This window comes from Achromobacter deleyi (genome assembly GCF_016127315.1).
Classification (GTDB): Bacteria; Pseudomonadota; Gammaproteobacteria; order Burkholderiales; family Burkholderiaceae_B; genus Achromobacter; species Achromobacter insuavis_A.
Genome location: NZ_CP065997.1, coordinates 1,252,074 through 1,308,915 on the forward strand (window position 1 = coordinate 1,252,074; position 56,842 = coordinate 1,308,915).

Below are 56,842 nucleotides of genomic sequence, written 5' to 3' on the forward strand. Positions count from 1 at the left end.
GCGCTGCTGGTGGCCGACGAGCCCACCACCGCGCTCGACGTGACGGTGCAGGCGCAGATCCTGCGGCTGCTGGACGACCTGCGATCGGAACTCGGCATGGGCCTGCTGCTGATCACCCACGACCTGGCGGTGGTGGGCGACTGGGCCGACCGCGTCGCGGTGATGGTGGGCGGAGAAAAAGTCGAGGAAGGCGCGGCCGCCACGTTGCTGTCGCGGCCGCGTCATGCCTACACCCGGGGCCTGCTGGGCGCCTCGCTGCGGCTGGACGACGCCACCCACTACCGCCAGCGGCGCCTGCCGGAGATCCGCTCGCGGCTCGATCCGGCCTCGGGCCGTCCGGTCTTCGGCCTGGTGACGCCGCCGCGCGTGGCGGCGGCCAACGATGCGACGGCCGGAGATCCGCATCCCCTGCCCCTGATGCAGGTGCGCGACCTGCGGGTCGACTACGCCACGCGCCAGGGCGCCAAGCACGCGGTGGACGGCGTGTCGTTCCAGATCGCGCCGGGCGAAACGCTGGGCCTGGTGGGCGAATCCGGCTGCGGCAAGTCGACCCTGTCGCGCACCCTGGTGCGGCTGCTGGCGCCCGCCGCCGGACAGATCCTGCTGCGCGGGCAGGACACCGCGCGCCTGGACCGGCGCGGCCTGGCGGCCTACCGCCAGAGCGTGCAGATGATCTTCCAGGACCCCTACGCCTCGCTCAACCCGCGCCACACGGTCAACGACATCCTGGAATCGGCGCTGCGCATCCACCACGTGACCGACCGCCAGGAGCGACGCCGCCGCATCGCCCACATGCTGGACGCGGTCGGCCTGCCGCACGCCGCCCTGGCGCGCTACCCCAGCGAGTTCTCGGGCGGCCAGCGCCAGCGCATCGGCATCGCCCGCGCCCTGGTGCTGCGGCCGTCGCTGGTGATCTGCGACGAGCCAGTGTCGGCGCTGGACGTGTCGGTGCAGGCGCAGATCCTGAACCTGCTGGTCGACCTGAAGGCCGAGTTCAACCTGTCGTACCTGTTCATCTCGCACGACCTGTCGGTGGTGCACTATCTGGCCGACCGGGTGCTGGTGATGCACGCCGGCCGCATCGTCGAGGAAGGCCCCAACGCCACCCTGTGGCGCGAGGCCCGCCACCCCTACACGCGCAGCCTGATCGAAGCGCTGCCGCGCGGCCTGGACGGACAAGGGGAAACCCTGCGTCGCCGCGCCTGACGCGGCCCTGCGCGGCGATCATCCGAACGCGGTACTGGATTGCGGGCAGGGGCGGGCCTATACTGGATTCGCCCTTGCTGGACGTTCCTTTTCTCAAAGGAGACGCAACATGTACAGGCATCTGCTCATCGCCGTGGATGGCTCGCTGCTGTCCGAGTCGGCGTTCAAGAAGGCGCTCCTTTTCGCCAAGGAAATGAACGCCACCGTCACCCTGCTGCGCGCCATTCCGGAAGACCACCTGACGGTCTACCAGGCCGAAATGCTCGGTGCCCACCAACCACAGCACACCGACCAGGCCCGCAAGAACGCCACCGCCTATCTGGAAGGCCTGGAAACCGAGGCCTGCCATGCGCTGGTGCCGTGCAATACCGCGGTAGTGGTCAACGACCATCCACACGAAGCCATCGTCGACACGGCGCAGCAACGCGGCTGCGACCTGATCGTGATGGGATCGCACGGCCGCCACGGCATGACCGGCTTCCTGCTCGGCAGCGAAACCCAGCGCGTGCTGGCGCGCACCAAGCTGCCGGTGCTGGTGTTCCGCTAGGCGGGCTTTGCCAGCGGCGTCGCCTTATGGCATCGCCGCCGTGGCTGGCGCGTGCTGAAAGGTGAAGCTGTCGGCGTAGACGTGGTCGAGGCTGGCGCCGCGCCCTGCCAGCAGCGCGGTCGCCTCGCTGATCATCGCCGGCGCGCCGCACAGATAGAAGGCGTGCTCGGACAGGTCGCCGTGGTCTTGCAGCACCGCCTGCTGCACGTGGCCGCGGCGGCCCTGCCAACCGGCGTCGGCGCGCGACAGCACCGGCACGAAATTGAACTCGTACAGGCGACCCGCCCAGCCCGCGATCTGATCGCGCAGGTACAGGTCGGCCTCGGTCCGCATGCCCCAATAGAGCGTGACCGGCGGGCAATCGTCGTTGTCCAGCAGCGATTCCAGGATGGCCTTGATCGGCGCGATGCCGGTGCCGGTGGCCATCATGATCATCGGCCGCCAGTCTTCCTCGTGGTAGCTGAACACCCCCAGCGGCGCCTCGATCTCGAGCGCGGCGCCCGGCCGCGCCTGGCCCAGCCAATGGTCGGTGTAGCGGCCGCCCGGAATGCGGCGCACGTGGAAGTCCACCAGGTTGCCGGCGGGCGCCGAGGCCATCGAGAAGCTGCGGGTGGCGCCGTCCGGCAGCACCACGTTCATGTACTGCCCGGGCGCGTAGTCCAGCGGCGCGTCCGGCGGCAGCGCCAGCGTCAGGTGGGTGACGTCGTCGCACAGCGCCGCGATGCGGTGCACGGTGGCGTCCAGCCGCCGCGGCTCGGCGAACTGGCGGGTGTTGGCGACGCTGATGGTCAGGTCGGCGCACGGCCGCGCCTGGCAGGCCAGGGCATAGCCCTGGGCCGCCTCTTCCGGCGTCAATGCCATCGGAAACTCGTCGTAGGCGACCGTCCCTTCGGCCAGCTTGATACGGCAGGTGCCGCAGCCGCCGAAAGTGCATTCGTGCGGCAGCCGCACCGCGGCGCGCTCGGCCGCCGCCAGCACGGATTCGCCGGCCTCGGCCTCGAAGGTCTGGCCGGTCTCGAGCAGATGGACGCGATATGCCATGGAATTCCCCGCCAGCCGGCGCTTATTTCTTGATGTCCGCCTGCACCAGCACCTTCATGCCGCGCGGCTCCAGCATTTCGGCCAGCGCCGTCAGCGCCGCCAGGCCCGCCTGGGTGTCCTGTTCGCCGTTGCCGCCGCTCAGGCCGACGCCGCCGATGACCTCGTCGTTGACCACGATGGGAAAGCCGCCCACGAACGCCGCGAACTTGCCCTCGAAGCTCCACTGGATGCCGAAGGCTTCGTTGCCGGGCAGCGCCGGCCCGTTGGGCGGCGTGGTGAACAGATGCGTCGAGCGCTTGTGGCCGGCGGCGGTGAAGGCCTTGTTCCAGGCGATCTGCGGGCCTGTGATGCGGGCGCCGTCCATGCGTTCCAGCGCGATCGGGTAGCCGCCGTCGTCGACGATGCACACCGATTCCAGCACGCCGATCTGTTCCGATCGGGCGATGGCCGCGCGCACCATGGCGCGCGCTTCTTCCAGTTCCAGGCGATAGATCTGCTTCATGTCTGTTCTCCAAAGGGCCGTCAGCCGGCGCGATAGACGGTCTTGATCTGGGTGTAGAACTCCAGCCCGACCCGGCCCGATTCACGGAAGGTCGAGGTGCTGGAGCTTTTCAGGCCGCCGAACGGCGCATTGATGAGATTGCCGGTGGTGGTGCGGTTGATCTTGACGGTGCCGGCCTGGATGTCGCGGGCGAAGCGATGGGCGTAGCGCGCGTCGGTGGTGGCGATGGCGGCGGCCAGGCCGTACTCGGTGTCGTTGGCGCAGGCGATGGCCTCGTCGTAGCCGTCCACCGCGATCAGCGCTAGCACCGGCCCGAAGATTTCCTCGCGCGCAATGCGCATCTGCTGCGTCACGTCGGTGAACAGGGCCGGAGTCACGTAATAGCCGCGCTCGTAGCCCGGGCCCTCCAGGCGATCACCGCCGATCAGATGGGTGGCTTCCTGCTTGCCCAGCGCGACGTAGCTCAGCACCGTGTCGAGCTGCTTGCGGGTGGCCAGCGGCCCCAGGTCGAAATTGCCCTCCAGGCCGTTGCCGATGGTCAGCTTGGCCATGCGCGCCAGCAGCTTCTCGGTGAACGCCGGCAGCACCTTGCGGTCGACCAGCAGCCGGCTGGTGCCGGTGCAAGCCTGGCCGCTGAGCGAGAACCCGCCCTTGACCGCCAGGTCCACCGCGCGATCCAGGTCGGCGTCGGCCAGCACGATCAGCGGGTTCTTGCCGCCCAGTTCCATCTGCGTGCGCGTGGTCAGGCCGGCGCCGCGGTGGATCTGCTCGCCGGCGGAGGTCGAGCCGGTGAAGGAGATGGCGCGCACCGCCGGCGCGGTGGTGATGGCCTGCCCCACCTTCGAGGCCAGCCCCGTCACGAAATTCAGCACCCCCGGCGGCAACCCCGCCTCGATCAGCGCCTGCGCCAGGCGATAGCCGGACAGCGGCGCGTCCGACGACGGCTTGAACACCACGGTATTGCCGGTGATCAGCGCCGGCGCGATCTTGCGCGCCGGAATCGAAATCGGGAAGTTCCACGGCGAAATCACCGTCACCACCCCCAGCGGCTCGCGCTGGCTGTAGACCACCATGTCCGGATCGTCGTTGACGAAGGTCTCGCCGGTGAAGGACTGCCCTTCCACCGCATAGAAGCGCAGGGTCTGGGCCGAGCGCAGCACTTCGTCGCGCGCCAGCGCCAGGCCCTTGCCTTCCTCGCGGGTCAGTTCGCGCGCCACGCTGTCGGCGCGGTCTTCCAGCAGCTGGGCGGCGCGCAGCAGGATGGCGGCGCGCTTGGAGATCGGCGTGTCGCGCCAGGCGGGAAAGGCGGCGGCCGCCGCCGCCACGGCGCGGGCGCCATCGGTGGCGTCCGATTGCTGGAACCGCCCCACCACGTCGGCGCTGTCGGCCGGGTTCAGGTTCGGCGCCGTCGCGCCCGAAGCGCAGGCGACCCATTCGCCGCCGATGTGATTCAGAAATGCCTGCTGCGAAAGCTCGTCCACGGAAGTCCTTCCTTTGCCGGGCTGGCCGGGATGCCCTGAAATTGGCCGTCTGAGGTAATTTCTGAACATTGTATACTTTAATCCAAATGGTTCGATCCGCGTAAACCCGAATCGGCGTCAATGCCAGATCAGCACGGCGCAGATCGTCGACACGAACAGCGCCAGCAGCACGGGCAGCAGCAGCGCCCGCACCAGCGACAGCACGTGGACCCGGGCAAACCCCGCCACCGCGATCAAGGAGGACCAGGCGATCAGCGTGCCGCCGCCCGTCCACACCGCGCCCATCTGACCCACCGCCGCCAGCGTGGCCGGATCCACCCCCACCACCGGTCCCAGCGCGCCCGACAGCGTGCCGGTCAACGGCAGGCCGGCGAAACCCGAGCCGTCGATGCCGGTGATCATTCCCACCAGCAGCACGCCGAACGCCACCAGGAAATGGTTCTCGGGAATCAGGTGCTGACCCGCCGAGATCACTTCGAACAGCAGCCCGGGGGCCTGCGCCTGCGGCATGCCCAGGATCTGCGCGGCGGTCTCGTTGGCGCCGATGAAGAAGAAGCCGGCGATCGGCAGCACCGAGCCCATCGCCTTGAAGGCGAACACGAAGCCATCGGTGACGTGCTCGGGGCAGACGTCCAGCATCTTGCGCGGCCCTTCGGCGGCCAGCGTCACCAGCATCATCACCACGAACGCCACGCCGCCCACCAGCGCCGCCGCGTCGCCGCCGCGCAGCGCCGGCAACGACGGGAACAGCCGCGGCAGCACCATCACCGCGATCACGCCCAGGAAGGCCAGCGGCGTCACCACCGCGAACACGCGCGACCAGCGCACCCGGCGCCGTTCCTCGTCGTCCAGCCCGGGGCCGCGCGGCAGCGCCGGGTTGGCGCCCATGGTGCCGCGCGCCAGCTCGGCCTTGTCGAACGAGCCGGAATGCTCGATCTCGGCCAGGCTGCCGTCCTGGGCGCGCGCCTGCCAGGCCGACAACAGGCCCGCATTGGCGGGCACGATGTGCTTGCGGATCAACAGGTAGGCGACGGTCAGCGCCACCGCGCCGGTGATCAGCGACAGCACCAGCGCGCGGTCGGCCACCACCGCGGCGCTGACCGCGGCGCCGGCGGCCTTGGCGCTGATGCCGGGCGCCACGCCGATCACGTAGTCGGACGACAGCGCCATGCCCTGCCCGGCGATGGCGATGGCCATGGCGCCCGCCAGCGGCGGCAGCCCGGCCGCGATGGCCGCCGGCAGCAGGATCGCGGACACCAGCGGCACCGCCGGCGTCGGCCAGAAGAACAGCGAGATCACATAGGTACAGAGGGCGATGATGACGAACGACGAATGGCCGCCGCGCATCACCCGCCGGAACGGCTGCACCATGCGCACGTCCGCCTGCAGCGTCTTGAGCGCGTTGAGCAGGGCGGTCATGAAAGTGATGACCAGGAAAATGTTGAAAAGCTCTTTGGCGGCCACGAAGCTGGCCGAGAAGATGCCGATCAGCGCGCTGATCGGGTTGCCGGTGATGGCCAGCACCACCAGAAAGGTGCCAATGACCGACGGCACCACCACGTTGGCCCGCAGGATCATCGTCAGGATGATGGCGGCGACGCTGACCAGGTACATCCAGTGAGCGGCGTTGAGGACGACGTCCGATTGCATGCGCTATTCCCCTTGTGACGTGGCTGTTGAGTCGCCACTTCGGTATACTATATTTCGTTTGAAGCCATACCAACCGAAATATGCGGTGCCTAGGGAAACCGATAATTCTGAAATTTCCATGAATATTCGAGGAAAATCAGTGCATTAAGTTGGCGCACAAGCCCAATCTTGGTGCATCGCCGGTTTTCAATCAGACTACCGTATACATAAAGAGTGATCTGGCATGCCCTTTGCCCTTCCCGATCTCTGGCATTACGCCGCCATGGCCGCGGTCGTCTTCGGCGCCGCGCTGGCGCAGGGCGTGGGCGGCATCGGCTTCGCCATGTTCGCCGCGCCGGTGGCGGCGCTGTGCTTCCCGCAGCTCGCCCCCGGCCCGCTGCTGACGCTGGGCGGTTTCATCTCGCTGCTGACCGCGCTGCGCGAACGCGCCGCGATCGACTGGCCGGCGGTCGGCTACGCGCTGACCGGACGCGCCGCCGGCACGCTGATCGCCATCTATGCCATGGCGCGCTTCGCGCCGCAGGCGCTGGGCCTGCTGTTCGCCGCCATGATCCTGGCGGCGGTCGCCCTCAGCGCCGCCGGCCTGCGCTTTGCCGCCACCCCGGGCCGGGTCTCGGGCGCTGGCGTGGCCTCGGGCATCATGGGCACCATGACCTCGGTCGGCGCCCCGCCGATCGCCCTGGTGCTGCAGCACGCCGAGCCGCCGCGGCTGCGCGCCACGCTGGGCATGGTGCTGTTCCTGGGGTCGATCTTCTCGCTGGCGATGCTGGCGCTGGCCGACCGCTACACCGGTTACCACGCCGCGCTGGCGCTCAGCCTGGCGCCGTTCCTGCTGGCCGGCTTCGCCGTTTCCGGCCGGCTGCGCTCGCGGCTGCCGCCGCGCGCGGTGCGCGCCGTGCTGCTGGGCGCCTGCGCCATCGGCGCGCTCGGGGTGATCGCCAAGGCCCTGTGGCTCGGCTGACGCCGCCCGCCGATGCCGTCGTCGCCCCGCCCGGTAATACAATGAAGACTGTATCCATTCCGCCAGACCTGCTCGCCATGACCACTTCGCCCGTCAGCTCGCAAGCCGTAGACACGCAGCAATCTGCTCCGCTGAAGATCGGCGAGCAGCATCCGCAGTTGTTCGCGGTCATCCGCGACAAGCTGCGCGAGCGCATCCTCAGCGGCGAATTCACGCCCGGCGACCGCCTGGTCGAAGGCCGCCTGTCCGAGGAAATGGGCGTGTCGCGCATCCCGGTGCGCGAAGCCCTGCGGGCGCTGGCGGCCGAAGGACTGGTCACCATCGAGCCGCGCCGCGGCGCGTCGGTGTCGGTACTGTCGGACGCGGTGGCCTACGACATGGTGGAAGTGCGCGCCACGCTGGAAGGCCTGAACGCCAAGTTGGCCGCGCAGCGCCGCGACGACAAGACTGTCGAACGCCTGCAGGCCTTCCTGCGCGAAGGCACCGAGGCCGCGCGCGGCGAACGGCTCGACAAGTTCCTGGCGCTGAATTCGCAGTTCCACGAAATGCTGGCCACCATCGGCGGCAACGTGGTGCTGACCGACCTGATGCGCTCGCTGCGCGACCGCACGGCGCTGCTGTTCGCCCCCAGCAACATGCATCGCGCCAAGCAGAACTGGGACGAGCACTCGCAGATCCTGAATGCCGTCATCGCCGGCAACGGCGACCTGGCCGCGCTGCTGGCCAGCCAGCACGTGCATAACGCCGCCAAGGCCTACACAGAAACGCGCCAGGCGCACTCCTCGGCCGCCTGAGCGCAGGCCGTTACGGGCTGACCGTTGGCGCTGGAGCGGTCAGCGCGCGGGCGTCATGGCGCGGCGGGCGCCGCTTGCGCCGCCGTGTCCGTCACCACGCCCTTGCCGTCGCGCACCTCCCACGACACGGCCACGTCGCCCAGCACGAAGGTCTGGCAGGCCATGCGGTAGCCGGCCTCGAAGTCCTCGGGCCGCAGGTGCTTGCGTTCCTTGGGCTTGATGGCGTCGGTGTTCTCGATGCCCTGCTCGATGCGGCACTTGCAGGTGCCGCACAGGCCGCCGCCGCACTTGAACGGAATGCCACCCTTTTCCTTCAGCGACACCCGCAGCAGATTGCTGTTTTCCGGGGCCTGCGCCACCTTGCCGCCATTCGATAGAAACGTGATCTTGACCATGCTGCTCATTGCTCCGCGGCGACGCGGTCGGGATGCCGCGTCAGGGTGGTATCGATACTGCCGAACCGGGTCAGGTGGACCAGCTCCTGGCGCGCGGCTTCCAGCGACGCGAAGGCCTCCAGGAACTTGGACGGCACCCGGTTCACCACATAGGGCGGCGTTTCCTCGGTCACGACCAGCCGGCTCGGGCCGCGCAGCCGCGCGATGCTGAAGACCGCGCGCAGCCGGCCGTCGCAGGCGTAGTCGTAGGTCTCGACGATCTCGGCCAGCGCGTCCGCCTCGGTGCGGTACACGCCGGGCTTGGACGTCAGGATCACGAACACGGGGTCATTCGCGTCGCGGGTCATGCGCGGTTCCTTTGCAGATTGCGTTCGGGAAAAATCGGGGTTGCCTCGGCGTTGCCGATCGTGAAAGCGCCTAGCGCTGCTCGGCGGCGGCAACGGCCTCGCGCGGCGCCGCCGCCTCGACGTCCTGCGCCAGTTCGATGTCGTGGTCGAGCCATAGCTGGCAGGCCAGCCGGTAGCCCGCGTCGATGCGCTCGCCCAGCTGCTTCTTTTCCTTCCAGTTCACGGGCGGCAGGTGTTCCGCTCCCGCCAGCACGCGGCAGGCGCACTTGGCGCACTTGCCCATGCCGCATTCGTAGCGCAGGTGCGGAAAGGGAAACTGCCGGATGCCGGCGCGCACCACCAGGTTGGCGTTGTCCGGCACCATCCCGGTATGGGTCTGGCCGTCTTTGTGGAATACGACGGTAGGCATGGATCAGGGTTCCGGTTGCGCCCGCCGCCGCCGCCCGGGCGGGCGGCGATGGCGGGCAGGAAGCTCAGGCCGCCAGGCCCAGTTCGGGCAGGGCGATTTCCTGCTGCACGTAGTCGGTGTAGAGCGCGGTGGTGTACAGCAGCCGCATCTGCGCGCCGATCTCGCAGATCTTCAGGCAACGCTGCTGCAGTTCCACCGTGTTGGCATGCTCCAGCACGATCTGGTAGCCGCGCTCGCCATGGATCTCGTCGGACACGATGTGCAGGTCGAAGAATTCGACCTCCTCGTCGGTGAAGCCGTACTTCTCGCGCAGCGTCGGCGTCTGCTTGCGGTAGATCGACGGCACCTGCGATTCCAGGCCCACCACCAGGCCGGCCACGGCCACGATCGGGTCTTCGCGCATCGCCACCGCGTAGCACCAGCTTTGCAGCGCCCGCGTGGTGGGCGACATGTTGTCCGGATTGGTGACCCGTGCGCGGGTGGTGCCGCAGGCCTCGGCGAAGCGGATCAGCAGGTCGGTATGGCGGTCGCCGCCGATTTCCTCTTCGTACATGTTGGCCAGCAGGAAATCCTTGGCCTCGGTGTAGGTATCGGGCGTGCGGGCGTACAGGTAACCCAGGTAGTCGGCGAACGGGCCGACGTAGTGGTAGTGGTTCTCGGCCCAGCGCGACAGGTGCTCGCGGCTGAGCTTGCCTTCGGCCCAGGCGATCGAAAACGGCGAGGCGTTGGCGCTCTTGCCCTTGATTGCGTTTTCCAACGCGGTACGGAATTCATCTCGGTTCATCAGTTCAGCCATGACGCGCTCCAGGTCTGGTGAGGGAGGGGCGGCCGAAGTCTTCGACCGATGATGAACATTGTATACCGTCTACCATTTTGATCGACTAGGGTATTCCCGCTGCGATTCGTTCATAAAAGGGACGGTCCCTCTGATATCAAGGACTTGGCGCGGGCAACCGGGGTTGGCGGCATGGGCGGCCGACTGGTACAATGAATACACTTTCAATGCAATACGGAAATACCATGACCACCCGCCATCCCCTGGGAGACGCCCCCATCGGCCAGCAGCTGCTGGCCCACTACGCCGGCCGCGATGCCGTGCGCCATGCCACGCCCTTGTTCCCCTCGTCGTGGTCGGAATGCCTGGCGCCGTTCCGCAACGCCCGGCTGCGGCCGCAAGCCGCGCCGTCGGTCCAGGCCGACGAGCGGACGCCGGCCATCCAGGTCGGCTGACGCCCGCCAGTCCATCACGACGGGCGCGATCCATCCGGGGCGCATTGCGCGCGCCCGGCCGGCCCCGATGGCCTAGGCCCCGGCGGCCCGGGAGCCGATCGATTGACGGCCCGACTGCCACCGGCGCCGCACCCCGGCCAGCAGCAGCACCAGGAAGAATCCCAGCGTGTAGGCCAGCACGTCCCACCAGTCCGGCACGCTGCCCAGCAGGATGCGCAGCACCGGCTGCTCCAGGCGCCAGCCGAACAGCCGCGCCAGGTACTGGCCGAACTCGACCGCGTAGCCGGTCAGCAGCGCCGCGACCGCCAGCGGCAGCACGCCGGCGCGGATGAAGCTGCGATACACCAGATAGGCCCAGCCCACCGCCACCACGTCGCCCACGAACCCGCGCAACAGCGGGTAGGGCTTGCCCAGGGTGGCGATCAGCACCTCCACGACGGTCACGGCAAGCAGGGCGACGAATGCCGGTGGGTTGAAGGTCAGTCGCATCGGGAGGTCAGGCGCCCAGGGCGCCGAAAACGCGGTTATTGGAACGGCTGACGCAACTGTTAACGCATTTGTCAGGCCGGCGGGCGTAGCCTGATTCGGCCCCGCCGCAGGCGAGGGTACTAGAAAAACACAAGGAGACATGCATGAGCGCATTCGATACGGATGGGCGCAGGCGCTTCCTGCGCCAGGCCTGTACCCTGGGCGCGACCGGCACGCTGGCCGGCCACGCCCTCACCAGCCTGGCGGCCCCCGCCACCGTCACCCTGCCGTTCGCCAATGGCGAGCGCGACCTGATCGCCTACCCCCAGAAACGCCCCCTGATCCGCCAGACCTCGCGGCCGCCGCAGCTGGAAACGCCATTCGCGGTCTTCAACGACAGCGTGATCACGCCCAACGACGCCTTCTTCGTGCGCTACCACCTGGGCAACATCCCCACCGCCATCGACGCCGCCGCCTACCGGCTGCGCATCGGCGGGCGGGTGGGCACGCCGCTGGAACTGTCGCTGGCGGACCTGAAGCAGCAATTCGGCCAGCCGGTCGAGCTGGTGGCCGTGACCCAGTGCTCCGGCAACAGCCGCGGCTTCTTCGAGCCGCGCGTGGGCGGCGGGCAGCTCGGCAACGGCGCCATGGGCAACGCCCGCTGGCTCGGCATTCCGCTCAAGCGCGTGCTCGAGAAGGCCGGCATCCAGGCCGGCGCGCGCCAGGTCACGTTCCAGGGGCTGGACCGGCCGGTGCTGCAGGGCACGCCCGAATTCGTCAAGGCGCTGGACGCGGCCCATGCGCTGGACGGCGAGGTGATGCTGGCCTATGCCATGAACGGCGCCGACCTGCCGATGCTCAACGGCTATCCCGTGCGGCTGGTGGTGCCCGGCTATTACGGCACCTACTGGGTCAAGCACCTGGCGGACATCACGGTGCTGGACAAGGAGTTCGACGGCTTCTGGATGCAGAAGGCCTACCGCATCCCCGACAACGACTGCGCCTGTACGCCCGCGGGCAAGGCGCCGGAGAAGACCCGCCCCATCGGCCGCTACAACGTGCGCAGCTTCATCACCAGCCTGGCCGATGGCGCCCGCGTCGCCAAGGGCGCGCGGGTGCAGGTGCGCGGCATCGCCTTCGACGGCGGCCGCGGCATCCGCGAAGTGCAGTTCTCGGCCGACGACGGCAAAACCTGGCGCGCCGCCACGCTGGGCCAGGACCTGGGACGCTATTCCTTCCGCGAATGGCATGCCGACTTCACGCCGGCCCAGGCCGGCCGCTACGCGCTCAAGGTGCGCGCCACCAACCAGGCCGGCGAGACCCAGCCGCTGGAACCGCTGTGGAATCCGGCCGGCTACATGCGCAACGTGGTCGAAACCGTGCGCGTCGACGCCGCCTGAGCCAGGAGCCCGCCATGATCCCCTTCGCCCGCCTTGTCCTGGCCATGGCCGCCGCCGGCGCTGTCGCGCCCGCGTTCGCCCTGGACATCCAGCTGCCCCAGGAAACCGCCACCCTGCATCCCGGCGCCGGCCCCGGCGCCCAGGGCGCCACCCTGTGCCTGATGTGCCATTCGGTCGATTACCTGTCTTCGCAGCCGCCCATGCCGCTGGGCTTCTGGGATGCCGAGGTCAAGAAGATGGTCGGCACCTATGGCGCGCCGATTCCGGCCGAACAGGTGCCCCTGATCGTCGAGTACCTGAACCAGGCCTACCCCGGCCCGGCCCCGGCCAAGCCCTGAGCGCGTCCCGCGCGCCGCGCGTCTCCGGGGCGCGCGGCGCCTTGCCTTAACCCGGCCTCTCAATAGGCGTACCATTGGACAGCCCCCGCCCGCCGTCGCCGGGTGATCACAGAGGCTTCCATGCTCCAGCCCGTCTCGGCCAACAACGATCTTCCCCCCACCTCGCCGGGCGCGGCCGCCGCCGCCCCCAAACCCGTCCTGCGGGTCAGCACGCTATCCCCCTTCGCCTTCCCGGCGTTCCGCATTATCTGGATCGCCAACCTGTTCGCCAACCTGGGCACCTGGGCGCAGTCGGTGGCCGCGGCCTGGGTCATCACCACCGAGCAGAGCAGCCCGCTGATGGTGGCGATGATCCAGGTGGCCGCCGCCTTCCCGCTGGTGGCGCTGTCGATCCTGACCGGCGTGCTGGCCGACAACTACGACCGCCGCAAGGTCATGCTGGTCGGCATGCTGCTGGAGCTGGCCGGCGGCATCTTCATCACCGTGCTGGCATTCATCGGCCTGCTGCACCCCATCACCCTGATCGTGTCGGTCTTCTGCATCGCCATCGGCAGCGCCATCGTCACGCCCGCCTGGCAGGCGGCGGTGGGCGAACAGGTGCCGCGCGAGCACATCGGCAGCGCGGTGCTGCTCAACAGCGTCAACTACAACGTGGCGCGCGCGGTGGGGCCGGCCATCGGCGGCCTGCTGCTGGGCGCCGCCGGCGCGCCCGTCGTGTTCCTGCTGAACTGCGTCTGCTACGGCGGCCTGATCTGGGCCATCTGGCGCTGGCGCCGCGATGTGCCGCTGCGGCGGCTGCCGCCCGAACGGCTGCTGGAGGGCGTGGTCGCCGCGCTGCGCTACACCCAGCATTCCACCGTGACCCGGGTGGTGATGTTGCGCGCATTCGCCTTCGGCCTGTCGGCCAGCGCGCTGTGGGCGCTGCTGCCGCTGCTGGCCTACGCCCAGGAAGACGGCAACGCGCTGCTGTACGGCTACATGCTGGGCGCGCTCGGCGTCGGCGCCATCCTCGGCAGCGCCGTGGTGCGCCGGCTGCAGGCGGCCTGGGGCGCCAGCGGGCTGGTGACCGTCGCGGCGGGGCTGCTGGCCGCCTGCCTGCTGATCCTGGGGCTGACCAGCACGCTGTGGCTGGCGTTTCCGGCGCTGCTGGTGTCCGGCGCCTGCTGGATCGGCGTGCTCGCCACCTACAACACCACGGTGCAGATGCTGGTGCCCGACTGGGTCAAGGCGCGCTCGCTGGCGCTTTACCAGACGGCGATCTTCGGCGGGCTGGCGGCGGGCTCGTTCATGTGGGGCCACTTCGCCGGCACCATGGGCGTGTCCGGCGCGCTGTCGGCCGCGGGCGTGATGCTGGCCATCACCGTCGCGCTGCTGTACCGCTCGCGGCTGCCGGAGCAGGTCAACACGCAATCGCTGGCGCGCGCCGACACCACCGAGCCGGCGCTCTCGGCCGCCGGCTTCAACACCCAGCACGGCGCGGTGCTGGTGGCGGTGGAATACCTGATCCCCAAGGAAAAGCTGCCGGCCCTGATCGACGCGGCGCGCCCCCTGCGCCTGCTGCGGCTGCGCAACGGCGCGCAGCAATGGCAGCTGTTCCGCGACCTGGAGCGCGCAGGCGTCTGGCGCGAAGTGTTCCTGGTGGAAAGCTGGATGCAGTACCTGCGCATGATCGACCGCATGACGCTGGCCGACAAGATGGTGCTGGACGGCCTGCTGGCGCTGCATGACGGCGACAAGCCGCCGGTGGTGTCGCGCAACGTCAGCTATCTGGCGATGAACGAGGCGCAGGGCTTCTCGCTGCGCCGGGAACCCGAATCCCTCTGACCCGCGAGGTCCGACCATGGCGACTTCCCTCTGGCGTAAATGGCGTGCCGCGCGCCATGGCGGCCCGCAGCTCGACACCCTGCTGTCGAGCGCCGACCCGGACGCGCCACTGGCGCAGCGCAACCTCTGGATGGTCGACCTGTGCCGCTGGATCGACCGGCCCGCGCGCGACCCGGCGGAAGACGGCCGCCATCCGCAACACGCCCGCCTGCGCTACGTGCTGCAGGTGCTCGAGAACAACCCGGCGCTGGCCGCGCCGGTGGCCGCCACGCTGCGCTCGCTCATCACCGACAACGACCCCACCTCGCTGCTGTGCGATACCGGCGTGGCCTCGCACCCCGGCTTCTGGGGCGAGTTCTGGGAGCGGGCGCAGGCGCGGTTGCTGCCGCCCCCGCCCAATCGCGGCGACATGTTCGGCCTGTTCTCGCTGATCTTCCGCAAGGCGCACGACGCCGCCTGGATCGAAGCCCTGGACGAAGAGACCCGCGCCCGCCTGCGCCGGCTGCTGCGGCACGGCGACGGCCTCGCCCACGCCGACCCGATGGCGCCCGAGCCGCCGCCGCAACACCTGGTCGATGCCCTGACCGGCAGCATCCAGGTATTGGCCAGCCAGGTGCGCGCCACCGGCCTGAGCCAGGACATCCGCAGCCGGCTGCCCGGCCGGGTACGCGAAAGCCCGTTCTTCGCGCTGGCCGCCGCCGCGGCCGAACTCTGCGACAGCAACCCCGATACGCCGCGCGACGTCTTCGGCAGGCGGCTGAACGTGTTCCGGGCGCTGCTGGACAGCTGCCGCGACGCCACCCGCGAGGTCTACGCCGAGCTGGAGCAGAACGGGGTATCGGTCGAAGTGGTGTTCCAGATCGAACGCATGAAGCTGCGGCTGGCCCGCATCGAACTGCTGCTGGGCGTGTGGGTCGACCCCACCCAGCGCAGCAAGTATGCCCACCTGATCGCCGAACTGGTCCGCTCGACCCAGGCGCGCAGCAGCATCCGCCACCTGGCCGCGTCGTCGTTCGCGCAACTGGCGCGCCGCGTCATGGAGCGCACCGCCGAGACCGGCGAGCACTACATCGCCCGCGACACCGCCGAATACCTGTCCATGCTGAAGGCGTCGGCGGGCGGCGGCCTGGTGATGGTGCTGACCGTCTACCTGAAGTTCTTCATCGTCTCGCTGCACCTGGACAAGTTCATCGAAGGCCTGCTGGCCTCGCTCAACTATGCCGGCGGATTCCTGGCGATCCATTTCGCCCACTTCACGCTGGCCACCAAGCAGCCGGCCATGACCGGCCCGGCCCTGGCGCACCGGCTCGACGAGGCCAACACCCCCGAGGGCCGCGAGGCCTTCCTGGACGATACCCTGTCGATGATCCGCTCGAACGCGGCGGCCATCCTGGGCAACCTGGCGGTGGTGTTCCCGCTGGCCTGGGCCGTGCAGTGGGTGGCGCAGCACTGGCTGCAACGGCCCCTGATCGATGCCGCCAAGGCGCAGGCCACGCTCGACTCGTTCTCCCTCTGGGGGCCGACGCCGATCTATGCCGCCGCCACCGGCGTGCTGCTGTGGCTGTCCAGCCTGATCGCGGGCTGGGCGGACAACTGGTTCGCCCTGCATCGCGTGCACGACGTCATGGCCTACGACCGCCGCATCCGCCACCTGTTCGGCGCACGCGGCGCGGCGCGCTGGGCCGGCTTCTGGCAGCGCAATGTCTCCGGCATCGCCGGCAACGTGTCGCTCGGCCTGATGCTGGGCCTGGGGCCGGCCATCGTCAGCTTCTTCGGCCCGCACGTCGAAGTGCGCCACGTCACGCTCAGCGCCGGCCAGATCGGTTCGGCCATCGGCGCGCTGGGTTGGAACGTGGTGCACACGCATGCCTTCTGGATGGCGGTGGCGGGCACCGCGGTGACCGGCCTGTTGAACGTGGGCGTGAGCTTCGCGCTGGCCTTCAATGTCGCGTTGCGGTCGCGCAACCTGCGCCGCGGCGATCGCCAGGCGCTGGCGCTGGGGGTGCGTCAACGCATCTGGCAACGGCCGGCCACGCTGTTCTGGCCGGTCAAGCCGCGCGTCGCGTCGCCCCCGGCCTGAGCGCGCGCCTCAGAACGTGATGGTGACCAGCACGGTGTCCTTGTAACTGCCCGGGCGCGGCGTGGTCTGCACGGGCACCCGTCCATACACCGTGAACACCTGGTTGGCGCCCGTTCCCGTGCGGTTGAGCGTGGCGCCGCCGGTCACGCCATCGCCCCATACCGTCGCGTAGTTCGCATCCTGGTACAGCTGATAGCCAACCGTATCGGCCGCCGTCGCGTGCTTCATCTTGCGCGCCGACACATTGTTGGCCACCGACCCGCCATTAAGCGCCACCGAAAACGCATTGTTGTTGGTGCATCGCACCGTGACCTGCGCATTCCCGGTGACCGCCTGCGTGAGCAGGCCTTGCGGCGGAAACACCAGGTCGGTGGTGTTGATCGTGCAATTCTTCTGCACCGTGGCCTGCACGGTCAGCGGGATCGACAGCCGCACGGTCGGCGCGGCGATCGGGCAGTTCACCAGCAACGAGGCCAGCAGCCCGATCGCGATATCGACGTAGCCGGTGGTGGTGTAGGTCTCGCTGTAGAGCGTATTGGCGTTGCCGACGGTCGAGACCGTGTTCTGGCCGCCCGGCAGCTTGGCGTAGTAGGAAAACGTCGCCGACGCATTGCCCCCGAGCGCGGGGCCGGTCAGCAGTATCGAGGTCGGCGCCGTGGTGCCGGCCGTGCTCCACACCTGGCTATGGCCGCTGTCCGTGTAAAGGTTGTAGTTCATGCGGAACGCGCCAGCGCCCATGGCCCGCGCCGCGGTCGAGGGGCTGGTGGTGCCCACGCCCATGTAGAAACACAGCCGCGCCCCCAGCGCCAGCGCGGTGAAATTGCAGTTGACGACGACGCTGTTGGCATCCGCGAAGGTATCGGTGGACACCAGCGGATTGACCGTGCCGAAGTTGATCGTCGACGTCGTTCCCGCCCCCAGCGAGCACGAACTGGCCTGCGCATCGGCGACCACGCCCAGCCCCAGCAGGGCGCCCACGGCGAACACCGCGGATTTCATTGACCAGGCTCCTTCAAGGGCTGACAAATGAACGGCCCCAACGTGGGCAGCGGACGCGCCGGATCGTGGCGGTACGGGAATTGCACCACGCACGACACTCCGCTGCCTTTCACGCGCAGGTGATTCTCGGCCAGCAGGTCTTCGACAAAGGCGATGCCGTCGTAGCCCACCACCGACTGCTTGCCGCTTTCGACGTGGGCCACCCGCGCGCCCACCGGCAACACCGAGCCATCCGGCATATGCAGGATGACCGATGCCGCCGCATAACGCTGCAACTGGAACTTGACCAGCACGCCGGAACCCGCCTGCGGCACCGCCACCGCCTTGGTCGACTCCAGTTTCATGTCGACCGGCAATTCGTCCGGATCGATGGACAGGCGGTTGATCTGGTACGAATTCAGGTCCGGCACCAGCAGGTGGCCGGCGCTGTTGGTGCGGCCCAGCTTGCGGTTCTCGTGCAGCACCGCCACATCCGGCGTGCCATCGGTGCTGACCAGGGCGAAGCCGTCGTTGATGCGGCGCGACGGCGTCAGCGAACCGTCCATCAGCACCACCGCCCCGGTGGCCTGCAACGCCGCCTGGCTCTTGCCGCCGTAGTCCTGGCCCAGCGCGGTCAGCTGGCCATAGCGGCCCAGGAACTGTACCTTGCCCTGGTTGTACTGCATGCCACCACTACGGCCGTTCTCCACGCCCCAGCCCCAACCGCCGTCGTAGTCCACATTGCGCTGCGCGCCGACGCTATAGATGTCCTGGTCTCCTTGCCGGCCGACCGAGGCGTTGATCTGCGTGTTGTCGCCCAGCAGGATGGAAAAGCCGACAAAGACCCCGTGCGAATTGGTCTGCGCGAAATCGTTGTACGCGCTGACGTTCATCGACACGCGGCTGTGCAGGTTGGCGGTGTACGAGGCCGACCCGATCTTGGCGGCCGGCACCTGCGGCATGCGAAAGCCGATATAGCTCAGCGCGACGCTCTGCGACTGGGTCAGCGGCAGCGAGAAAGTGACCCGGTCGGTCTGCCGCGGCACGGGCGCGTCCTCGCGCGAGCCGAGGTCGCCGTAGTTGCCCAGCGCACGCACGGTCTGCAGTTCGAGGCTGAAGGCTGGCTCGATGTATTGATAACCCAGGCTGACCTGGCCGCCGTTGTAGTGGCCGGCGCTGCCGGACAACGCGCCGTTGACCACGCCCGCCTGCCCCAGCCGCACGAGCGCGCCCGCGCCGACGTTGTAGACGCCGGCGCTAATTTCCGTGTGGCCTTCCAAGGTCAGCGCATCGTCCAGGCCATAGCGCCCCGACGCCGTGACGGCGGGCCGCTTGTCGTAATCGAACGAGCGCACGCTGAACTGGCGCCGCGCGACGCCGACCTCGATGGAGTAGCTGGACAGGCCGGCCGCCAGCATGCGCGTGTCGATGTAGAGCGGCACCGACGTGCTGACGCTGCGGCCCAGCGCATCGCGCGTGACCAGCGTGGCCTGGCCCGAGCCGGTGACACCGGGAATCTGGTTGACCACGAACGGGCCGGCCGGCACGTTGCCGGAATACTGCTGCACGCCATTGACGTACAGCGACACGGAAGAGGGCACCACCGACGAGGCGCTCAGCGACGACACCGGAAACGTCACCAGGTCCGGGCGCAGCGCGAAGTTGCGGCCCCACTGGATCCCGGCCACGCGCACCGAACGCGACCAGTTCAGCGACGAGGTGATGGTGTCGCCGACCCGCAGGGTGCGCAGCGTGTCCTGGTCGGAATGGGTCCAGTAGGTGTCATAGCGGATGTAGCGGTCGGCCCGCCCGCCCAGGTAGGCGGTGCCGGTGTTGTTCAGCGTGCCGTGCGGATCGAAGTAGCGCTGCTCGGTGTACATCGACACCTTGTTGTAGGCATCGGTCTGCGCGTAGGCCTCGTAGTTCACGATCAGGCCGCGGCCCGAGGTCGCGGGCGGCGTCTGCGACAGGCCACGCGTGTCCACCTGGAACGGCCGGCGCAGCGCGTCTGGCACCACCAGGCTCACCGTCTGCATGGCGGCGTTGTAGGTGTAGCGCAAGCCGGCGATGTCATCGAGCGGGATCTCGCTGTCGCGCGGCGCGCCGAGCTTGCTCACGTCCACCCCGACGGACCCCAGCGCGCCGGGGCTGGCGGACAGCCGGCCCTGCGCATCGCGAAAACGCAACAGCTGCGTGGTGTTCACGCCGTTGATACTCACCTCCAAATAGACGTCGCGTTCGGCGATATTGCCGAACGACACCAGTTGGATGGGCAAATCCGCCGCCGCCGCCGTCGCGCCGGACAATACGAGCGCGAGGCGGCAGGCGCAGCGCCCGCAAGCACGGATCGCGCGTACTGCCATGGGCTGCCTTCTCTTACCCCGCGGCCGCCGACAGGGCGGCGCGGGACGCAATCAGTCAGTCGACTCGCGGCGTGATGGTGACGTTGCTCCCGTTCACCAGGGCCCGGATCCTGATCTGGCCGGCCGCATCTTGTTTGGCGGGAAAGCGCCACTGCCGTTCGCGACGGGCCAGGGCATATCCCAGCAGGCCGTCCACTTTCGCCAGCGGCGCGTCGGCGCCGGACAGCAGTTGCAGCGACGCCACCTGCGCATAGCGGGTGCCGGAGTTGTCGAGCCGCAGGACCCATTCCTTGCCCTGCCGCGACAGGTGCCAGGCCAGCTCGGGCGCGGGCTCCGGCGTGGCGCCGGCCACGAACACGGGCACGGAGTAACGCATGCGCAGCACCACGCCATTGACCATCGGCGTGGACGGATCGGGAATTTCGTCGATCACCAGCCGGTAGCTCTGTTCCAGCGCCGCCAGTTCCTTGCCGACGCGCACCAGACGCACCAGCTGTTCGCCGTTGGGCGGCACCTGGATGATCGGCGGGCTGGCCTGGATGTCCTGCGTCGGCGTCAGTACGTCTTCGCCCTGCGTCTGGTCCCAGGCGTAGACGCGGACCTGGCCGTAGATCGGCGTGGCGCCCGGGTTGCGCAGCTGGATGCCGGTGGCGCCCTGTTGCGGCGCCAGGTCCACCAGCACGGGAGAAATCTGCAAGGTGGCGGCCTGGACGGGCAGGGCCGCCAGGCTGATACCTCCCGCCAATATCGCGCTGGCCAGTATCCGGAAGGCGCGGGCCACTAGAAGTACACCGTCGCGGTGACGGTGGACGAGTACGTATCAGGCGCGGGCGTGGTCTGGGCGGGCACCGTGCCGTTCACCGTCAGCGCCTGCGACGAGCCGCTTCCCGTGCCGCCCACGCGGTCCGCGGTGCCGGTGTCGCCCCACACCACGGTCTGGTTGGGCGCGGGCTGGTACAGCTGATAGGACACGACGGACGCGGTATTGCCGGTGGTGGTGCCCTGCATGTAGCGGGTGGCGAATGTCGAACCGGTCCCGGTGCCGACGCTCAGGCCCACCGTATAGGGCGTGGTGTTGGTGCAGGTCACGTTGACCGTGGTGGTGTTGTTCAGCGCGGTATTGAGCACACCGTGGCTGCCGAAATTGAGATTATTCGCGCCGATCGTGCAATTCGCGGTGATGGTCAGCGTCACGGCCATGTTGGCCGTGGTCTGGGCACGCGCGGCGCCGGGCCATGCCCCGGCCACTGCCAGCGTCAAAGTCAGAGTCGTCGCGCACAAGGACAAGCGTTTCATGAATCACCCCCACGAAATACTGCTGCACTGTCAGACCTGCATGAAGAATCATCGTATGACTAATAAACCGGCCTCGCACAATCTCGTTAATTTCCAACACCCCGCGCTTACTACTTCTCACCAACAGGATTAAGAATCGGAGCCAACGAATTGAATTCGTCTCTATGAAAACACGATTAATCCCGGAGCGGATAAATTGTTGTAATTCAGCACTCTATGTAATTTCAATTAGTAACAAGCCAAGCCGAATCAGCGATTATTCCGGGCCGCCCGATTAATATTTCCGGATTATCTGGCGCCGATCCGGGGTGACCACCCGGTCGCATTAATCGCCATCGGTCGATAATCCTGCCGCGCCCGGCATTCCAACCACCGCCGGCATCCGGTTCGCGGCCCGGCAGCGCGCCTCCGGCTGACGAAGCGTTGAATCGACATGTCGCACTAGAATCAACGCTCACCCACAGCCGTCGGCCCCGGCGTTTCGCCGCGCGTCTCCCCATGTTCTCCTTCTCAAGCAACACCATCCATCCGGCGGGCCGCGGCCTGCCGGCGTCCGAACGCCTGGGCGCGTTGCTGGCCGTCATGCTGGCGGTCTGCATGGCCAGCCTCGACACCGCCATCGCCAACACCGCGCTGCCCACCATCGCGCGCGACCTGCAGGCCAGCGACGCGGGTTCCATCTGGGTCATCAGCGGCTACCAGCTGGCGATGGTCGCGGGCCTGCTGCCGGCCGCGGCGCTGGGCGAGATCCTGGGACACCGCCGCGTCTACATGGTCGGCATCGTGGTGTTCACGCTGGCCTCGCTGGCCTGTGGCCTGGCGCCGTCGCTGCCGGTGCTGGTCGCCGCCCGCATCCTGCAGGGGCTGGGCGCGGCCGGCGTCATGAGCGTGAACGCGGCCCTGCTGCGCTTCATCTATCCGGCCCCGGTGCTGGGTCGCGGCATGGGCCTGAACGCGATGGTGGTGGGCCTGTCATTCGCGGCCGGGCCGACCGCGGCCTCCACCATCCTGCTGCTGGGATCGTGGCACTGGCTGTTCCTGATCAACGTGCCGATCGGCCTGCTGGCGGTGGCGCTGGGCCTGCGCGGCCTGCCGCTGACCACGCGCGCGCCGCACGGCTTCGACGGCCTGGCCGCGGCGCTGTGCGCCATGACGCTGGGGTTGTTCGTGCTGGGCTCGAACGAACTGGCGCACAGCGCGCCGTGGCAGCGCGTGACGCTGGAATGGGGCCTGGCCGCGGCCAGCCTGTGGCTGCTGATGCGGCGCCAGGCCGGCCACCCCGCGCCGATCCTGGCGGTGGACCTGTTGCGCCGGCCACTGTTCGCGCTGTCCGCCGCCACCGCCGTGTGCGCGTTCGCGGCGCAGGCGCTGGCGTTCGTGTCGCTGCCATTCCTGTTCCAGACGGTGCTGGGCTACACCCAGGTGCATACCGGTTTTCTCATCACGCCATGGCCGGTGGTGGTGGCGATCATGGCGCCCATCGCCGGGCGCATGTCGGACCGCTATCCGGCCGGCATGCTGGGTGGCGTGGGGCTGGCGCTGCTGGCCCTGGGCATGGCGTCGCTGGCCGTGCTGCCGGCCGCGCCTTCGGCGTGGGACATCTCGTGGCGCATGGCGCTGTGCGGCGCCGGCTTCGGCTTCTTCCAGTCGCCCAACCTGCGCGCCATCATGACCTCGGCGCCGCCGTCGCGCGCGGGCGGGGCCAGCGGCATGATCGGCACGGTGCGGCTGCTGGGCCAGGCCACCGGCGCGGCGCTGGTGGCCGCCTGCTTCAACGTGTCGACCACCCACGGCGCCGTGATCGCGCTGTGGCTGGGCGGTTTGTGCGCCGCGCTGGCCAGCCTGGCGAGCTTCGCGCGGCTGCGCTTTGGCGCGATCGAACCGGCCGAAGCGCCCGCCGCACGCTGAAAAGACACTTTTATTACAGTTAATGTCGTTATATATCTCTGCCCGGCCGACACATACGTAAGATGTGCAACATGCGCTAAATATCAATGGGGCCGGGCCGTTGTCCGGGGTGTAGCAGTCTCCTCTACACCCTAGAACGACGCGTATGACACAGTTCCTGAAAGACATCACCATCCGCCGCATGATCCTGGGCACGCTGCTCATGATCAGCGTCCTGTTCGCCGGCCAGGCGACCATCAGCGTCAACGGCCTGCGCCACGCCGGCGACGCCCTCGAAGCCAGCAACGATCTGCTGAACGAAGTTTCCTCGCTGTCCCTCGTCAACGACCAGATCATGCGGGCCCGCCTGCGGCTTGCCCGCCAGCTGGAATACGCCCGCGACGGCCTGGCCGCGCCGGCGGCCGAAGAAGGCCGCGCGATCGACGCGGCGCTGCAGGAAGCCCGCAAGAGCCAACAGGCGTTCCTGGAATCGGCCCAGAACGATACCCCCGCGTCGATCCTCGACCCGCTGCGCAACGACTTCGACGCGCTGGTCAATGGCGGCATCGCGGTGCAGCGCAATTTCCTGGCGCAGGACGATATCGAGAAGGCGCGCGCCCACGCCTCGGGGCCGGTCGTCACCGCCAGCCGCGCCTTCGGCAAGAGCATCGAGAACTACCAGGCCTACGCCAAGCAGCGCCAGGAAAACCTGATCGCCCGCTCAACGACCGAACGCCACGAGGCCTTCACGGGCATCGGCATCGTACTCGGCATCAGCCTGCTGCTGCTGGTGCTGGGCGACCGCTATGTCGTGCTCTTCATGCAGCGGCCCCTGAACGTGGTCAAGCGGCACTTCCAGCACATCGCCTCGGGCGATCTGACCGCGCCCATCGCCACCTACGGCAATAACTGCGTCGGCCAGTTGATCCCCTACCTGCAGGAAATGCAGGCCAGCCTGGTGCAGACCGTGCATTCGGTGCGCGACGGCGTGGCCGAGATCAACACCGGCTCCAGCGAGATCGCCGCCGGCAACCAGGACCTGTCCAGCCGCACCGAGCAACAGGCCGCCTCGCTCGAGGAAACCGCGGCCAGCATGGAAGAGCTGCTGTCCACCGTCACCAGCAACGCCGACAACGCGCGCCAGGCCAACGCCATGGCCGCCGAGGCCTCGGAAGTGGCCCGTCGCGGCGGGGCCGCGGTGCAGAGCGCGGTCGCCACCATGCGCGAGATCGCGCAGGACTCGGGCCGCATCGAGGACATCGTCGGCGTAATCGACGGCATCGCCTTCCAGACCAACATCCTGGCGCTGAACGCCGCGGTCGAGGCCGCGCGCGCCGGCGAGCAAGGCAAGGGCTTCGCGGTGGTGGCCGGCGAAGTGCGCTCGCTGGCGCAACGCAGCGCCAGCGCCGCCAAGGAAATCAAGCAGTTGCTGGGCGCCTCGGGCGCGACGGTGCAGGCCGGCGCGGTCCAGGTCGAGACCGCCGGCCGCACCATGGAGGAAATCCAGGCGGCGATCGAGCGGCTGACCACGCTGGTCGGCGACATCGCCAGCGCCTCGCGTGAACAGGTGACCGGCATCGACCAGGTCAACACCGCCGTCACGCAGATGGATCAGGTGACGCAGCAGAACGCCGCGCTGGTCGAACAGGCCGCCGCCGCGGCGGCCTCGCTGGAATCGCAGGCGCAACGTTTGCAGCAATCGGTCAGCACCTTCCGGCTGCCGGCCGGCCAGCAGGAATACGCGCCGCAGGCCTTGCCGATGCGCGAACGCCTGGCGCTGTCGGCCTGATCGCCGCGCGGGGCGCCGGCCGGCGCCCCCGTCAGTCCAGCGTGGTCGCGCAGGCGGCCTGGCCGTGGCGGATGACCCGCTTGGGCAGTTCGCCGCCGATCCAGTACGCCAGCTCGGCGGGATGCGCGATGTCCCACGCCACGAAGTCGGCGACCATGCCGGGCGCCAGCACGCCGTGGCTGGCCTGCAGCCCGAGCGCGCGCGCCGCATGGACCGTGGCGCCGGCCAGCGCCTCCTGCGGCGTCAGGCGGAACAGGGTGCACGCCATGCTCAGCATCAGCCGCAGCGACAACGCGGGCGAGGTGCCCGGATTCAGGTCGCTGGAGATCGCGATGGGCACGCCGTGGCGCCGCAACAGGTCGATCGGCGGCAGCTGCGTTTCGCGCAGGGCGTAGAACGCGCCCGGCAGCAGCACCGCCACCGTGCCGGCCGCGGCCATGGCGCGCACGTCGGCCTCGGTCAGGTACTCCAGGTGATCCGCCGACAGCGCGCCATAGCGCGCGGCCAGGCTGGCGCCGTGCAGCGATGACAACTGCTCGGCATGCAGCTTGACCGGCAGGCCCAGCTGGGCCGCGGCCTGGAAGACACGCTCGACCTGCGCGGGCGAGAAGGCCAGGTGCTCGCAGAACGCGTCCACCGCGTCCACCAGGCCCTCGGCCGCCAGCACCGGCAACATGCGCCGCACGACCTCGTCGATATAGTCGTCGCCGCGGCCCGCGAATTCCGGCGGCAGGGCGTGCGCCGCCAGGCAGGTGGCGCGCACGGTCAGCGGCAGCGTCTGCCCGAGGTGGCGCGCCACCCGCAGCATCTTGCGTTCGTTGGGCAGGTCCAGGCCGTAGCCGGACTTGATCTCCAGCGTGGTCACGCCGTCCCGCAGCAGGTGCAGCGCGCGCCGCCGCGCGCTGGCGTACAGCGCCTGCTCGGTGGCGGCGCGGGTGGCGCGCACCGTGCTGGCGATGCCGCCGCCCTGGGCCGCGATCACCGCGTAGTCCACGCCCTGCAGGCGCTGCTCGAACTCCTGGCTGCGGTCGCCGCCGAACACCAGGTGGGTGTGGCAGTCGATCAGCCCGGGCGTCACCCAGGCGCCGCCCAGGTCATGTTCGGCCGCCTCGTCGCCGCGCGGCAGGTCGGCTTCCGGGCCGACCCATTCGATATGCTGGCCGCGCGTCACCAGCGCGGCCCGTTCGATGGCGGCGTATTCGCCGCCGGCCATCGTCGCCACGTGGCAGTGGCGCCAGATCTGTTTCATGGGCTCGCTCCCGTCATCATGGCCGCGCTCACAGGCTGGGCAGCAGGCCCGCCGGCACCAGCGCGTTCAGGTGGCGGCCGGCGATCAATTGGCTGGCGGCCTCGATGTCGGGCGCGAAGAAGCGGTCCTTCTCGTAGTGCGCGACCTTCTCGCGCAGCAGGCCGCGCGCGCGCTCCAGCTTGGGCGAGGTCTTCAGCCCGGCGCGAAAGTCCAGCCCCTGGCAGGCGCCCAGCCATTCGATCGCCAGGATGTCGCGCACGTTGTCGGCCATCGGCCAGAGCCGCTTGCCGGCGTTGGGCGCCATCGACACGTGGTCTTCCTGGTTGGCCGAGGTCGGCAGGCTGTCGACGCTGGCCGGATGCGCCAGCGCCTTGTTGTCGCTGGCCAGCGCGGCCGCCGTGACCTGCGCGATCATGAAGCCCGAATTGACGCCGCCGTTGCTCACCAGGAACGGCGGCAGTTGCGACATGTGCTTGTCCATCATCAGCGAGATGCGGCGTTCGGACAGCGCGCCGATCTCGGCCAGCGCCAGGGCCAGGTTGTCGGCCACCAGCGCCACCGGCTCGGCGTGGAAGTTGCCGCCCGACAGCACGTCGCCCTGTTCGGCGAACACCAGCGGGTTGTCGGACACGGCGTTGGCCTCGATCCCCAGCACCTGCGCCACATGGCGGACCTGCGTCAGGCAGGCGCCCATCACCTGTGGCTGGCAGCGCAGCGAGTAGGGGTCCTGGACCTTGTCGCAATCGACGTGCGAATGGCCGACCTCGCTGTCTTCGGTCAGCAGGTCGCGATAGACGGCGGCCACGTCGATCTGGCCGGGCTGGCCGCGCGCCTCGTGGATGCGGGCATCGAACGGCACGCGCGACCCGAGCATCGCTTCCACGCTCAGGCTGCCGCAGACCAGGCCGGCGGCCAGCAGGTCCTCGGTCTCGAACAGGCCGCGCAGCGCATAGGCCGTCGACACCTGGGTGCCGTTCAGCAGGGCCAGGCCTTCCTTGGCCGCCAGCGTCAGCGGCTCCAGGCCGGCGCGGGCCAGCGCAGCCTTGGCCGGCAGCCACTCGCCGTCGCAACGCGCGCGGCTTTCGCCCAGCAACAGCAGCGACATGTGGGCCAGCGGCGCCAGGTCGCCCGAGGCGCCCACCGAACCCTTGAGCGGGATGTGCGGATAGACGCCGGCATTGACCAGCGCGATCAGGCTGTCGATGACCTGGCGGCGGATGCCCGAGCGGCCGCGCGCCAGGCTGTTGATCTTGAGCACCATGATGAGCCGCACCATGGCGTCGTCCAGCGGCTCGCCCACGCCGGCCGCATGCGACAGCACCAGCGAGCTCTGCAATGCCTGCAGGTCCTCGCGCGCGATCTTGGTGGAAGCCAGCAGGCCGAAGCCGGTGTTGATGCCGTAGGCGGTGCGGCCCTCGGCGATGATGCGCTCGACGCAGGCGACGCTGGCGTCGATCGGGCCGTAGGCGGCCGGGTCCAGCGTCACGCGGCCCGCGTGCTGGTACACCTGGCGCAGTTGCGCCAGGGTCAGGTGGCCGGGGTTCAGGTGCAGATCCATTTCTTATTCTCCAGGACGGATATTCGATGTCATGCGATGTCGTGTCCGCGCCGGGCCGGGCGGGGCGCGGGCGCCTGCCCGCGGCGGGCGAACACGTAATAGAGCAGGCCGGGCACGATCAGGCCGATGATCCACGAGATGTCCACGCCCCCCAGGCGCGCGACCATCGGGCCGGTATAGAGCTTGGTCGAGATGAAGGGCATCTGCACCAGCACCCCGAACACGTACACCAGGATGCCGGGCCAGTTCCAGCGGCCATAGCGGCCGTCCGGATCCGACAGTGCCGCCACATCGTAGCGCTCGCGGTTGATGAAGTAGTAGTCCACCAGGTTGACGGCGCTCCAGGGCGTGAAAAAGGCCAGCAGGAACAGGATGAACGACTTGAACGCGTTCAGGAACGAATGCTGGCCCACCAGCGCCACGCAGGTGGCCGCGCCGACGATCAGCAGCACGAACACCAGCCGCTGGCGCCGCGAGATCTCCACATGGCCGCGAAAGCCGCTGATGATGGTGGCGATGCACATGAAGCTGCCGTACGAGTTCAACGTCGAGATGGTGACCTTGCCGAAGGCGATGCTGAAGTACAGCAGCGCCGCGGTGGCGCCGGCGCCGCCCAGGCCGACGATGTACGCTACTTCGCGGCCGGCGAATTGCCCGGCCGCCATGGCGGCCGCCAGCACGCCCAGGGTCATGGCGATCTGCGCGCCCACGACCGACCCCAGGCCCACCGCCAGGAAGGTCTTGAACGACGAGGTGCGGCTGGGCAGGTAACGCGAGTAATCCGCCACGTACGGGCCATAGGCGATCTGCCACGAGGCCGCCAGCGACACCGCCAGCAGGAACGAGGTCCAGCTGAAATGGCGGATCTGCAGCAACTGGCCGACGTCGCCCAGCGCGATCACGCGGCTGAACAGGTAGACGAACGCGATCAGCCCCAGCACGCTGGCGACCCGCCCGATGAGGTGGATCATGCGGTAGCCGAACACCGTGACCAGCACGATGACGGCGGCGAACAACAGGATGCCGGCGCTGTCGCTGACGCCCAGCAGCTGGCCGATGGCCTGCCCCGACAGCACGGTGCCGGTGGCCGTGAACCCCAGGTACATCAGGCACACCAGCACGATCGGAATGGCCGCGCCGTAGACGCCGAACTGCACGCGGCTGGAAATCATCTGCGGCAGGCCCAGCTTGGGCCCCTGGGCCGCGTGCAGCGCCATGACGGCGCCGCCGAAGATCTGGCCGAGCAACAGCCCGATCAGCGACCAGAACACGTCGCCGCCCAGCACCACCGCCAGCGCGCCGGTGACGATGGCGGTGATCTGCAGATTGGCGCCCAGCCACAGCGTGAACTGGCTGTAGAGCCTGCCATGGCGTTCGGTTTCCGGAATGAAGTCGATCGAGCGCCGCTCGATCAGCGCCCCGTCGTGCGACCCGCTGTCCTGCTCCATGCGTTGTCTCCTGGCGGGCGCCGCGCGGCGGCGCCCGGGTGTTGTGCCGTGGCCGCCGGCCCCGGATCAGCGTCGGGCGTTGACCATGGGCAGATCCAGGCCCTGCTCGCGGGCGCAATCGACCGCGGCGTCATAGCCTGCGTCGGCATGGCGCATCACGCCGGTGCCCGGGTCGTTGGTCAGCACGCGCGCGATACGCTCGGCCGCGGCATCGGTGCCGTCGCACACGATGACCATGCCGGCGTGCTGCGAGAAGCCCATGCCGACGCCGCCGCCATGATGCAGCGACACCCAGGTGGCGCCGCCCGCCGTGTTCAGCAGGGCGTTGAGCAGCGGCCAGTCGGACACCGCGTCGGAGCCATCGCGCATGGCCTCGGTTTCGCGGTTGGGGCTGGCGACCGAGCCGGAATCCAGATGGTCGCGGCCGATCACTACCGGCGCCGACAGCTCGCCGCTGCGCACCATCTCGTTGAACGCCAGGCCCAGCCTGGCGCGCTGTCCCAGGCCAACCCAGCAGATGCGCGCCGGCAGGCCCTGGAAGCGGATACGCTCGCGCGCCATGTCGAGCCAGCGATGCAGATGGTCGTCGTCAGGGATCAGTTCCTTGACCTTGGCGTCCGTCTTGTAGATGTCCTGCGGATCGCCCGACAGCGCGGCCCAGCGGAACGGGCCGACGCCGCGGCAGAACAGCGGGCGGATGTAGGCGGGCACGAAGCCCGGGAAATCGAAGGCGTTGGCGACGCCTTCCTCTTTGGCCATCTGGCGGATGTTGTTGCCGTAGTCGAACGTCGGCACGCCCTCCCGCTGGAACGCCAGCATGGCTTCGACGTGCACCGCCATCGACTGCTTGGCGGCCTTGACCACGGCGGCCGGCTCGCGCTTGGCGCGTTCGCGGTATTCGGCCCAGGTCCAGCCGGCCGGCAGGTAGCCGTTGAGCGGATCGTGGGCGCTGGTCTGGTCGGTCACCATGTCCGGACGCACGCCGCGCCGCACCAGTTCGGGCAGCACCTCGGCGGCGTTGCCGCACAGCGCGACCGACACCGCGCGGCCTTCCCGGGTATAGCGGGCGATGCGGGCCAGCGCGTCATCCAGGTCGGCCGCCTGTTCATCGACATAGCGGGTGCGCAGGCGGAAATCGATGCTGGCCTGCTGGCATTCGATCGTCAGCGAGCAGGCGCCCGCCAGCGTCGCCGCCAGCGGCTGCGCGCCGCCCATGCCGCCCAGGCCGGCGGTCAGCACCCAGCGGCCGGCCAGCTTGCCGCCGTAGTGCTGGCGGCCCGCCTCGACGAAGGTCTCGTAGGTGCCCTGCACGATGCCCTGGCTGCCGATGTAGATCCAGCTGCCGGCGGTCATCTGGCCGTACATGGCCAGGCCCTTGGCGTCGAGCTCGTTGAAATGTTCCCAGGTGGCCCAGTGCGGCACCAGGTTGGAGTTGGCGATCAGCACGCGCGGCGCGTTGGCGTGGGTCTTGAACACGCCCACCGGCTTGCCCGACTGCACCAGCAGGGTTTCGTCGTCTTCCAGGCGCTTGAGCGTCTCGACGATCTTGTCGTAGCAGTCCCAGTCGCGCGCGGCGCGGCCGATGCCGCCGTAGACCACCAGTTCCTTGGGGTTCTCGGCCACGTCCGGATCGAGGTTGTTCATCAGCATGCGCAGCGGCGCTTCGGTCAGCCAGCTCTTGGCGGTGAGCTGGTTGCCGCGCGGCGCGCGGATCTCGACGTCGCGGTATCGGTTCGATTGTTCCAAGGCAGTCTCCATGATCGATGGCGCGGCGCGGGACGATGCGCGGCCTGTTGCCGGAATCATAGGATGCCTATGCTTGTATATACAAGTTGATTGGATGCCTTCCGGATAGGGGATTTCCCGTACGACGCCGCGCTTGGCGGGCGCCGCACGGCGGCGTCAGCCCTGGCGCGACTGCAGCTCGATCAGGCAGGCGTCGAGGGCCGTGGCCGATTCCAGGCGGTATTCCGCCAGGCCGCCGGCGTCGGCCGCGCTGTCCACGTGCAGGCAGTCGTAGCGCGCCGGCGCCGGCAGCGACTGGCCGTCGCGCCGCACGCTGAGCGCATCGCCGGCGTTCAACAGCAGCACGATGCTGGCCGCGCTGTGGAAGGTCCAGTCGCGCACGCCGCCGATCCATTGCAGCCGCGCGTGGTAATGGCGCGGCGAGTAGATCAGGTTGAAATCGCGGATGGGGCCATCGAGCAGCCGGCAATCGACCCGCGCATCGCCCGAGAATGCATAGGCCTGGCGCGCCCGCAGCGGCGCCTGGGCCTGGCCGTCGACGGTCAGCGCGATGCCCGCGCCTTCCAGCACGGTGATGACGCGCTGCAACCCGCTGAACGCGGAAAAGCCGCCGTCCTGCGCCACGTCGGCGATCGACAGGCGCCAGGTGAACGCGGCGCTGCTGCCGCCGGCATTGCACGCCACCTCCTGGGTGGTGCCGCCGCCATTGCGCCACGGCATGCGGGGATAGTCCTGTGCCCGGTACAGGCGCACGTCTGGCGAAGTCATGTGGAGAATTTTCCTTCCAGGCGATGGCGCGAGCCGGGGTGGATCAGGCGCGCCAGGGTCACGGCGCGCTCGCCCGACCAGGTGCGCCGGCGGATCAGCAGGCAGGGTTCGTTGCGCTCGATCTGCAGCAGCTGGCATTCGCGCGGCTTGGCGACGATGGCCTCGACCACGTGCTCGCCCTCGGTCAGCGGCGCCACCCGCGTCAGGTATTCATAGGGCGTGTGCCGGGTGAAGTCCTGCTTCAGGTAGTCGGGCGCCAGCCGCACGTTGACGTAGCGGTCTTCGAGCTGGATCGGCACGTCGTCCTCGAAGTGCACGATGAGCGAATGGAACACCGGCTGGCCTTCGCGGATATCGAGCGCGATGGCCTGTTCGCTGCCGGCCGCTTCCTCGACCAGCCGCACCACGCGGCTGTGGTGGCGATGACCGCGGGCCACGATCTCGTCGGCGATGTTGTTGACCGAGAACAGCGCCGAACGCGTCTTGGGCTGGGCCACGAACGTACCCACGCCCTGCATGCGCACCAGCAGGCCCTCGGCGGTCAGCTCGCGCAGCGCGCGATTGATGGTCATGCGGGAATAACCGAGCTCCTGAACCAGCTCGCTTTCCGAGGGCACGCGGTAATGCGCCGGCCACGCGCCGCTGCGGATCTGCTGGGCGATCATCTGCTTGAGTTGCGCGTAAAGCGGCGCGGGCAGGGTGTTGGCCTGGGCCGGCAGGCTGGGCGGATTGGAAGCCACGGAATATCCTGTTGTCGTGCCGTTGGACGAAAACCGATTATAGGGGGCCACTAGACATGTACAGACAGGCGACCCGCGCTGGACGCGGACGACCTGGCTGCGTATACTCCCCCCCTGTATCTACCGGAGCCTGCCGTGCCCCATTCCCCCGCAGAGAAAAAGCGCGTCACCACGCGCCTGCGCCGCATCCAGGGCCAGGCGCTGGCGCTGGAGCGCGCCGTCAACGAAGGCACGGAATGCGGCGCGCTGCTGCAACAGCTGGCCGCCCTGCGCGGCGCGGCCACCGGCCTGATGGCCGAAGTGCTGGAAAGCCACCTCCGGGAGACCTTCCTCCAATCCGCCCAGGGCGGACGGCCCGGCGCCACGATCGAACCCGAAGCGGAAATCGATCAGATCATGCGCATCGTCCGTTCCTATCTGAAATAACGCCATCGACCTCGTGGAGCAAAGCTATGAAATCACGCGCAGCAGTCGCATTCGGACCCGGCAAGCCGCTGGAAATCGTTGAAATCGACGTCGCGCCGCCGCAGCGCGGCGAAGTGCTGGTGCAGATCACCCACACGGGCGTCTGTCACACCGACGCCTTCACCCTCAGCGGCGACGACCCTGAAGGCCTGTTCCCCGCCGTGCTGGGCCATGAAGGCGCCGGCGTGGTGGTCGAGGTCGGCGAAGGCGTGACCTCGCTCAAGCCGGGCGACCACGTCATCCCGCTCTACACGGCCGAGTGCCGCGAGTGCAAGTTCTGCCTGTCGGGCAAGACCAACCTGTGCCAGAAGGTGCGCGCCACCCAGGGCAAGGGCGTGATGCCCGACGGCACCTCGCGCTTCAGCTACGAGGGCAAGCCGCTCTACCACTACATGGGCTGCTCGACCTTCAGCGAATACACCGTGGTCAACGAGATCTCGCTGGCCAAGATCAACCCGGCCGCGCCGCACGAGAAGGTCTGCCTGCTGGGCTGCGGCGTCACCACCGGCCTGGGCGCGGTGCACAACACCGCCAAGGTCAAGGAAGGCGACACCGTGGCCGTATTCGGCCTGGGCGGCATCGGCCTGGCGGTGATCCAGGGCGCGGTGCAGGCCAAGGCCGGCCGCATCATCGCGGTCGACACCAACCCCAACAAGTTCGTGCTGGCCAGCGCCATGGGCGCCACCGACTGCATCAACCCCAAGGATTACGACAAACCGATCCAGGAAGTGATCGTCGAGCTCACCGACGGCGGCGTCGACTTCTCATTCGAGTGCATCGGCAACGTGCACGTGATGCGCGCCGCGCTCGAATGCTGCCACAAGGGTTGGGGCGAGAGCATCATCATCGGCGTGGCCGGCGCCGGCCAGGAAATCAGCACGCGTCCGTTCCAGCTGGTCACCGGCCGCGTGTGGCGCGGTTCGGCCTTCGGCGGCGTCAAGGGCCGAACCCAGCTGCCCGGCATGGTCGAGGACGCGATGAGCGGCAAGATCGACCTGGATCCGTTCGTGACCCACACGCTGCCGCTGGACCGCATCAACGAGGCCTTCGACCTGATGCATGAAGGCAAGTCGATCCGCACCGTGATCCATTACTGATCACGCACGACTGCCACGGCCACGGGCCCGGCGCGCGAGCGTCGGGCCCGTGGCGTTTGTAACGGCGCCCGGCCAGGCCCGGCGTTCATCTGCCCGTAGCCTTGGCCCGCGACCATGTTGCCCATGATGGCACCCGGACGCGCGCGAATGACCCCATGGAGAATCCCCGCCGGCATGGCGGCCTCGAGCCTGCTGGCGCTGCTGGCCGCCTGCGGCGGTTCCGCGGGCGGCGCGCCCGCGGGCCGGCCCATGGAACTGACGATCCTGCACATCAACGATCATCATTCCAACCTGGACGCGCGTCCCGGGAACCTGCAACTGCGCAACGCCGCCGGCGCACGCGTCACCGTCGGCGCACAGATCGGCGGCTTCCCGCGGGTGGCCGCCGCCTTCAAGGCGCTGGCCGCGCAATCGCCCAACGTGCTGATGCTGCATGCCGGCGACGCCACCACCGGCACCATGTACTTCAACCGCGCCGGCGAACCGGGGCAGGCCGACACCGCGTTGATGAATACGGTCTGCTTCGACGCCATGGCGCTCGGCAACCACGAATTCGACCTGGGCGACCGCGGCCTGCGGCGCCTCATCGAGCAGTTGCACGCGGGCCGGTGCCAGACGCCCGTGCTCAGCGCCAACGTCGCCTTCGGCGCCGATTCCGTCCTGAACCCCGCGCGCGCGCCCGGCATGGTGCTGCCGTCGGTGGTGCTGCAACGCGCCGGCCAGCCCATCGGCCTGATCGGCCTGACCATCGCCAACAAGACCCGGCAGTCGTCCAGCCCCGACCCCGGCACGCGATTCTCCGACGAGACCACCGCCGCGCAGCGGCAGATCGACGCGCTGCGCGGCCAGGGCGTCAACAAGATCGTCCTGGTCAGCCATATCGGCTATGACTACGACCGGCGGATCATTCCGCGGCTGAGCGGCGTGGACGTGGTGGTCGGCGGCGATTCGCACACACTGTTGGGCCCCCAGGCGCTGTCGACCTATGGCGTCGGCGCGCCCGCCGGCCCGTATCCCGCCGAACTGCGTGACAGGGACGGCAAGCGCGTCTGCCTGGTGCAGGCCTGGGAATATTCGCAGGTGGTGGGCGAGCTGAAGGTCCGCTTCGACGGCAACGGCGACGTGACCGCCTGTTCCGGCACCCCGCATGTGCTGCTGGGCGATGCCTTCACGATCGCCGGCGCGGCCCCCAGCCCCGTCGACCGGGCCGCCCTGCTGGCCGACATCGCCGCCAGCGGCTTCCTGCGGGTGCAGGCGCCCGACCCGCTCGCCACGGAGGCCTTGCGGCCCTTCAAGGCCCGGGGTGACGCCTTCAGCGCGAGCGTGGTGGCGACGGTGCCGCGCGAACTGTGCTCGCGGCGCGTGCCGGGCGGTCCGGGTTCGCGCGACTATGGCCGCTCCAGCGTCGCCTGCAATACCCTGGGCAACGTCGACCGGCACGGCGGCGACATCCAGCAGTGGGTCGCGCAGGCCTACCTGGAGATCGCCAATGCCCGCTATGGCGGCGCCGACATCTCGCTGCAAAGCGGCGGCGGCGTGCGCGTGCCGCTGCTGGGCCCGGTGACGGCGGCCAAGGTCGTCGAAGTGGTGCCGTTCGGCAGCCCGCTATGGCGGCTCGAGCTCAGCGGCGCCGAGGTCAAGCGCATGCTGGAGGATGGCATGCAGGCGGTCTACGGCCCCGGTGGCTCGACCGGCCCGTACCCCTATGCGGGCGGCTTGCGCTGGGACGTGAACGCCGCGCAGGCCGAAGGCAGCCGCGTGTCGAACATCGAGGTGCGCGACAACGCCAGCGGCAACTGGCTGCCGCTGGACCCGGACCGCACCTATAAGCTGTTCGTCCTGAGCTTCAACGCCAACGGCGGCGACGGCTACAAGACCCTCGCCAAGGTGCCGGCCGCGCGGCGCCAGGACATCGGCGTGCTCGATGCGGATGTCCTGCAGGCCTACATCGACAAGCAGGCCAGGGACCCCGTGTCCGGCCTGCCGGTGCTGAACCTGCTGCCGATCAGCCAGTACAGCACCAAGACTTACAGCGAGTGAGCGAACGCGGCTGGCTGGCTTCGTCATAGATCCGCTCGGTACCGCGCACGAATGCCTCCAGCGAAAAATCCCGCACCGCCCGGCGCCGCGCGGCAGCCGCCATCCAGTCGAGCAGGATGCGGTTCTCCAGGATATCGGCCAGCGTCTCCGCCACCCGCGGCGGCGCCGACACCGGCACGATCCAGCCGTTGCCGCCTTCCATGACGTTCTCGGCCAGGCCGCCGGTGTCGCTGACGATGACGGGCCTGCCCGCCGCCATCATCTCGCGGCAGGCAAAGGAAATCGTCTCCAGCCGCGACGACAGCACGAAGCCCACGTCCATCGCCGCCAGCAGCGGCCGCACGTCGCGCAGCAGGCCCGTGAACACCACCGCGCCGGCCATGCCCAGCGCCTCAACCCGTCGCAGCTCGGCGGCCGAGGGCGGCAGGCCGGCGATCAGCACCGCGATCTGTTCGCGCTGCGCCGGCGGCAGCAAGGCCACGGCCGCCACCATGTCCAGCCAGTTCTTGTGGCTGGCCGTGCCGGCGTGGCTGCCAACCACCAGGCGCTCGCGCAACGCCGGCGGCAGCAATTGCTCACGCGCCCGGGCGGCCTCGCCAGGCGCCGCCGGGCGGTAGCGCGCCGTGTCGACGCCGTTGCGCACCAGCCGCAGGTCCTGCGGGCGGAAGGCCGACCGGCCCATGCCATCGAAGGTGTGCTGGCTGACGCAGATGACGCGATCGGTCGCCAGCATGGCGCGCAGCCGCGCGCCCAGGCTGCGGGGATGACGGCCATTGTGCTGGGTGTAGACGATGAACGGCCGCGGCGGCCCCAGGCCGGCGGCCGCCAGCATGCACAGGCGATGGTCCGCCGAGCCGTTGACGTGGATCACGTCGAACGCCTCGGCCCGCAACAGCGCGCGCAACTGGCGCAAGGCGCGCCATTGCCGCGCCGGCGCGCCCTTGAACTGCAGCGCGACCGTGCGCACGCCGGGCAGGGCGGCCGCTTCGTCAAGCAGTCGGCTGCCGCGCGGCGCGGCGACCGTGACGTCCGCGCGCGCGGCCAGCGCACGCGCCAGCGACATGACGTAGGTGGTGTGGCCGCCGCCGTCACCCAGGTGGAAGTTGGTGTACAGGATCTTCATCGCCCGCCCTCAATCCTCCTGTAGCGCCTGGCACAGGGCGGCGGCGTACTCGGGGCCGTTGCGCATCCGCACATAGGTCGCGTAATGCTGGCGGTAGCGCTCGCTGTAGACGTCCGGCAGGGGCCGCGCGCGCGACAGCTGCGACATGCCCGAGGCGCGCCACACCTCGACCTGCGCGCGCACCTCGGCGCGCGTGAGCGGTCCCTGCGCCTGCCGGCGCTCGAAGGCGTCGCGCACGAAATCCGGCAGATCGCACGCCCTGTTCGCCGCCGCCGGCGCGTCGCCGGCGCTCGCCGGCTGGGCCGCCGACGCCTGCGATCCGGCCATCAGCCCCGCCGCCACCGCGACGCAACCGGCCGCCTGTTTCCATCGCTGCATCGCTGCTCCCTGGCGCCCACCCCGCGCCGCCGATGGGCGCGGCCGATGAACAGGAACAGTCTAGGAAGCGCGACGCGACAGGACGCGAACAGGCAGATTAGTTTTCTGTAATGTGGCCGCCGGCGATCCAGAAGCCGATGGTGGTGACGCCGCCCTCGGAGCAGGCGAACGGACGCCCGCCATGCATGCGCGCGATGGCGGCGACGATGGCCAGTCCCAGGCCATGGTGATTGGCGTCGAACGGCCGCGCCGCGTCCATGCGGTAGAAGCGGTAGAACAGCCGCGGCAGGTGTTCCTGGCCGATCGGCTCGCCATGGTTGCGCACCGCGATGCGCACGCCCTGCTCGCCGCGGTCGATCAGCAGGTCGATGCGCGTGCCGCGATGGGCGTAACGCACGGCGTTGGACACCAGGTTGGACACGGCGCGCTGCAACAGCGGGCGGTCCACCTGCGCCGCCGCCTCGCCGGACACGGCGAACGACACGCCCGCGTCCATCGCCTCGGCCTCGTGGTAGTCGGCGATCTCGCTCACCACCTGCGCCAGGCTCGGCGTCCAGCTGCCGCGGGCGCGGGCGCCGCGATCGGCCTGCGACAGGAACAGCATGTCGTTGACGATGCCGGACAGCCGCTGCAGTTCCTCCAGGTTGGACCCCAGGATCTCGCGCAGCACCGCTTCGGGCCGCCTGGCGCTGAGCGCCAGCTCGGTCTCGCCGATCAGGGTCGCCAGCGGCGTGCGCATCTCGTGCGCCACGTCGGCATTGAAGCCTTCCATCTGCACGTAGGCGCGCTCCAGCCGCTGCAAGACCGCGTTGAACTGATGCACCAGCGGCCGGATCTCCTCGGCCTGGTGACTCTCGTCCAGCCGCTCGCCGATGCGGTCGGGCGACAGCCTGGCGGCCTGCCGCCCCAGCTCGTCGACCGGCGCCAGCGCCCGCCGCACCAGCCGCGTGCCGATCGCCGACACCACGATGGCGCCGGCCAGCGCGCAGCCCAGCAGCGTCCACGCCAGCGCCGCGCGCAGGTGCAGGTCGGAGGTGATGTCCAGCACCAGCTCCGCGTTCATCGAACCGCCCGGCGAACCCGGCACCGGCAGAGTGAAACTGATACGGCGGTCATGCCCGGCATCGCCATCGTCGGGCGCGCCGTACACCACCCTGGCGCCATCGATCTCCAGCGCCAGCGAGAAATCAGGACGGCCGTAGAAGAAATCCTCGAGCTTGTGGCGCAGCGAGGCCGAGTCGCCCTTGGCGGCGTTTTCCTCGACCAGGTGCTTGATGACTTCCACCTTCTGCGCCAGCAGGGCTTCCTGGCGGATGGAGAGATTGCGGTTGGTGGCCCAATACACCGCCACGCACACCAGCCCCAGGCCGGCGAACGTCAGGATCGCCAGCCAGCGCGTGAGCCAGCGGCGCAAGGAACGGGGCCGCGCGACGGCCATCAGTCTTCCCGCACTTCCAGCACGTAGCCCATGCCGCGCACGGTGTGCAGCAGCTTCTTCTCGAACGGGTCGTCGACCTTGCCGCGCAGGCGCCGCACCGCCACCTCGACCACATTGGTGTTGCTGTTGAAGTTGATGTCCCAGACCTGCTCGGCCAGCTCCAGCCGCGACAGCACCTCGCCCTGCTTGCGCATCAGCAGGGCCAGCAGCGTGAATTCCTTGGCGGTCAGGTCCAGCCGGGTGCCGGCCCGATAGGCGCGCCGGCGCAGCAGGTCCAGCTCCAGGTCGCCGATGCGCAACACGTTCTGGCCGCCGGCCTCGGCCACGTTGTGGCCGCTGCGGCGGCCCAGCGCCAATACCCGCGCGAGCAACTCGGACAGCGCGAACGGCTTGGCCAGGTAATCGTCGGCGCCGTCGCGCAGGCCTTTCACGCGGTCTTCCAGCTTGTCGCGGGCGGTCAGCATCAGCACGGGCACCCGGTCGGTCTTGCGCAACTCGTGCAGCACCGAAAAGCCGTCCATGCCCGGCAGCATCACGTCCAGCAGCACCAGGTCGTACTGGCTTTCACGCGCCAGGTGCAGACCGCTGACGCCGTCCATGGCCACGTCGACCACGTAGCTGTGCTCGGTGAGCGCGCGGCGCAGGTACTCGGCGAGTTTTTTTTCGTCTTCAATGACCAGTATCTTCATGAGGCCCCGGATGGAGAAAGGGACGAACCACGACGCAGTGCCACCCCGCGGTGCCACCTATTCTACGTTCGCGGCGGCGAAAAGCGGCGCCCGCCGTCCGGGCGCCGCAGCGCGGGACGGCGAAAGCCAGGCCGGCCGAGCCGCCGGTGACGGCCGGCCCGCCGGCGGCATGGGAAGGGCGCGGCGCGGTCAACCCGGCGTGTAGATCGACGCCAGGCGGGCGCGCTCGGCCGGCGTCATCGCCTCGACTTCCGCCAGCGCGTCGGCGCGGGTGCGCGACGTGCCCTGCTTGACCCAGCCCGGCTTGCCCAGGTTGTAGTAGGTGAAGAACCACTGCCGCTTGTCGGCCTTGGCGGCCGCCAGCTCGCCGGCGACCTGCTCGCCGGTCTTGCCGGCCGTGGCGTGGCCCGGCGCGATGCTGTAGCCGATCTCGGTATCGGTCTGGTGCCAGGTGCTGTTGGCGCTGGCCAGGGCCGGCACGGCCAGGGCGCCGCACAGGGCGAGGGTGGCGACGATGCGTTGCTTCATGAATATCTCCTAGTTCCGTTGACTTGCCGGGGCGGCTGGGATGCCGAGCCTGCACGCTTGCGGGGCTGACAGACCCCAAGCGGTGAAGACACTTTACGGACGCGACCGCGTCAATTCGCCAACACGCCGATTACGAATTCGTAAGGCGCGCGAACCTTACGGAAATGTCATTTTTCTGTCGGGGATCTGACGAGGCCCGTTGGATAGAGTGCCCACCAATGCCTGCCTCAGCCCGAGTCCGTGGCGCCCTCCCTTGGTTGACCTCATGCGTTTATCCCCGATACCGCTCGCCCTGGCGGCCGCCCTGTGCCTCGCCCCGGCCTGGGCCCAGCCCGGCCCCGACCGTCCCGCCGTCCCGCTTCGCCCAGCGCCAGTCGCCCAGCCGCTGACCCTGGAACAGGCCCTGGCCACCGCTTATGAACGCAGCCCGCTGCTGGCGGCGGCGCGCAACGAGGCCGCGGCCAGCGAAGGCCAGCTGACCCAGGCCGGCGTCATCCCGAATCCCGCCATCGAGGTCGGCATCGACGACAACCGCCGCGCCACGCGCACCACCACCACCACGCTGAGCATGCCGGTGGAGCTGGGCGGCAAGCGCGCCGCGCGCGTCAAGGCCGCGGGCCTGGCGCGCGACATCGCCCAGCGCGACCTGTCGAGCGCGCGCGCCGACCTGCGCGCCGCCGTCATCGCCGCCTTCTTCGACGTGGCCGTGGCGCAGGAGACCGTGCGGGTGTCGCAGGGCACCGTGGAGATCGCGCAGAACGCCCTGCGCCTGGCCGAGCGGCGCGTGGCGGCCGGCAAGGCGCCGCCGCTGGAAGGCAGCAAGGCCCGCGTCGAGCTGGCCAATGCACGCATCGAGGCGCGCGCCGCCGACAGCGCGCTGGAGGCCGCGCGCCGCGCGCTCGGACAACTGTGGGGCGCGCCGCAGCCCGATTTCACGCGAGTCGGCGCCGACCTGGGCACCCTGCCGCGACGCGAGGCCATCGACGATCTGCGCGGCGCGCTGGCCACCTCTCCGCGCATGGAAGCCGGCCGCCTGTCGGTCGAGTTGGGCCGGGCGCAGCTGGAGGTCGAGAAAAGCAAGCGCTACCCCGACATCACCCTGAGCGCCGGCGTCGCGCGCGACAACGAGCAGGGCCGCAACAAGGCCCAGTTCGGCGTCGCGATTCCGCTGCCGCTGTTCGACCGCAACCAGGGCAATGTTTACTCGGCCACGATGCAGTCGTACAAGGCGCAGGACCTGTACCGCGAGCTGGAGTCGCGCCTGACCGCCGACCTGCTGCAATCCGTATCGCAGTTCGACCTGGCCGCCAATTCGGTGCGCGAGTACCGCGCCACCGTGCTGCCCGGCGCCACCGAAGCCTACGACAGCGCCCGCAAGGGCTTCGAGGCCGGCAAGGTCAGTTTCCTGGAAGTGCTGGACGCGCAACGCACCCTGTCGCAAGGAAACATCGGCTACCTGAATGTCCTGGCCAGCGCCTATCAGGCCGCCGCGGACATCGATCGCATTCTCGGACGTTGAACCCCACCACTGCCATGACCATGCACACCGCGCTTTCCGCCTTCTCCCGCCCGGCGCTGGCCGCCGCCCTGTCCGCCGCCTGCCTGCTGGCGCTGGCCCTGCCGCGCCCGGCCCTGGCCGACGCCGCCGGCAACGGACACAGCCATGCCGCCGCCGAGGCCGCGCCCGCTGGCAAGGCCGGCCAGGCCGACGCCCCGGCCGATCATGACGAAGACAAGATCACGCTGAGCGCCGAACAGATCAAGGCCGCCGGCCTCGGCATCGAAACGGCCGGCCCCGCGCGGCTGGAGACCGCTTCGCAATTCCCCGGCGAGATCAAGTTCAACGCCGACCGCACCGCGCACGTGGTGCCGCGCCTGGCCGGCGTGGTGCAGGAGGTGTCGGCGGACCTGGGCCAGCAGGTCAAACAAGGCGACCTGCTGGCGGCGCTGTCGAGCACCGCGTTGTCGGAACTGCGCAGCGAATGGCTGGCCGCCAGCAAGCGCCGCGACCTCGCCGCCGCCACCCACCAGCGCGAACTCAAGCTGTGGCGCGAGAAGGTCTCGGCCGAACAGGACTACCAGCAGGCGCGCACCGCGCTGCAGGAGGCCCAGATCGCCGTGCAGAACGCCGCGCAGAAACTCGCCGCCATCGGCGCGCCGCCACAGTCCAGGGACCTGAGCCGGCTGGAGATCCGCGCGCCGTTCGACGGCGTGGTGGTCGAGAAACACATCGCCCTGGGCGAGGCCCTGCCCGACACCGCCAGCATCTTCACGCTGTCGGACCTGCGCACGGTCTGGGCCGAGTTCGTGATCGCGCCCAAGGACCTGCAGGACGTGCGCGTCGGCGAAGCCGCCAGCGTCGCCTCGGCGGCCTTCTCCGGCCAGGCCCGGGGCAAGGTGTCGTACATCGGCTCGCTGCTGGGCCAGCAGACCCGCACGGCCACGGCCCGCGTCACCCTCGACAACCCCGACATGGCGTGGCGGCCGGGCCTGTTCGTCTCGGTCAACGTGGTTACCAGCAGCGCCGACGCGCCGCTGGTGGTGGCGGCCGACGCGGTCCAGACCGTCGAGAACGAACCGGTGGTGTACGTCGAAACGCCAGGGGGCTTCCTGGCGCAGCGGGTCAAGCTCGGCCGTACCGCCGGCGAACAGGTCGAAGTGCTGTCGGGCCTGGCCGCCGGCGCCCGCTACGTCGCGCGCAACGCCTTCGTGCTGAAGGCCGAGCAGGGCAAGGCCAGCGCCAGCCACGCGCACTGAGCCGGAGCATCCAGACATGTTCGAACGCCTGATCCGCTTCGCCATCGAGCAACGATGGCTCGTCATTTTCGTCACCCTGGGCGTCGCCGCCATCGGGGTCTACAACTACACCCGGCTGGCGATCGACGCCGTGCCGGACATCACCAACGTGCAGGTGCAGATCAACGTCGGCGCGCCCGGCTATTCACCGCTTGAAACCGAACAGCGCATCACCTATCCGATCGAGACCGTCATGGCGGGCCTGCCCGGCCTGCAGCAGACCCGCTCGCTGTCGCGCTACGGCCTGTCGCAAGTGACGGTGATCTTCAAGGACGGCACCGACATCTATTTCGCGCGCCAGCTGGTCAACCAGCGGTTGCAGGAAGCCAAGGAAAGCCTGCCCGAAGGCATCACGCCGACCATGGGCCCGATCTCGACCGGCCTGGGCGAGATCTACCTGTGGACGGTGGAGGCGGAGCCGGGCGCGACCAAGGAAGATGGCACGCCCTACACCCCCACCGACCTGCGCGAGATCCAGGACTGGGTCATCAAGCCGCAGCTGCGCAACATCACCGGCGTCACCGAGATCAACTCGATCGGCGGCTTCGCCAAGGAATACCAGGTGGCGCCCGACACCGAGCGGCTGGCCTCCTACGGCCTGTCGCTGACCGACATCATGACGGCGCTGGACCGCAACAACGCCAACGTCGGCGCCGGCTACATCGAGCGCAAGGGCGAGCAGTACCTGATCCGCGCGCCCGGCCAGGTGCGCTCCATCGACGACATCCGCGACGTGGTGCTGACCGCCGTGGACGGCCAGGCCATCCGCATCCGCGACGTGGCGGACGTCAGCATCGGCCGCGAGCTGCGCACCGGCGCCGCCACCGACAACGGCCAGGAAGTGGTGCTGGGCACGGTGTTCATGCTGATCGGCGAGAACAGCCGCGCGGTGTCGCAGGCGGTTTCGGCGCGCATCGACGCCATCAACAAGACCCTGCCGGCCGGCGTCCAGGCCGTCACCGTGTACGACCGCAGCAACCTGATCGACAAGGCCATCGCCACGGTCAAGAAGAACCTGCTGGAAGGCGCGGCCCTGGTGATCGTGATCCTGTTCCTGTTCCTGGGCAACATCCGCGCCGCGCTCGTCACCGCCATGGTGATCCCGCTGTCGATGCTGTTCACCTTCACCGGCATGGTCACCTACAAGGTCAGCGCCAACCTGATGAGCCTGGGCGCGCTGGACTTCGGCATCATCGTCGACGGCGCGGTGGTGATCGTCGAGAACTGCGTGCGGCGGCTGAGCCACGCTCAGGAGCAGCAAGGCCGGCCGCTGACCCGCAGCGAACGCTTCCACGAGGTGTTCGCCGCCGCGCGCGAAGCGCGCCGGCCGCTGCTGTTCGGCCAGCTCATCATCATGGTGGTGTACCTGCCGATCTTCGCGCTCAGCGGGGTCGAAGGGCGCATGTTCCACCCCATGGCGCTGACCGTGGTGCTGGCGCTGCTGGGCGCGATGATCCTGTCGGTCACCTTCGTGCCGGCGGCGGTGGCGCTGTTCATCGGCAAGAAGGTATCGGAAAAGGAAAACCGCCTGATGCTGTGGGCCAAGCGCCGCTATGCGCCACTGCTGGACCTGGCCCTGCGCCGCACGCCGCTGGTGCTGGCCGCCGCCACCCTGTTCGTGGCGGTATGCGCAGTGATCGCCGCGCGCATGGGCAGCGAGTTCATTCCCAACCTGAACGAAGGCGACATCGCCATCCAGGCGCTGCGCATCCCCGGCACCAGCCTGAGCCAGTCGCTGGAGATGCAGAAGCAGCTGGAGACCCGCCTGAAGCAGAAATTCCCCGAGATCGAGCGCGTCTTCGCCCGCACCGGCACCGCCGAGATCGCCTCCGACCCGATGCCGCCCAACATCTCCGACGGCTACATCATGCTCAAGCCGAAGGACCAGTGGCCCGCGCCGCGCAAGACCCAGGCCGAGCTGCTGCGCGCGATCCAGGAAGAAGCGGCGCAGATTCCCGGCAACAACTATGAGTTCTCGCAACCGATCCAGCTGCGCTTCAACGAGCTGATCTCCGGCGTGCGCAGCGACGTCGCGGTGAAGATCTTCGGCGACGACAACGACGTGCTGAACCGCTCCGCCGCCGAGGTCGCCCAGGTGCTGCAGGCGATTCCCGGCGCGTCCGAGGTCAAGATCGAGCAGACCACCGGCCTGCCCGTGCTGACGGTCAATATCGACCGCGCCCGCGCCGCCCGCTACGGCCTGAACCTGGCCGACGTGCAGGACACGCTGGGCATCGCCATCGGCGGCCGCGAAGCGGGCACCTTCTTCCAGGGCGACCGCCGCTTCGACATCGTGGTGCGCCTGCCGGAAACGGTGCGCGAGAGCATCCCGGCCCTGCGCAAGCTGCCCATCGCCCTGCCCAAGAGCGACGCGCAGGCGCAGACCGCCTACATCCCGCTGTCGGAGATCGCCACCTTCGACCTGGCGCCCGGGCCCAACCAGATCTCGCGCGAGGACGGCAAGCGCCGCATCGTCGTCAGCGCCAACGTGCGCAGCCGCGACCTGGGGTCGTTCGTGACGGATGCCGAAACGGCGCTGGCCGAGCAGATCAAGGTGCCGGCCGGCTACTGGACCGCCTGGGGCGGCACCTTCGAACAGCTGCAATCGGCGGCCCAGCGCCTGCAGATCGTGGTGCCCGCCGCGCTGCTGCTGGTGTTCGGCCTGCTGTTCGCCATGTTCGGCAACATCAAGGACGGCCTGATCGTGTTCACCGGCATTCCCTTTGCGCTGACAGGCGGCGTCATCTCGCTGTGGCTGCGCGGCATTCCGCTGTCGATCACCGCGGCGGTTGGCTTCATCGCGCTGTGCGGCGTGGCGGTGCTGAACGGCCTGGTGCTGCTGTCGTTCATCAGTTCGCTGCGCGAGTCCGGCAAGCCGCTCGACCTGGCGGTGCGCGAGGGCGCCCTGACGCGCTTGCGGCCGGTGCTGATGACCGCGCTGGTGGCCTCGCTCGGTTTCGTGCCCATGGCGATCGCCACCGGCACCGGCGCCGAAGTGCAGCGCCCGCTGGCCACCGTGGTCATCGGCGGCATCATCTCGTCGACCATCCTGACGCTGCTGGTGCTGCCCGCGCTGTACCGCCTGATGCACCGCAGGGACGCCGAGGAACTCGAGCTGGCGCAGAGCGCGGCGCGGCGCCAGGAGACGGCCGCCGGCTGACCCTGCGGGCGCCACCTTGCGCAAATGTAATGTCGCCGTCCGCCTGCTGTCGCGGACGGCTCAATAAAGTGGCGATGCGCCGGTGCCGCCCGGCCGGCGCGGCCCGACCGATCGACCCAAAGGCGTTCCGAAAATGCGTCCCTATCCCGCTACCCCGATCCTGCCGCGCACCCCGCCGCGTCCGGTACAGCTGTCCGTCGTCATCTGCTTCCTGAACGAGCGCGAGGCGCTGCCGCTGTGCCACGCGCGGCTGCGGCAGGTGTTGGACGCCCTGGACGAGCCGTGGGAGATCGTGTTCGTCGACGATGGCAGCCAGGACGGCAGCGCCGAATACGTCGCCGGACTGATGGCCCGCGAGCCCGGCCTGCAACTGGTGCGCCTGAGCCGCAACTTCGGCAAGGAAGCCGCCATGACCGCCGGCCTGGAACACGCGACCGGCGCCGCCGTCATCCTGCTGGACGCCGACCTGCAGGACCCGCCCGAGCTGATCCCCGACATGGTGCGCGCCTGGCGCGAGGGCGCCGACGTGGTCGGTATGCGGCGCCGCAGCCGCGCCGGCGAAGGCTGGTTCAAGCGCGCCTCGGCCTACGCCTACTACCGCCTGCTGAGCCGGCTGAGCCGCGCCGCGATCCCGCCCGACACCGGCGACTTCCGCCTGATGAGCCGGCGCGCCGTCGACGCGCTGCTGCGGCTGCCCGAACGCTGCCGCTACATGAAGGGCCTGTACGCCTGGATCGGCATGCCGACCCGCTTCATCGACTACGACCGCGCCCCGCGCGCCGCCGGCGCCACCAAGTGGAACGTCGTCGCGCTGCTGCGGCTCGCGCTGGAAGGCATCACCTCGTTCTCGATCGCGCCGCTGCGCTGGGCCACGGCCGCCGGCGTGACGGCCGCGCTGCTGGGGGCCCTGTTCGGTATCGTCATCATCTTCAAGACGCTGATCCACGGCGACGACGTCCAGGGCTACCCCTCGCTGATGGCCATGATCACGTTCCTGAGCGGCATCCAGCTAATCACCATCGGGCTGTTGGGCGAATACATGGGCAAGACCTACATGGAATCCAAGCAGCGCCCGGTCTACCTGGTGCGCGACGTACAGCACAGCGCCGTGGCCGCCCTGCCGCTGGCCGACACCGCCAAGGGTCCGCATGCGGTTAACTTCTAGGGGCCTGCTGCTGGGCCTGGGCGGCATCCTGGCGCTGCGCCTGCTGGCGATGGCGATGATGCCGTTCGCCGACACCTCCGAACCGCGCTACGCCGAGATCGCCCGCCTGATGGCGACGACCGGCGACTGGATCACCCCGTGGTTCGAGCCGGGCGAGCCGTTCTGGGGCAAGCCGCCGCTGGCCTTCTGGGCCCAGGCGCTGTCCATCCGGCTGCTCGGCCTGTCGGAACTGGCGGTGCGCCTGCCGTCGTGGCTGGCCATGCTGGGCGTGCTGGCGCTGGTCCACCGCTGCGCGCGCCAGTTGCGCGGCGAGCAGGCCGCGCGCTGGGCCACGCTGCTGTTCGCCACCATGCTGCTGCCGTACGCCAGCGCCGGCGCGGTGCTGACCGACGCCTTCCTGGCCCTGGGGATCACGCTGTCGATGGTGTCGTTCCTGCTGGCGCCGCGCGACCCGCGGCCGCTGTGGCGCTATGGCTTCTTCGTCGGCCTGGCCATCGGCCTGCTTGCCAAGGGCCCGCTGGCGCTGGCGCTGACCGCCGGCGCGATGGTGCCGTGGATGCTGTGGCACCGCAATGCGCGCGCGCAATTACGCGCGCTGCCGTGGGCGGCGGGCATCGCCCTGACGCTGACGCTGGCGCTGCCCTGGTACATCGCGGCCGAACTGAAGACGCCCGGGTTCCTGCGCTACTTCATCGTCGGCGAGCACATCCTGCGTTTCGTCGATCCGGGCTGGGAGGGCGACCGTTACGGTTCGGCCCACCAGCGCCCCTATGGCAGCATCTGGCTGGACTGGCTGTTGGCGACCATGCCGTGGGGCCTGGCCTGGCTCGGCCTGCTGCTGTGGCCGCGACGCGACGACCCGCTGCGGCGCCGCGTCGCGGCGGCGGCGCGCGACCCCGACCTGACCTACCTGCTGGCCTGGGGGCTGGCCACGCCAGCGTTCTTCACCCTGTCGGGCAACATCCTGTGGACCTATGTGCTGCCGGCGCTGCCGCCCGTGGCGCTGGCGCTGGGCATGCAGGTGGCACGGTGGCGCGCCGCGCGCCCGGCCGGGCTGATATTGGCGGGCATGGCGCTGGCGCCCGCCGCCGCGCTGGTCCTGGCCCTGCTGGCCTGGGCGCAGCCGGCGCACTACAAGACGGAAAAGCAGCTGGTGCGGCGCGCCGAAGCCGCCATGCGGGCCGACGACCGGCTCTATTTCGTCGGCAGCCGCCCGTTCTCGGCGCGCTACTATTCGCGCGACACGGCCGGCCTGGTGGACGGCCCGCAGGCCCTGGCCGCGGTGCTGCCGGCCGCCGGCCAGCGGGTCTTCCTGGCCGTGCGCAAGCGCGAGGCCACCACGCTGCTGGCGACCTGGCGCGGACGGGTCACGCCGCTGTATTCGAGCCGGCGCTACACCTTGCTGCAGGTGACGGGCGAGGGCGCCACGGCGCCCTGACGGCGGGGCCGCGCCGCCACGTCAGCGCGCGCCGCGCCAGCGCATCAGGCTCAGGATCTCGAACAGGATCTGCGCGCCCGCGTGCGCCGTGTTGGCGGTGGCGTCGTACGACGGCGCTACTTCCACCAGGTCGCCGCCGATGATGTTCAGGCCGGCCAGCCCGCGCAGCATGGCCTGGGCCTCGCGCACGGTCACCCCGCCGACCTCGGGCGTGCCGGTGCCGGGCGCGAACGCCGGGTCCAGGCAGTCGATATCGAACGACACGTAGACCGGCCCGTCGCCGACCACGGCGCGCGCCTGGGCGATGATGGCCTCCACGCCCAGGCGTGCAATGTCCTCGGCGTGGATCACCGTCATGCCCGATTCGTACGAGAACTCCCACAGGTATTCGGCCGAGCCGCGGATGCCGATCTGGATGGTGCGGGTGGGGTCGAGCACGCCTTCCAGCACCGCCTGCCGAAACGGCCCGCCATGATGGAAGCGGCTGCCGTCGAACGGCCCGCCGGTATCGCAATGCGCGTCGAAATGCACCAGCGCCACCGGCTGCCGAGCGCCCAGCGCGCGCAGGATCGGCAGCGTCACGGAATGGTCGCCGCCCACCGACAGGGGGGTCACGCCCGCCGCCACGATCTTGGCGTAGGCCGCGTGGATGTCCTCGTGCGACTGCTCCAGGCTGTAGCGGCTGCGCATCGGCACGTCGCCGATGTCGGCGACCCGCAGCTCGCGCACCGGCGCACATCGCAGCGCGTGGTTGTAGGGCCCCACCCGTTCGATGGCGCGCAACGCCCGCGGCCCGAAGCGGCAGCCGCTGCGATTGCTGGCGCCCAGGTCCATCGGCACGCCCGTCAGCGCCACCTGCAGGTCGCCGAAATCGGGCCGGTCCCAGTCGATCTGCCGGGTTGGCGCGTCGAGCAGGGTCGGCATGCCGGCATAGGGCGCGCTGCGCGTGCCGCTTTCGTCGATGACGTTGGCCGCCACGGCGCGGAAATGCGGGTCGTGGATGACGGCCTCGTTGGCTCCGCCGAACCGGGCGCGCAGCGCGGCCAGCTTCTCGGGCGTGAAGGTCATGGAATGCTCCTGGAAGGGGTCTCGCCCGGGACAGGCGCGGCGGCCCGCCCCATCAGGCTGACGATGACAAAACTGAGGACGCTGACCGCCAGGCTGGCGTAGATGGGCGTGTTGGCCGCCAGGCCGTCCTTGATCATGAAGCCGATCGCGGTGCCGCAGCCCAGCAGCATGCTGGCGATGGCGCCCGGCGTGGTGGCGCGGCGCCACCAGATGGCGCCCAGTATCGGCACCAGCATGCCGCCCACCAGCAGGTTGTAGGCGCAGGTCAACGCGTTCAGCACGTCATCGACCGCCAGCGCGATGCCCAGCGTGGCCAGGCCGACCAGCAGCGTCACCAGGCGATGGCTGCGCACCTGCGTGAAACCGCGTCCGCCGCGCAACGCCGGCAACAGGTCTTCGGACAGCACCGTCGCCGACGCCAGCATCGCCGCGCTGGCCGTGGACATCATCGCCGCCAGCGCCGCCGCGATCACCAGGCCGCGGATGCCTTCCGGCAGGCCCGCCTGCACGATGGCGGCAAAGGCGTTGTTGACGTTGGCCAGGTCGGGCAGCAGCACCTTCGCCGTCATCCCGATCAACGCGCACACCAGGCCGTAGAGGATGCAATACAGGCCCGCCGCCGCGCCCGCCACCCGCGCCACGCGCTCGCTGCGGGCGGTGAACACCCGTTGCCAGATGTCCTGGCCGATCAGGATGCCGAAGAAATAGATCAGGAAGTACGTCAGCACCGTGGGCCAGCCGATGCTGGCGAGCTCGAAGCTGGCCGCCGGCAGTTTGGCCACCAGCTGGTCCCAGCCGCCAACCCGCGACAGGCAGATCGGCAGCAGGATGAACATCAGGCCGACGGTCTTGATGAGGAACTGCACGATGTCCGTCAGCGTCAGCGACCACATGCCGCCCACCGCCGAGTACACCACCACCACGCCGCCGCCCACCAGGATCGACAGCCAGAAGGGCAGGTCGAACAGCACCTGCATCACGGTGCCGATCGCGATCACCGAGGTGGCCGCCAGCATCAGCGCGTAGGCCATCATCACCACCGCGCTGACGTGCTTGGTGCGCGCGCTGTAGCGGTACTCCAGGATCTGCGTCACGGTGAAGATGCGCAGCTTCAGCAGCGGCTTGGCCAGGAACACATTGAGCACGATGATGCCCAGGCCCAGCATGGCGCACAGCCAGAAGCCGGAAATGCCGTACACATAACCCAGCCGGACCGTGCCGACCGTGCTGGCGCCGCCCAGGACGGTGGCCGCCATGGTGCCCATGTAGAAGCCCGGCCCCAGGTTGCGGCCCGCCACCAGGAAATCCTCGTGCGTCTTCGCCCGCCGCATGCCGTACCAGCCCAGCAGCAGCATGGCGGCCAGGTACAGCATCACGACGCCTATGTCCAAAACCATGTCCTTCCCCTTGTGTCGCCGCGTGCGTCGGCGGGCGCGCACGCTGATTGACCGCCGCCGGCAAACAACTACTTTCGTAGAAGTGAATCCGGAAAACTCGCGCATTCCGGCGCCGATCGGCTCGCTCGCCGCCGGCGGCGTCGGCGTCGATCCAAATCGGCAACTCCGGTGGAATAATAGGAATCCGCTCTTTTTCCATCCATATCTGGTTCGGAAAATTCACATCGACGTCCATCAATGTTTAGTCGGTAGTTACCCTATGCTCTCGAACGTCTCCGACCTCGACCTGCGGCTGATCCGCGTCTTCCTGACCATCGTCGACGCCGGCGGCGTGTCGGCCGCGCAGGCGCTGCTGGGCGTGGGCCAGTCCACCATCAGCAGCCAGCTCGCCACCCTCGAAACCCGGCTCGGCTTCACGCTGTGCGAACGCGGCCGCGGCGGCTTTCGCCTGAGCGCCAAGGGGCAGCGTTTCGACAAGCTGGCGCGCCGCGCGCTGGCCTCGCTGGACGACTTCAGCGCGCAGGCGCGCAACATGCACCGGCAACTGGTGGGCAACCTGACGCTGGGCCTGATCGGCAACGCGACCATGGCGCAGAACGCGCGCATCGGCCACGCCATCGAGAGATTCCGCCGGCGCGACGAAGCGGTGCGCCTGTCGGTGCTGATCCGCAGTCCGCGCGAACTGGAAGAACTGATCCTGAAAGACGAGATGCAGGTCGCCATCGGCTACTTCCTGCACCGGGTGCCGATGCTCGACTACACCACGCTGTTCCAGGAACGCCAGATCGCCTACTGCGGCGCCACCCATCCGCTGGCGGCGCGCGCCGGCCGCGTCACCGAACAGGACATCGCCGACGCCGACTGGACCTGGCGCACCTACCCCTTGCCCGAATCCTCGTTCGCCGGCCGGCCGCGCCACATCACCTCCGAGGCCGACAACATGGAGGCCGCGCTGATCCTGATCCTGTCGGGCGCGCACCTGGGCTACCTGCCCGAGCACTACGCGGCGCCGTACGTGGCCGCCGGCCTGCTGCACGCGCTGGACGCCAACGCCTACCACTACGACGTCGAGATCAGCATGGTGGCGAAGCGCCGCAGCCACCTGGACGACATCGCCGCGGCCTTTCTCGAGGACATGCGCGCGGCCCTGCTGGACGCGTCGGCCCCGCCGCCGTGATATACCTGTGCCGCGCGCGGCGTCCGCACCAGGCCGCGCGCGCCGCATACCAGGAGCCCGCATGTCCACCACCGCCACCTTGAATTCCGCCGCCGCCGCGCCGCGCCGCATGACCGTCCCGGCCTTTCGCGCCCGCAAGCGCGCCGAGCCGCTGGTCATGCTCACCGCCTACACCGCGCGCATGGCCGAACTGCTCGATCCCCACTGCGACGCGCTGCTGGTGGGCGACAGCCTGGCGCAGACCATCTACGGCCTGCCGTCCACCGTTCCGGTCACGCTCGACATGATGATCGCGCACGGCGCCGCCGTGGCGCGCGGCGCACGCCAGGCGCTGGTGGTGGTCGACATGCCCTTCGGCAGCTACGAGGAGAGCCCGGAGCAGGCCTTCCGCTCGGCCGCGCGGGTCCTGAAGGAAACGGGCGCCAGCGCGGTCAAGCTGGAGGGCGGCCAGGCCATGGCGCCCGCCATCGCCTATCTGTCGGCGCGCGGCATTCCGGTCATGGCGCACATCGGCCTCACGCCGCAGGCGGTGAACATTCTCGGCGGCTACGGCGCGCGCGGCCGCGGCGACGCCGAATACGCCCGCATCGCGGCCGACGCCACGGCGGTGGCCGACGCCGGCGCCTTCGCGGTGGTGATCGAAGGCGTGGTCGAGCCGCTGGCGCTGGCCATCACCGAAGCCATCGCCTGCCCCACCATCGGCATCGGCGCGTCGGCCGGCTGCGACGGCCAGGTGCTGGTGGTCGACGACATGCTCGGCATGTTCGACCGCACCGCCCGCTTCGTGAAGCGCTACGACACCCTGTCGGCCCGCATCCAGGACGCCGCCCGCGAGTATGCCGCCGACGTGCGCGCGCGCCGTTTCCCCGAGGCGGAACACCTGTACGGCTAGGCCGCCGGCGGCCGGGCGATCCGGCCCCGTCCGCGTTTGTCGCTAGAATCGAGCCATGCCTGATTTCCGCGCCCGCCGCGCATCCTCCCTTCGCCAGCCATGACGCCGCCCCGCCACGACACGCCCCAGCTGCAGGACGCAATCGCCGACGCGATCAGCACCGCCACGCGCGGCGCGGGCCGCGTCAACATCCTGGTCGCCGGCAAGACCGGCGTGGGCAAGAGCACGCTCATCAACGCGGTGTTCCGCGGCGACCTGGCCAAGACCGGCGCCGGCAAGCCGGTCACGCAGACCACGCAGGAATTCTCGCGGCCCGGCCATCCGCTCACCATCATCGACACTCGCGGCCTGGAGGTCGGCGACTACGCCCGTTCGCGCCAGCAACTGGCCGACCTGATCCGCGAGCGCGCCGCCTCGGATGACCAGGACCGGCACCTGCACGTGGCCTGGCTCTGCATCCAGGACAGCAGCCACCGCGTCGAGGATGCCGAGATCGAGCTGTGCGCGCTGCTGGCCGATGCCGGCATCCCGGTCATCGGCGTGCTCACCAAGGCCCGCAAGAACAGCCCCTTCCTGGAACAGGCGCGGGCGCTGCTGCCGCGCGCGCGCCAGGTGGTGGCGGTGCGCGCGCTGCCCGAACGCATCGAGGAACTGGACGCCGACCTGCCGCCGATGGGGCTGGACGCGCTGATCGAAGCCACCGCCGCCTTCATCCCCGAATCGCAGCAGCGCGCCTACGCCAACGCGCTTTCGACCCGCAACCAGAAAGCCCTGGAAGTAAAAAAAAAGCGGGCTGAAATAGAGGTGAACGTCGCCGCCGGCCTGGCCGCGTCGGCCGCCGCCGCGCCGATTCCGTTTTCCGACGCCGTGGCGCTGGTGCCGATCCAGGTCGGCATGATCGCCAAGATCGGCATCACCTTCGGCATGGAATTGAACACCGCCGCCATCAGCACGCTGGTGACGTCCACGCTGGGCGCGTCCGCGGCCACGCTGGTCGGTCGCTCGCTGGTGTCGGGCCTGCTGAAGTTCATCCCCGGCGCCGGCAGCGCGATCGGCGGCACCATCGCCGCCACCACCGCCGGCGCCATCACCAAACTGCTGGGCAACGCCTACATCGCGGTGTTGTACGACTTCTGCCAGAAGCATCCGGGCCAGGATCTCGACATCCCCATGATCACGCAGGCCCTCAAGCAACGCATGAAACCCTGAGCCTGTTACCCAACGCAAGTAGTGCCGCGAATCCCGCAACGCCTGCCCACTCCCAATGATCATCGACCATTCCGACGTCATGTATCGGCACCTCGTGCAAGGTGTCGTTGACTACGCTATCTACATGTTGAACCCCGACGGCACCGTCGCCAACTGGAACGCCGGCGCCGAGCGTGCCAAGGGGTATACGCGGGACGAAATCGTGGGGCGGCATTTTTCCTGCTTCTACAGCCCCGCCGACCAGGCCTCGGGCCTGCCGGGACGCGGCCTGAACATCGCCCGCGAGCAGGGCCGTTTCGAGGCCGAGGGCTGGCGCATCCGCAAGGACGGCACGCCGTTCTGGGCGCACGTGGTGATCGACGCCATCCACGACGACGCCGGCGCGCTCATCGGCTACGCCAAGATCACGCGCGATTGCACCGAACGCCGCGAGCGCGAACTGCAGGTGCTGCACGCCAAGGAACTGGCCGAGCGCTACAACAGCGAACTGACCTCGCTGTCGAGCTTCCTGGAAGCCGTGGTCTCGCACATCCCGTCCTGCGTGCTGGTGCTGGACGCGGTGTCGCGCCGCATCCTGCTGGCCAACCGGCAGACCGAAAACGTCTTCGGCGCGCGCCGCGATCAGATGCAGGGCCACACCATGCAGCAATGCCTGCCGCCCGCGGTCCATGAATTCTTCGAGCGCCTGACCAACGACGCCCTGCGCTCCGACGGCGCCTTGCGCGAAGCCGGCCAGGAAGAGGTCATCACCGAACGCGGCCCGCGCACGCTGCGCAGCAAGACGCTGGTGTTCCACAGCAGCGATCCGCGTTCGCGCTACGTGCTGCTGATCGCCGACGACATCACCGACGAGAACGCGGCCCAGGCCCAGGTGCGCTACATGGCGCACCACGACACGCTCACCGGCATTCCCAACCGCCGCCTGTTCCGCGAACGGCTGCTCAAGGCGCTCTCGCCCGAGGGCCGGGAACGCAGCGCCGCGGTGCTGTGCCTGGACCTGGACAACTTCAAGAGCGTCAACGACACGCTCGGCCACCAGTACGGCGACGAACTGCTGCGCCAGTTGGCCCGCCGCCTGGCCAAGAACCTGCGCGAGCAGGACACCCTGGCGCGCCTGGGCGGCGACGAATTCGCGGTGGTGCTGCCCGGCATCGACAAGACCGACGACCTGCGCCAGATGGCCCAGCGCCTGATCGACGCGGTGCGCGAACCCTTCCAGGTCGACGGCCACACCGTGCCGGTCAGCGTCAGCATCGGCATCGCCCGCGCCACCGCGCAAGAGTGCGGCGCCGACCACCTGCTGCGCTACGCCGACATGGCCCTGTACGAAGCCAAGCGCAATGGCCGCAACTGCCTGGCGTTCTTCAAGCCCGAAATGGAAGCGGCCGCGCTCAAGCGCCACGAAATGGAGATGGACCTGCGCCAGGCCATCCTGTCGCAGCAGCTGCAGCTGTACTACCAGCCCATCAAGGACGCCAGCCATGTCCGCACGGTGGGGCGCGAAGCGCTGATGCGCTGGCAGCACCCGGCCAAGGGCCTCATCATGCCCAACGACTTCATCCCGATCGCCGAAGAGACCGGGCTGATCCACGAGCTGGGCGCCTTCACGCTGCACGAAGCCTGCCGCGAAGCCATGACGTGGGACGCGCACGAAACCGTGGCGGTGAACCTGTCGGCCACGCAGTTCACCAACAACGCGCTGGTCTCGCTGGTGGAATCGGCCCTGGCCACGTCCGGCCTGCCGGCGCGGCGGCTGGAGCTGGAGATCACCGAATCGGTGCTGCTGGCCAACTCCGAAGCCAACCTGACCACGCTCAACCGGCTCAAGCAGCTGGGCGTGAAAGTGGCGCTGGACGATTTCGGCACCGGCTATTCCTCGCTGGGTTACCTGCGCACCTTCGAGTTCGACAAGATCAAGATCGACAAGTCCTTCACGCAGGACGTCGAATCGAGCAAGGAGGCGCTGGCCATCATCCGCGCCATCAACGGCATCGGCCGCAGCCTCGACATCCCCACCACCGCCGAGGGGGTGGAGACCGCGGCCCAGCTGGAAAGGCTGACGCAGGAAGGCTGCTCGCACTTCCAGGGCTTCCTGCTGGGGCGGCCGGTGTCGCACGAGCCGCCGCAACCCGAATAGGCCGCGGCGCCCCGGCGCGGCTCAGTCCTTGAGCAGCGCCTGGTTGGCGCGGGCCGCGGCCTGCGCGGCGGCCTGGCGGCCACGCACGAGTTCGAACAGGTTCTTCGGATCGGCCAGGCGCGGCGCCACTTCCACCCGCGTGCCGATGCC

The 56,842-nt window shown here is 69.3% G+C and carries 50 protein-coding genes (2 of these 50 only partly in view); 23 read left to right on the forward strand and 27 right to left on the reverse strand.

The features are described 5' to 3' along the window. Together I6I07_RS05615 and I6I07_RS05620 are read left to right on the forward strand one after the other, a co-directional pair. Nucleotides 1-1,206 carry the 3' portion of an ABC transporter ATP-binding protein gene (locus tag I6I07_RS05615; protein WP_198485934.1) on the forward strand. 504 nt of this gene lie to the left of the window's left edge, so the window shows 1,206 of its 1,710 coding nt (coding positions 505-1,710); its start codon lies beyond the left edge, outside the window; it ends in the stop codon at nt 1,204-1,206. A gap of 109 nt (nt 1,207-1,315) precedes the next feature. Then, nucleotides 1,316-1,753, forward strand: coding sequence for a universal stress protein (locus tag I6I07_RS05620; protein WP_198485935.1), 438 nt, complete (start codon nt 1,316-1,318; stop codon nt 1,751-1,753). A 24-nt stretch (nt 1,754-1,777) separates the two neighbouring features. Here the strand turns inward: I6I07_RS05620 and I6I07_RS05625 are convergent, their stop codons facing one another. The 4 genes from I6I07_RS05625 to I6I07_RS05640 form a co-directional block, all read right to left on the reverse strand. Then, complete coding sequence (locus I6I07_RS05625) at nt 1,778-2,794, reverse strand: 2Fe-2S iron-sulfur cluster-binding protein (RefSeq protein ID WP_198485936.1); 1,017 nt, start codon at nt 2,792-2,794, stop codon at nt 1,778-1,780. A 22-nt stretch (nt 2,795-2,816) separates the two neighbouring features. Further along, nucleotides 2,817-3,296, reverse strand: a complete 480-nt coding sequence (locus I6I07_RS05630; RefSeq protein ID WP_006392457.1) for a GlcG/HbpS family heme-binding protein — start codon at nt 3,294-3,296, stop codon at nt 2,817-2,819. Nucleotides 3,297-3,316: 20 nt separating this feature from the next. Then, entirely contained in the window at nt 3,317-4,777 is a 1,461-nt protein-coding gene (locus tag I6I07_RS05635; protein WP_198485937.1) for an aldehyde dehydrogenase family protein, read from the reverse strand. A 117-nt stretch (nt 4,778-4,894) separates the two neighbouring features. After that, nucleotides 4,895-6,427 carry a hypothetical protein gene (locus I6I07_RS05640; RefSeq protein ID WP_198485938.1) on the reverse strand — a complete coding sequence of 511 codons (1,533 nt, stop codon included), beginning with the start codon at nt 6,425-6,427 and terminating at the stop codon, nt 4,895-4,897. A gap of 223 nt (nt 6,428-6,650) precedes the next feature. On the opposite strand from I6I07_RS05640, the gene I6I07_RS05645 reads away from it, so the two are divergent. Together I6I07_RS05645 and I6I07_RS05650 are read left to right on the forward strand one after the other, a co-directional pair. Next, nucleotides 6,651-7,388 (forward strand): sulfite exporter TauE/SafE family protein, encoded by a 738-nt coding sequence (locus I6I07_RS05645; RefSeq protein WP_198485939.1) that lies wholly within the window; start codon nt 6,651-6,653, stop codon nt 7,386-7,388. 77 nt (nt 7,389-7,465) lie between these two features. Next, nucleotides 7,466-8,182, forward strand: coding sequence for a GntR family transcriptional regulator (locus tag I6I07_RS05650; RefSeq protein WP_061072675.1), 717 nt, complete (start codon nt 7,466-7,468; stop codon nt 8,180-8,182). Nucleotides 8,183-8,235: 53 nt separating this feature from the next. Here the strand turns inward: I6I07_RS05650 and I6I07_RS05655 are convergent, their stop codons facing one another. From I6I07_RS05655 to I6I07_RS05670, 4 genes are all read right to left on the reverse strand, one after another. Continuing rightward, entirely contained in the window at nt 8,236-8,586 is a 351-nt protein-coding gene (locus tag I6I07_RS05655; protein ID WP_006392452.1) for a 2Fe-2S iron-sulfur cluster-binding protein, read from the reverse strand. Then, nucleotides 8,583-8,924, reverse strand: coding sequence for a hypothetical protein (locus I6I07_RS05660; RefSeq protein ID WP_006392451.1), 342 nt, complete (start codon nt 8,922-8,924; stop codon nt 8,583-8,585). The genes I6I07_RS05655 and I6I07_RS05660 overlap by 4 nt, the downstream gene beginning before the upstream one ends. A gap of 70 nt (nt 8,925-8,994) precedes the next feature. Then, complete coding sequence (locus tag I6I07_RS05665) at nt 8,995-9,333, reverse strand: 2Fe-2S iron-sulfur cluster-binding protein (RefSeq protein WP_198485940.1); 339 nt, start codon at nt 9,331-9,333, stop codon at nt 8,995-8,997. A 64-nt stretch (nt 9,334-9,397) separates the two neighbouring features. Then, on the reverse strand, nt 9,398-10,129 hold the full coding sequence (locus tag I6I07_RS05670; protein ID WP_006392449.1) for a TenA family transcriptional regulator: 732 nt from the start codon (nt 10,127-10,129) through the stop codon (nt 9,398-9,400). A 224-nt stretch (nt 10,130-10,353) separates the two neighbouring features. On the opposite strand from I6I07_RS05670, the gene I6I07_RS05675 reads away from it, so the two are divergent. Then, complete coding sequence (locus tag I6I07_RS05675; protein ID WP_198485941.1) at nt 10,354-10,563, forward strand: hypothetical protein; 210 nt, start codon at nt 10,354-10,356, stop codon at nt 10,561-10,563. A gap of 72 nt (nt 10,564-10,635) precedes the next feature. On the opposite strand, the gene I6I07_RS05680 is transcribed toward I6I07_RS05675, so the two are convergent. Continuing rightward, on the reverse strand, nt 10,636-11,052 hold the full coding sequence (locus I6I07_RS05680; protein ID WP_198485942.1) for a DUF2809 domain-containing protein: 417 nt from the start codon (nt 11,050-11,052) through the stop codon (nt 10,636-10,638). A 143-nt stretch (nt 11,053-11,195) separates the two neighbouring features. On the opposite strand from I6I07_RS05680, the gene I6I07_RS05685 reads away from it, so the two are divergent. The 4 genes from I6I07_RS05685 (at nt 11,196) to I6I07_RS05700 (ending at nt 16,673) form a co-directional block, all read left to right on the forward strand. After that, complete coding sequence (locus I6I07_RS05685) at nt 11,196-12,431, forward strand: molybdopterin-dependent oxidoreductase (protein WP_198485943.1); 1,236 nt, start codon at nt 11,196-11,198, stop codon at nt 12,429-12,431. Nucleotides 12,432-12,445: 14 nt separating this feature from the next. Beyond that, complete coding sequence (locus I6I07_RS05690; RefSeq protein WP_198485944.1) at nt 12,446-12,769, forward strand: sulfite:cytochrome C oxidoreductase subunit B; 324 nt, start codon at nt 12,446-12,448, stop codon at nt 12,767-12,769. 120 nt (nt 12,770-12,889) lie between these two features. Beyond that, complete coding sequence (locus I6I07_RS05695; protein ID WP_198485945.1) at nt 12,890-14,593, forward strand: MFS transporter; 1,704 nt, start codon at nt 12,890-12,892, stop codon at nt 14,591-14,593. A gap of 16 nt (nt 14,594-14,609) precedes the next feature. Further along, nucleotides 14,610-16,673: a site-specific recombinase gene (locus I6I07_RS05700; RefSeq protein ID WP_198485946.1), complete on the forward strand. Its 2,064-nt coding sequence runs from the start codon at nt 14,610-14,612 to the stop codon at nt 16,671-16,673. Between the two features lie 9 nt (nt 16,674-16,682). On the opposite strand, the gene I6I07_RS05705 is transcribed toward I6I07_RS05700, so the two are convergent. From I6I07_RS05705 to I6I07_RS05720, 4 genes are read right to left on the reverse strand one after another with little or no spacing between them, the layout of a single operon-like run. Next, a complete protein-coding gene (locus I6I07_RS05705; protein WP_198485947.1) occupies nt 16,683-17,672 on the reverse strand; it encodes a spore coat U domain-containing protein in 990 nt (329 codons plus the stop codon). Beyond that, nucleotides 17,669-20,014: a fimbria/pilus outer membrane usher protein gene (locus I6I07_RS05710; protein ID WP_420094542.1), complete on the reverse strand. Its 2,346-nt coding sequence runs from the start codon at nt 20,012-20,014 to the stop codon at nt 17,669-17,671. Before I6I07_RS05710 ends, I6I07_RS05705 begins: the two co-directional genes overlap by 4 nt. A 55-nt stretch (nt 20,015-20,069) precedes the next feature. Further along, nucleotides 20,070-20,795 carry a molecular chaperone gene (locus tag I6I07_RS05715; protein ID WP_198485948.1) on the reverse strand — a complete coding sequence of 242 codons (726 nt, stop codon included), beginning with the start codon at nt 20,793-20,795 and terminating at the stop codon, nt 20,070-20,072. Beyond that, nucleotides 20,795-21,310: a spore coat U domain-containing protein gene (locus I6I07_RS05720; RefSeq protein WP_198485949.1), complete on the reverse strand. Its 516-nt coding sequence runs from the start codon at nt 21,308-21,310 to the stop codon at nt 20,795-20,797. Before I6I07_RS05720 ends, I6I07_RS05715 begins: the two co-directional genes overlap by 1 nt. A 498-nt stretch (nt 21,311-21,808) precedes the next feature. Here I6I07_RS05720 and I6I07_RS05725 point away from each other — a divergent pair, with 498 nt between their 5' ends. Together I6I07_RS05725 and I6I07_RS05730 are read left to right on the forward strand one after the other, a co-directional pair. Next, on the forward strand, nt 21,809-23,218 hold the full coding sequence (locus I6I07_RS05725) for an MFS transporter (RefSeq protein ID WP_061072683.1): 1,410 nt from the start codon (nt 21,809-21,811) through the stop codon (nt 23,216-23,218). A 145-nt stretch (nt 23,219-23,363) separates the two neighbouring features. Further along, a complete protein-coding gene (locus tag I6I07_RS05730; RefSeq protein ID WP_198485950.1) occupies nt 23,364-24,986 on the forward strand; it encodes a methyl-accepting chemotaxis protein in 1,623 nt (540 codons plus the stop codon). Between the two features lie 31 nt (nt 24,987-25,017). Here I6I07_RS05730 and hutI read toward each other — a convergent pair whose 3' ends face one another. The 6 genes from hutI to hutC form a co-directional block, all read right to left on the reverse strand. After that, nucleotides 25,018-26,235: an imidazolonepropionase gene (gene hutI, locus I6I07_RS05735; RefSeq protein ID WP_198485951.1), complete on the reverse strand. Its 1,218-nt coding sequence runs from the start codon at nt 26,233-26,235 to the stop codon at nt 25,018-25,020. A 28-nt stretch (nt 26,236-26,263) separates the two neighbouring features. Then, nucleotides 26,264-27,793 (reverse strand): histidine ammonia-lyase, encoded by a 1,530-nt coding sequence (gene hutH, locus I6I07_RS05740; RefSeq protein WP_198485952.1) that lies wholly within the window; start codon nt 27,791-27,793, stop codon nt 26,264-26,266. 29 nt (nt 27,794-27,822) lie between these two features. Then, nucleotides 27,823-29,241, reverse strand: coding sequence for a purine-cytosine permease family protein (locus I6I07_RS05745; protein ID WP_198485953.1), 1,419 nt, complete (start codon nt 29,239-29,241; stop codon nt 27,823-27,825). A gap of 66 nt (nt 29,242-29,307) precedes the next feature. Then, a complete protein-coding gene (hutU, locus tag I6I07_RS05750; RefSeq protein WP_198485954.1) occupies nt 29,308-30,999 on the reverse strand; it encodes a urocanate hydratase in 1,692 nt (563 codons plus the stop codon). Nucleotides 31,000-31,143: 144 nt separating this feature from the next. Then, on the reverse strand, nt 31,144-31,755 hold the full coding sequence (locus I6I07_RS05755) for a HutD family protein (protein ID WP_198485955.1): 612 nt from the start codon (nt 31,753-31,755) through the stop codon (nt 31,144-31,146). Beyond that, a complete protein-coding gene (gene hutC, locus I6I07_RS05760; protein ID WP_192579530.1) occupies nt 31,752-32,495 on the reverse strand; it encodes a histidine utilization repressor in 744 nt (247 codons plus the stop codon). The genes I6I07_RS05755 and hutC overlap by 4 nt, the downstream gene beginning before the upstream one ends. Before the next feature lie 135 nt (nt 32,496-32,630). Here hutC and I6I07_RS05765 point away from each other — a divergent pair, with 135 nt between their 5' ends. The 3 genes from I6I07_RS05765 to I6I07_RS05775 all read left to right on the forward strand — a co-directional run bounded on the left by I6I07_RS05765 (nt 32,631) and on the right by I6I07_RS05775 (nt 36,097). Then, nucleotides 32,631-32,921, forward strand: a complete 291-nt coding sequence (locus I6I07_RS05765; RefSeq protein ID WP_006392430.1) for a metal/formaldehyde-sensitive transcriptional repressor — start codon at nt 32,631-32,633, stop codon at nt 32,919-32,921. 26 nt (nt 32,922-32,947) lie between these two features. After that, nucleotides 32,948-34,057, forward strand: coding sequence for an S-(hydroxymethyl)glutathione dehydrogenase/class III alcohol dehydrogenase (locus I6I07_RS05770; RefSeq protein WP_008164710.1), 1,110 nt, complete (start codon nt 32,948-32,950; stop codon nt 34,055-34,057). Nucleotides 34,058-34,204: 147 nt separating this feature from the next. Continuing rightward, on the forward strand, nt 34,205-36,097 hold the full coding sequence (locus I6I07_RS05775; RefSeq protein WP_198485956.1) for a bifunctional metallophosphatase/5'-nucleotidase: 1,893 nt from the start codon (nt 34,205-34,207) through the stop codon (nt 36,095-36,097). Here I6I07_RS05775 and I6I07_RS05780 read toward each other — a convergent pair. The 5 genes from I6I07_RS05780 to I6I07_RS05800 all read right to left on the reverse strand — a co-directional run bounded on the left by I6I07_RS05780 (nt 36,063) and on the right by I6I07_RS05800 (nt 40,253). Further along, nucleotides 36,063-37,220 (reverse strand): glycosyltransferase, encoded by a 1,158-nt coding sequence (locus tag I6I07_RS05780; RefSeq protein ID WP_198485957.1) that lies wholly within the window; start codon nt 37,218-37,220, stop codon nt 36,063-36,065. The two genes, I6I07_RS05775 and I6I07_RS05780, sit on opposite strands and share 35 nt — an antisense overlap. Nucleotides 37,221-37,229: 9 nt before the next feature. Further along, nucleotides 37,230-37,598: a hypothetical protein gene (locus I6I07_RS05785; protein ID WP_232625908.1), complete on the reverse strand. Its 369-nt coding sequence runs from the start codon at nt 37,596-37,598 to the stop codon at nt 37,230-37,232. A 97-nt stretch (nt 37,599-37,695) separates the two neighbouring features. Further along, nucleotides 37,696-39,036 carry a heavy metal sensor histidine kinase gene (locus tag I6I07_RS05790; protein ID WP_198485958.1) on the reverse strand — a complete coding sequence of 447 codons (1,341 nt, stop codon included), beginning with the start codon at nt 39,034-39,036 and terminating at the stop codon, nt 37,696-37,698. After that, on the reverse strand, nt 39,036-39,725 hold the full coding sequence (locus I6I07_RS05795) for a heavy metal response regulator transcription factor (protein WP_006392423.1): 690 nt from the start codon (nt 39,723-39,725) through the stop codon (nt 39,036-39,038). The genes I6I07_RS05790 and I6I07_RS05795 overlap by 1 nt, the downstream gene beginning before the upstream one ends. A 189-nt stretch (nt 39,726-39,914) precedes the next feature. After that, nucleotides 39,915-40,253 carry a hypothetical protein gene (locus I6I07_RS05800; protein WP_006392422.1) on the reverse strand — a complete coding sequence of 113 codons (339 nt, stop codon included), beginning with the start codon at nt 40,251-40,253 and terminating at the stop codon, nt 39,915-39,917. A 265-nt stretch (nt 40,254-40,518) separates the two neighbouring features. Here I6I07_RS05800 and I6I07_RS05805 point away from each other — a divergent pair, with 265 nt between their 5' ends. The 5 genes from I6I07_RS05805 (at nt 40,519) to I6I07_RS05825 (ending at nt 48,812) form a co-directional block, all read left to right on the forward strand. Continuing rightward, nucleotides 40,519-41,772, forward strand: a complete 1,254-nt coding sequence (locus tag I6I07_RS05805; RefSeq protein WP_198485959.1) for a TolC family protein — start codon at nt 40,519-40,521, stop codon at nt 41,770-41,772. 14 nt (nt 41,773-41,786) lie between these two features. Then, complete coding sequence (locus I6I07_RS05810) at nt 41,787-43,010, forward strand: efflux RND transporter periplasmic adaptor subunit (RefSeq protein ID WP_198487430.1); 1,224 nt, start codon at nt 41,787-41,789, stop codon at nt 43,008-43,010. A gap of 16 nt (nt 43,011-43,026) precedes the next feature. After that, nucleotides 43,027-46,209, forward strand: a complete 3,183-nt coding sequence (locus tag I6I07_RS05815) for a CusA/CzcA family heavy metal efflux RND transporter (RefSeq protein WP_198485960.1) — start codon at nt 43,027-43,029, stop codon at nt 46,207-46,209. 133 nt (nt 46,210-46,342) lie between these two features. Then, nucleotides 46,343-47,374, forward strand: coding sequence for a glycosyltransferase family 2 protein (locus tag I6I07_RS05820; RefSeq protein WP_198485961.1), 1,032 nt, complete (start codon nt 46,343-46,345; stop codon nt 47,372-47,374). Further along, nucleotides 47,358-48,812 (forward strand): ArnT family glycosyltransferase, encoded by a 1,455-nt coding sequence (locus tag I6I07_RS05825; RefSeq protein WP_198485962.1) that lies wholly within the window; start codon nt 47,358-47,360, stop codon nt 48,810-48,812. Before I6I07_RS05820 ends, I6I07_RS05825 begins: the two co-directional genes overlap by 17 nt. A 21-nt stretch (nt 48,813-48,833) precedes the next feature. Here I6I07_RS05825 and speB read toward each other — a convergent pair whose 3' ends face one another. Both speB and I6I07_RS05835 read right to left on the reverse strand, forming a co-directional pair. Next, nucleotides 48,834-49,880, reverse strand: coding sequence for an agmatinase (gene speB, locus I6I07_RS05830; protein ID WP_198485963.1), 1,047 nt, complete (start codon nt 49,878-49,880; stop codon nt 48,834-48,836). Continuing rightward, nucleotides 49,877-51,277 carry a sodium:solute symporter gene (locus I6I07_RS05835; protein ID WP_198485964.1) on the reverse strand — a complete coding sequence of 467 codons (1,401 nt, stop codon included), beginning with the start codon at nt 51,275-51,277 and terminating at the stop codon, nt 49,877-49,879. Before I6I07_RS05835 ends, speB begins: the two co-directional genes overlap by 4 nt. Before the next feature lie 259 nt (nt 51,278-51,536). Between I6I07_RS05835 and I6I07_RS05840 the strand changes: the two genes are divergently transcribed. From I6I07_RS05840 to I6I07_RS05855, 4 genes are all read left to right on the forward strand, one after another. Next, a complete protein-coding gene (locus tag I6I07_RS05840) occupies nt 51,537-52,454 on the forward strand; it encodes a LysR family transcriptional regulator (RefSeq protein WP_198485965.1) in 918 nt (305 codons plus the stop codon). A gap of 61 nt (nt 52,455-52,515) precedes the next feature. After that, the gene (gene panB, locus I6I07_RS05845) at nt 52,516-53,346 is read left to right on the forward strand and encodes a 3-methyl-2-oxobutanoate hydroxymethyltransferase (protein ID WP_198485966.1); all 831 of its coding nucleotides are present in this window, start codon (nt 52,516-52,518) and stop codon (nt 53,344-53,346) included. A gap of 99 nt (nt 53,347-53,445) precedes the next feature. Then, nucleotides 53,446-54,555 carry a YcjF family protein gene (locus tag I6I07_RS05850; RefSeq protein WP_198485967.1) on the forward strand — a complete coding sequence of 370 codons (1,110 nt, stop codon included), beginning with the start codon at nt 53,446-53,448 and terminating at the stop codon, nt 54,553-54,555. Between the two features lie 55 nt (nt 54,556-54,610). Next, on the forward strand, nt 54,611-56,692 hold the full coding sequence (locus tag I6I07_RS05855; protein WP_198485968.1) for an EAL domain-containing protein: 2,082 nt from the start codon (nt 54,611-54,613) through the stop codon (nt 56,690-56,692). 21 nt (nt 56,693-56,713) lie between these two features. Here the strand turns inward: I6I07_RS05855 and I6I07_RS05860 are convergent, their stop codons facing one another. Continuing rightward, nucleotides 56,714-56,842, reverse strand: the 3' end of a protein-coding gene (locus tag I6I07_RS05860) for an ornithine cyclodeaminase (protein ID WP_198485969.1). 942 nt of this gene lie beyond the right edge of the window; the window shows 129 of its 1,071 coding nt (coding positions 943-1,071); its start codon lies beyond the right edge, outside the window — the gene reads right to left on this strand; its stop codon occupies nt 56,714-56,716.

Coding starts and splice junctions, on each gene's coding strand:
- I6I07_RS05620 (WP_198485935.1), top strand. CDS start 1,316: ATGTACAGGCATCTGCTCATCGCCGTGGATGGCTCGCTGCTGTCCGAG.
- I6I07_RS05625 (WP_198485936.1), bottom strand. CDS start 2,794: ATGGCATATCGCGTCCATCTGCTCGAGACCGGCCAGACCTTCGAGGCC.
- I6I07_RS05630 (WP_006392457.1), bottom strand. CDS start 3,296: ATGAAGCAGATCTATCGCCTGGAACTGGAAGAAGCGCGCGCCATGGTG.
- I6I07_RS05640 (WP_198485938.1), bottom strand. CDS start 6,427: ATGCAATCGGACGTCGTCCTCAACGCCGCTCACTGGATGTACCTGGTC.
- I6I07_RS05645 (WP_198485939.1), top strand. CDS start 6,651: ATGCCCTTTGCCCTTCCCGATCTCTGGCATTACGCCGCCATGGCCGCG.
- I6I07_RS05650 (WP_061072675.1), top strand. CDS start 7,466: ATGACCACTTCGCCCGTCAGCTCGCAAGCCGTAGACACGCAGCAATCT.
- I6I07_RS05655 (WP_006392452.1), bottom strand. CDS start 8,586: ATGAGCAGCATGGTCAAGATCACGTTTCTATCGAATGGCGGCAAGGTG.
- I6I07_RS05660 (WP_006392451.1), bottom strand. CDS start 8,924: ATGACCCGCGACGCGAATGACCCCGTGTTCGTGATCCTGACGTCCAAG.
- I6I07_RS05665 (WP_198485940.1), bottom strand. CDS start 9,333: ATGCCTACCGTCGTATTCCACAAAGACGGCCAGACCCATACCGGGATG.
- I6I07_RS05670 (WP_006392449.1), bottom strand. CDS start 10,129: ATGGCTGAACTGATGAACCGAGATGAATTCCGTACCGCGTTGGAAAAC.
- I6I07_RS05675 (WP_198485941.1), top strand. CDS start 10,354: ATGACCACCCGCCATCCCCTGGGAGACGCCCCCATCGGCCAGCAGCTG.
- I6I07_RS05680 (WP_198485942.1), bottom strand. CDS start 11,052: ATGCGACTGACCTTCAACCCACCGGCATTCGTCGCCCTGCTTGCCGTG.
- I6I07_RS05685 (WP_198485943.1), top strand. CDS start 11,196: ATGAGCGCATTCGATACGGATGGGCGCAGGCGCTTCCTGCGCCAGGCC.
- I6I07_RS05690 (WP_198485944.1), top strand. CDS start 12,446: ATGATCCCCTTCGCCCGCCTTGTCCTGGCCATGGCCGCCGCCGGCGCT.
- I6I07_RS05695 (WP_198485945.1), top strand. CDS start 12,890: ATGCTCCAGCCCGTCTCGGCCAACAACGATCTTCCCCCCACCTCGCCG.
- I6I07_RS05700 (WP_198485946.1), top strand. CDS start 14,610: ATGGCGACTTCCCTCTGGCGTAAATGGCGTGCCGCGCGCCATGGCGGC.
- I6I07_RS05705 (WP_198485947.1), bottom strand. CDS start 17,672: ATGAAATCCGCGGTGTTCGCCGTGGGCGCCCTGCTGGGGCTGGGCGTG.
- I6I07_RS05710 (WP_420094542.1), bottom strand. CDS start 20,014: ATGGCAGTACGCGCGATCCGTGCTTGCGGGCGCTGCGCCTGCCGCCTC.
- I6I07_RS05720 (WP_198485949.1), bottom strand. CDS start 21,310: ATGAAACGCTTGTCCTTGTGCGCGACGACTCTGACTTTGACGCTGGCA.
- I6I07_RS05725 (WP_061072683.1), top strand. CDS start 21,809: ATGTTCTCCTTCTCAAGCAACACCATCCATCCGGCGGGCCGCGGCCTG.
- I6I07_RS05730 (WP_198485950.1), top strand. CDS start 23,364: ATGACACAGTTCCTGAAAGACATCACCATCCGCCGCATGATCCTGGGC.
- hutI (WP_198485951.1), bottom strand. CDS start 26,235: ATGAAACAGATCTGGCGCCACTGCCACGTGGCGACGATGGCCGGCGGC.
- hutH (WP_198485952.1), bottom strand. CDS start 27,793: ATGGATCTGCACCTGAACCCCGGCCACCTGACCCTGGCGCAACTGCGC.
- I6I07_RS05745 (WP_198485953.1), bottom strand. CDS start 29,241: ATGGAGCAGGACAGCGGGTCGCACGACGGGGCGCTGATCGAGCGGCGC.
- hutU (WP_198485954.1), bottom strand. CDS start 30,999: ATGGAGACTGCCTTGGAACAATCGAACCGATACCGCGACGTCGAGATC.
- I6I07_RS05755 (WP_198485955.1), bottom strand. CDS start 31,755: ATGACTTCGCCAGACGTGCGCCTGTACCGGGCACAGGACTATCCCCGC.
- I6I07_RS05770 (WP_008164710.1), top strand. CDS start 32,948: ATGAAATCACGCGCAGCAGTCGCATTCGGACCCGGCAAGCCGCTGGAA.
- I6I07_RS05775 (WP_198485956.1), top strand. CDS start 34,205: ATGACCCCATGGAGAATCCCCGCCGGCATGGCGGCCTCGAGCCTGCTG.
- I6I07_RS05780 (WP_198485957.1), bottom strand. CDS start 37,220: ATGAAGATCCTGTACACCAACTTCCACCTGGGTGACGGCGGCGGCCAC.
- I6I07_RS05785 (WP_232625908.1), bottom strand. CDS start 37,598: ATGCAGCGATGGAAACAGGCGGCCGGTTGCGTCGCGGTGGCGGCGGGG.
- I6I07_RS05790 (WP_198485958.1), bottom strand. CDS start 39,036: ATGGCCGTCGCGCGGCCCCGTTCCTTGCGCCGCTGGCTCACGCGCTGG.
- I6I07_RS05795 (WP_006392423.1), bottom strand. CDS start 39,725: ATGAAGATACTGGTCATTGAAGACGAAAAAAAACTCGCCGAGTACCTG.
- I6I07_RS05800 (WP_006392422.1), bottom strand. CDS start 40,253: ATGAAGCAACGCATCGTCGCCACCCTCGCCCTGTGCGGCGCCCTGGCC.
- I6I07_RS05805 (WP_198485959.1), top strand. CDS start 40,519: ATGCGTTTATCCCCGATACCGCTCGCCCTGGCGGCCGCCCTGTGCCTC.
- I6I07_RS05810 (WP_198487430.1), top strand. CDS start 41,787: ATGACCATGCACACCGCGCTTTCCGCCTTCTCCCGCCCGGCGCTGGCC.
- I6I07_RS05815 (WP_198485960.1), top strand. CDS start 43,027: ATGTTCGAACGCCTGATCCGCTTCGCCATCGAGCAACGATGGCTCGTC.
- I6I07_RS05820 (WP_198485961.1), top strand. CDS start 46,343: ATGCGTCCCTATCCCGCTACCCCGATCCTGCCGCGCACCCCGCCGCGT.
- I6I07_RS05825 (WP_198485962.1), top strand. CDS start 47,358: ATGCGGTTAACTTCTAGGGGCCTGCTGCTGGGCCTGGGCGGCATCCTG.
- speB (WP_198485963.1), bottom strand. CDS start 49,880: ATGACCTTCACGCCCGAGAAGCTGGCCGCGCTGCGCGCCCGGTTCGGC.
- I6I07_RS05835 (WP_198485964.1), bottom strand. CDS start 51,277: ATGGTTTTGGACATAGGCGTCGTGATGCTGTACCTGGCCGCCATGCTG.
- I6I07_RS05840 (WP_198485965.1), top strand. CDS start 51,537: ATGCTCTCGAACGTCTCCGACCTCGACCTGCGGCTGATCCGCGTCTTC.
- panB (WP_198485966.1), top strand. CDS start 52,516: ATGTCCACCACCGCCACCTTGAATTCCGCCGCCGCCGCGCCGCGCCGC.
- I6I07_RS05850 (WP_198485967.1), top strand. CDS start 53,446: ATGACGCCGCCCCGCCACGACACGCCCCAGCTGCAGGACGCAATCGCC.
- I6I07_RS05855 (WP_198485968.1), top strand. CDS start 54,611: ATGATCATCGACCATTCCGACGTCATGTATCGGCACCTCGTGCAAGGT.